The sequence below is a fragment of the Streptomyces sp. RGM 3693 genome (assembly GCF_050471125.1).
Classification (GTDB): domain Bacteria; phylum Actinomycetota; class Actinomycetes; order Streptomycetales; family Streptomycetaceae; genus Streptomyces.
Genome location: NZ_JBMPPQ010000002.1, coordinates 449,864 through 507,534, shown reverse-complemented (window position 1 = coordinate 507,534; position 57,671 = coordinate 449,864). Strand labels below are relative to the sequence as shown.

The window sequence follows — 57,671 nt, the reverse complement described above, 5'->3', positions numbered from 1 at the left end:
CCTGGGAGCGGGAGGGGGCGGCGGTCTCCCGCGGGCCGGGCTCCGGCACACCGGACGACGCGGGCTTCACCGCCGACCACTGGGTGACCGGCATCGCCTGCCGCCAGCCCGTGAAGCCGCCGACCGGCACCGCATGGGCGATCGCGAGCCGCACCAGTTCGCCGCCGTGCCGCCGGTACCACTGGGTGAGCAGCGCCTCGGACTCCAGCGTCACGGTGTTGGCGACGATCCGGCCGCCCGGGGGCAGCGCGTCCCAGCAGGCGTCCAACAGCCCGGGCGCGGTCAGGCCGCCGCCGATGAACACCGCGTCCGGCGTCGGCAGTCCGGCCAGTGCGGCGGGCGCGGCGCCGTGCACCACGCGCAGCGCCGGGACGCCGAGCGCCCCTGCATTGCGGCCGATCCGCGCCGCCCGTACGGTGTCCCGTTCGACGCTGACGGCCCGGCAACTGCGGTGCGCGCGCAGCCATTCGACGGCGATGGAGCCGGAACCGCCGCCGATGTCCCAGAGCAGCTCGCCGGGCGCGGGGGCCAGCGCGGCCAGGGTGGCCGCCCGGACATGACGCTTGGTCAGCTGGCCGTCGTGCTCGTAGGCGTCGTCGGGGAGCCCCGGCACGATCGGCAGCCGCGGTGCGTCGGGCTCCCGCACGCAGTCCAGTGCGATCACGTTGAGCGGATCGCCGGCGGGTGCGTCCCACCGCTGCGCACTGCCCTCGACCACCCGCTCGCGCAGGCCGCCGAGTTGTTCCAGTACGCGCATCCGGGTCGGGCCGAAGCCCCGGTCCCGCAACAGCCGCGCGACCTCGTCGGGCGTCCCGGCCCCGGCCGACAGCACCAGCACCCGCCGCCCGTCGTACAGCGCCCGCACCAGGTTCTCCGCCGGCCGCCCGACGAGCGTGACGACCTCGGTGTCCTCCACCGCCCAGCCCAGCCGGGCGCAGGCGTACGCCACCGACGACGGATGCGGCACCACCCGCAGCGGTCGCCGCACCGCGACGTCCTGTGCCATCACCTCGGTCAGGGTCCGCCCGATCCCGTAGAACATCGGGTCCCCACTGGCCAGCACGCAGAGCCGGCGCCCGGTATGCGCGGCGAGCAGCCCGGGCACCGCGGGTCGCAGCGGCGAGGGCCACGGCACCCGCTGCCCCGCGCACTGTGCGGGCAGCAGCGCCAACTGCCGGGCCCCGCCGATCAGTACCTCGGCCGCGGCCAGCTCCCGGCGCGCGGCCGGCGACAGTCCGTCCCAGCCATCGGCCCCGATACCTACGACGGAGAGGGGAAGCGGGGGAGTCACTGCGGGGTACCTCGGGGCGCGAAGGGACGGGACGGAGGCCAAGGGGATGTCGAAGGGCGGGTGCCGAACTCTACTGACCGGCCGGGCGGCCCCGGCTCCCGGGGAGGGCCCCGCGGGCCCGGGCACGTCCCCTGCACCCACCCCGCCCCTTATTGCACATTGCTTGCAATTACTTGCTATTACTGTCTGGGGCACGAAACGCGACGGGGAAGGAGTGCGGTCCATGGGCTCGCCGGTGGTGCTGGGCATCGAGTCGTCCTGCGACGAGACGGGTGCCGGCCTGGTGCGGGACGGCCGGCTGCTCGGGCACACCGTCGCGTCGAGCATGGACGAGCACGCGCGGTTCGGCGGAGTGGTGCCGGAGATCGCCGCCCGGGCGCATGTGCACGCGCTGACGCCCATGGTGCGCGGCGCGCTGGCCGATGCGGGGCTGCGGGCGTCCGACATCGGGGCGGTGGCGGTGACCACCGGACCGGGACTCTCCGGTGCGCTCCAGGTGGGGCTGGCCGGGGCCAAGGGGCTGGCGTACGCGCTGGGCGTGCCGCTCTACGGCGTCCACCACCTGGCCGGTCACGTCGCCGCCGACACCCTCGCGCACGGTCCGCTGCCCGACCCCTGCGTGGTGCTGATCGTCTCCGGCGGGCACACCTCGCTCCTGCTCGTACGGGACCTGGCCCGCGACCGGATCGTGCACCTCGGCGACACCTTGGACGACGCCGCCGGAGAGTGCTTCGACAAGGTCGCGCGGGTCTTCGGGCTGCCCTACCCCGGCGGTCCGGCCATTGACCGGACAGCGCGCGAGGGGGATCCGCGCGCTGTCCACTTCCCTCGCCCGCTCACCGCGGGCCCGCCCGAGAAGCGGTTCACGTTCTCCTTCTCGGGGTTGAAGACGGCGGCGGCGCGCTGGGCGGAGAGCCACCGCGCCGCGGGCCGTCCGCTACCGGTCGCCGATGGTGCGGCCGCGCTTCAGGAGGCGGTCGCCGACGTGCTGACCCGCAAGGCGGTCGCCGCCTGCACCGAGCACGGCGTCGGAACGCTGGTGGTGGTCGGCGGCGTGGCGGCCAACTCCCGGGTGCGCACGCTGGCCGAGGAGCGCTGCGCCGCGGCCGGCATCACCCTGCGGGTCCCGCCACTGCGGCTGTGCACGGACAACGGCGCGATGATCGCGGCCGTCGGTGATCTGCTCGTCCGGGCCGGCGCCACGCCCGCCCCGCTCGATGTGTCCATCGACCCGTCGGCACCGCTGGAGTACGCGGCGCTGCATCCCGTTGCGGCGGGCCGCGCACCGGCCGCCTGAGGCCGGCGGGTAGTTGGCGCCTTGTTTCACGTGAAACCCGTCGTTTCACGTGAACCGACGGACGACCGCTCCGTCGACCGGATCGTGTCCGTCCGGTCACCCTTCTCCATCGCACCGCTCTGACCAGGCACGATAGCCCGTTCGACGGTAATGACAACGGTCACCGGTGCAGCCTTTGGATCTTTTGTCGAAGTGCGGTTTGCTTCGCTGCGAGAAGCAAGGTGGAGCCAGGAAGGAGCGCGCCATGACCGAGCACGCCCACAGTGGGCACGGCCATGCACACAGCCACACCCATGCCGTGTCCCCGGACGCCGATCGGCGCTGGCTGCGGGCCGCGCTGATTCTGCTCACCGCCTACATGGCGGTCGAGGTCGTGATCGGTTTCCTGGCGCAGTCGCTGGCACTGATCTCGGACGCCGCCCACATGCTCACCGACGCGGTCTCGATCGTGTTGGCGCTGGTCGCGATGCGGCTGGCCGCGAAGCCCGCGCGGGGCGGCTACACCTACGGCCTCAAGCGCGCCGAGATCCTCTCCGCGCAGGCCAACGGCATCACCCTGCTGGTGCTGTCCGTCTGGCTGGCGTACGAGGCGGTCCAGCGGCTGATCTCACCGCCCGAGGTCACCGGCGGGCTGGTGGTCATCACCGCGCTCTCCGGTGTGGTGGTGAACCTGATCTGCACCTGGTTCCTGTCGAAGGCCAACCGCTCCAGCCTGAATGTCGAGGGCGCCTACCAGCACATCCTCACCGACCTGTTCGGCTTCATCGCCACCGCGATCTCCGGTCTCATCGTGCTGACCACGGGCTTCCAGCAGGCCGACGCGATCGCCTCGCTCGTCGTCGTCGCGCTGATGCTGAAGGCCGGTACGGGGCTGGTGCGGGAGTCCGGCCGGATCTTCATGGAGGCCGCTCCGGCCGGGATCGACCCGGACGCGCTGGGCGATCACCTCGTCGCCGCCGACCAGGTCGTCGAGGTGCACGACCTGCACATCTGGCAGATCACCTCCGGGCAGCCGGCGCTCTCCGCGCACATCCTGGTCGCCCCGGCGGGCGACTGCCACAAGGTCCGCCGCAGCCTCCAGGACTTGCTGCACACCGAGTACGGCATCACCCACGCCACCCTCCAGGTCGACCACCTCGGCGAACAGGACGAGGACGAGCTGCTGACCCTGGGGCCCGGGCCCGGCCCCGAGCAGCCCTCCGGCAGCCACTGCGACGACTCCCACGGCCCCGTCCACCGTCCGGGGCCGCACCAGCACTGACCCGCCGTCGTCGCGGGCCCGCGCCCGCACTCGGGTGAACCCGTCCCCGGGCGCGGCCCGCCAGGCGCCGGCCCGCCCCACTGCGGTGCTCGGATGACCGCATGAGAACCGCCGCTGCCTGCGCGGTGCTGTGCGCCGTCGCGCTCCCCGCCGCGCCTGCCCCACAGGACCCGCCGGCCCTCGCGGTGACGGTGACCGACGGCGTCGACCGGGCGGAGGCCGGACAGCGGCTCGACTACCGCATCACCGTGCACAACCTCGGCGGCGACCAGGTGACCGGTGCCCGCATCGAGCAGGAGATGCCGGCCACCACGGTCTCGGCCACCGCCACCGACGGCACCGTCGAAGGGGCGGGCACGGGCGAGCAGAAGGCCGTCTGGCACGCGGATCTGCCCGCGTACGACATCCAGGTGTTCACCGCCGGCGCGGTGCTCGGCGCCCGCCGGGACCTCGGCACCAGCGCCGCCCCCGGCACCCTGCGGGCCGCCACCTCGGTCTGCGTCTACGCCGGTGCGAACGCCGCACCGCTGGCCTGCTCCGGCGATCTGGACGACCTCCCCGAGTCGCAGCCCGAGCCGGAGCACGGCAACGGGGTGGGGTGGGCGGTGGCGGCCCTGGCCGGCGCGCTGCTCGTGCCCGGGGTGGTCCGGGCGGTCCGGCGCGGCCGGGCCCGACGGTCCGGCTGAGCAGCGCGCGGGGCCGCCCACCCGGCGCCGGCCACCCACCGGCCGCTCATCCGTGCGATCACCCATTGGCACCGGCCCCGCTCGCGGCCGACCGCCGTACGGACTTGCCTGGAGCGTGGCAGCCATCGCCGTTGCAGGAAGGACCGGTACGCATGTCAGCGAGTGCACCCGCACGCGCCGACGGCCGGGTGACGGCGGCGCGCTGCCCACCGGGACGGCCACGCCGGGCCCGCTCGTTGGCCGGCGGCGCGCTGCTGCTGATCGGAACGCTGCTGCTACCGCTGAGCCTGGCCGCCCTCTGGGCCCGCGCCGAACTCACCGACACCGACCGCTATGTGGCCGCGGTCGCCCCGCTCGCCGGAAACCCCGCCGTCCAGGACGCCATCGTCGTCGACGTCACCAACGGCGTGATGCCCCACGTCCGGCTGGACGGCCTGCTCAAGGTGGTCCCACCCGCCGAACGCCCCGCGCTGCGCCGCAAGTTCACCCGCGGCATCCGCGAGTTCGTCGACAAACAGGTCCGCCAGGTCGTCACCGGCCGCACCTTCCCCGCGGTCTGGTCCGGGGTGCACCGCACCGCCCACCGCAACCTGGACGGCATGCTGGCCGCCTCCGGCGACGCCCCCGTCACCCTCGACCTCTCGCCGGTCATCGAGCGCGTCCGGCACCAGTTGTCCGGCAACGGACTGGGTATCGACCTCATCCACCGGGTGCCGCCCACCGGCGCCTCCATCGTGCTGCTGAAGTCCCCCGACGTGCCCCGGCTGCGGGCCGGCTTCCAGGTCGCGCGCACCGGCGCGCTGCTGCTGCCGCCGACCGCCGCGCTCTGCCTCCTGGCCGGTCTGCTGATGACCCGACGCCGACGCCGGGCGCTGATCTACACGGCGGCCGGCTGCGCGGTGGCCTGCGCCCTCCTGGCCGCGGCGCTGGCGCTGCTCCGCACCCGCCTCCTGGACGCCCTGCCGGCCACCATCTCCCGCCCCGCCGCCGACGCCTACACCGACGCCCTGACCGCCTCCCTGCGTTCCGGCGTGGGGACGGCGATCGGCGCGGCGGCGGTCGTCGTCGCCCTCGCCACCGCGGGCCCACTGACGGCCCGCCTCCGCCGCGCCGTGTCGTCGGGGTTGTCGGGCCGTCAGCCCGGACCGGGGCGCCGGTGGGCGACGTCCCGTGGCATACGGAACGCCCACCGCGCCGCGCAGCGCCGGTTCGCCGATGACCATCCGCGCCGGTAGCGGCTCGCCGCGCCCCGGGACGGCCGTGGCGTCCACCGGTACCGGGCACCACCGGCCCCAGCACCGCACTACATCCCCAAATGGCGCGCATGAGAAAAAACCGCCATGCCGCCTGAACTGCCGCATGAAGAAGGCACCGATCCGCGTCCGCGCCCCCGGCAACAGGACACGACAACGGGCCGGCACGGACACGGCCTTCTCGGCAGCGGCGACGGACCGTCCTCAGATCGCCAGGACGGTCTTCCCCTGCGCCCGCCCGGTGCGGCTGGCCGCCAGGGCCTCGGGGGCCTCCGCCAAGGGGACTTCGAGGCCCACGAGGACCGTCAGGCGGCCCGCGTCGAGGTGCCCGGCGAGGATCTCCAGCAACTGGGGCGAGGGCCGGTTGACGAAGTTGAAGCCGCGCAGGTTGTGCTCGGTGAGCACATCGGCGTCGGCGGCACCGATCAGCGAGACCGCCACACCGCCGTCCCGTACCGCCCGGGTCAGCTCGACGAACCCCGCCGCGTCGCTGGTCATGTCGATCAGCACGTCCACCCCTTCCGGGTGCGCCGCCAGGACCTGATCGGCGACCGGCCCCGCGGTGTGATCGACGGTCTCCGCGGCCCCCAGCGTGCGCATCAACTCCGCCTTGGCCGGGCGGGCGGTGGCGATCACCTCCGCACCCCGGCCGGCCGCGATCTGGGTCGCGAAGGTGCCGACCCCGCCGGTCGCACCGACGATCAGCACCCGCCGGCCCTCGCCGACCCGGGTCTCCTCGACCAGGTTGTACGCGGTCATCCCGGCCGTCGGCACGGCGGCGGAGGTCGCATAGGTGACGCTGCGGGCGGCCAGGGCGATGGCGCCCTCATCGGCCACGGCGAATTCGGCGTACGAACCGCCGCCCCGATCAGGCCGCTGGAACTGGCCGAACACCGGGTCCCCGACGGTGAACCGCCGCACGCCACTGCCGACCCCGACCACCTCCCCCGCCCCGTCCGCCCCCAGGACCAGCGGGAACTTGGCGTGGACGGCCTCTCCGAACATGCCGTCGGCGAGCTTCCAGTCGATGGGGTTGAGTCCGGCGGCGGCCAGCCGCACCAGGACCTCACCGGGCCCCGGTTCAGGTTGTGGCAGCTCCATGAGCTGCGGGTCCGCACCGAAGGCGTTGACTGCTACGGCTCTCATGTGGCGTTCCCTTCCACCCTTCCGAGGAGCGGCCGGAGTGGATCGTAAGCACGCCGGTCGGGCCGGGCGCGGCAGGACGGGAGGCGGTGCCCCGGAAGCAACTCGTACGGCCCCCGTCACCGTTCCGTTCCCCACTCGATTGCCCGCATGACGGGACCGGTGCGGGGCCGCGGGATTCAATGGCGCAATGATCCGGTTCGAGTCGGTCACCAAGCGCTACCCCGACGGGACCACGGCCGTCGACGACCTCTCCTTCGAGGTCGGCGCGGGTGAACTGGTCACCTTGGTCGGGCCGTCCGGGTGCGGCAAGACGACGACCATGATGATGGTGAACCGGCTGATCGACCCCACCAGTGGGCGGATCTTCGTCGACGACGCGGACGTGTCCGGTGTCGACCCGGTCCGACTCCGCCGCGAGATGGGCTACGTCATCCAGCAGACCGGGCTCTTCCCGCACCGCACCGTCCTCGACAACACCGCGACCGTGCCGTTCCTGACCGGCTGGAAGAAGCCCAAGGCGCGGGAGCGAGCCGCCGAACTCCTGGACCTGGTCGGGCTGGACCCGACCGTCTACGGCGCGCGCTACCCCGACCAGCTGTCGGGCGGCCAGCGCCAGCGGGTCGGGGTGGCCCGCGCCCTGGCGGCCGATCCGCCGGTGCTGTTGATGGACGAGCCGTTCGGCGCCGTCGACCCGGTCGTCCGGGACCGCCTCCAGAAGGAGTTCCTACGGCTCCAGGCCACCCTGCACAAGACGGTGTTGCTGGTCACCCACGACATCGAGGAGGCCATCCGGCTCGGCGACCGGATCGCGGTCTACGGCGCCGGGCGGATCGAGCAGTTCGACACCCCGGCGCGGGTGCTCGGCGCCCCCGCCACCCCCTATGTCGCCGAATTCATCGGCGCGGACCGGGCGTTGAAGCAGCTGTCGGTCACCGCCATCGACCGCGACGACCTGGAACGCCCGCCGTTCGCCCGGCTCGCCGAGCCCGCCGCGGACGCGGTGGTCCGGCTGCGGGCCGAAGGTGCACGCTGGGCGGTGGTGCTGGACGCCGAGGGGGCGCTGCACGGCTGGGTGGGCACGGAGCAACTGTCGGGCGCGGGTGGGACGGTGGCGGACCACGCCCGTCGGATGGAGGCATGGATCCCGGCGTCCGGAACCCTCAAGGCGGCGTTCAGCGAGATGCTCAAGCACGACGCCGGCTGGATCGCGGTCCTGGACGGCCGGCGGTTCCTGGGCGTGCTGACCCCGACCACCCTGCACGAGGCGCTGCGCCGCACCATCGCCCCGGAGGGACGGGGGCGGTCACAGGGGCGGCCGGAGGTGGACTCGGTCCCGACGGAGTGAGGGAGGCGGCCGGGGCGGGCGTGGTGTTTCACGTGAAACGACGGCCGGGAGCGCTGTTTCACGTGAAACGTCGTTCCGGCTCCGTCATCCCTTCCTCAACAGGCCCTTCGACACCAGGTAGTTGTGGGCCACGTCGGCGGGGAGCCGGCGCCAGCTGTCGACCTGTTCGTTGAGGTGCGCCAGGTCTTCGGTGGTCAGCACGCGGTTGAGTGCGTTCAGCGCGGCGGCCGGGCGGGCGCTGCCGGCCCGTGCGCGGTTGACGACGGGGACGACGTAGTCGGCGTTCTGGAGTTTCCGGTCGTCGGCGAGGACGACGAGCCCGAACTGATCGAGGGTGGCGTCCGTGCTGGTGGTGAGCACCATCTGGTCCTGGCCGTTCTGTACGGCCTGTTTCGCGGGCGTGGTGCCGACGCCCTTGGGGTCCACGGCGGTGATGTCGATGCCGTACGTCTTCCGCAGGCCCGGTGCGCAGAACGGCCGCTGGACGCACTCGTCACCCGCCGCCAGCCGCACCGGAAGCTTGGCGCGGCCCAGGTCGCTGAGGGTGCGGAGGTGGTGCTCGGCGGCGTAGGCGGCGCGCACCGCGAAGGCGTTCTGGTCGACGGCCCGGCCCGCCGGGAGCACGGTCAGACCGCGCGGGGTGGCGAGGCGGCGCAGGGCGGCCATGGTGGTGTCCAGGTCGGGGGAGGCGACAGGGGCGGCCTGGGGACCGTGCTCCTTGGCGTTGAGCCAGTCCGCGAAAGTGGCGGCGTATTCGGGCACGACGTCGATCTGTCCGGCCTCCAGCGCGGGTTCGTACAGCTCGCGGTTGCCGACGGTGAGGACGTGGGTGCGGTAGCCGTCCTGGCCGAGCAGCGCCGCGTACATCTGGGCCAGCAACTCGCTCTCGGTGAAGCCGGCCGAGCCGATGGCGAGATCGCGGCTGTCGCCGGGCGAGGCGGTGACCGCGCCACGGTGCTCCAGCGACGGCCCACCGGTGCAGGAGACCAGGCCGACCGCCACGGCCAGGGCGGTCAACGTGCCGAGCGCAGCGCGGACCGAGCGGAGCGGGGCCGCGGCCGGGGCCGCACGGGGCGTCCTCACCGGGTCCGCCCCCGCGCCCGTACCGGGGCGAACCGCTGCACCAGCTCGAACAGGGCCTCCATCAGCAGCGCGAACACCGCGACCACCACCGCCCCGGCCACCACCTGCGGGGTACTGGCCAGGTTGAAGCCCGCGGTGATGATGCGGCCGAGGCCGCCACCCCCGACCAAGGCGGCCAGCGTGGCGGTGGCGACGAGCTGTACGGCGGCGATCCGCACCCCGGTCAGCACCAGCGGCAGGGCGAGCGGCGCCTCCACCCGCCACACCAGCTGCATCCCGGTCATCCCCATGCCCCGCGCAGCCCGGACCACGTCCTGGTCCACCTCGCGCATCCCGACGTAGGCATTGGTCAGCAGCGGCGGCACGGCGAACAGCACCAGCGCGATGACCGTCGGCCACTCCCCGTGCCGCCCGAGCGGGGTCAGCAGGAGCAGGACGAGGACCGCGAAGGTCGGCACCGCCCGGCCGATGTTGGCCAGGTTGACCGCAAGGGCGCCACCGCGGCCCAGATGGCCCAGCGTCAACGCGATCGGCAGGGCGATGAGGGCGCTGAGGACGAGGCAGGCGAAGGTGAGGACGGCATGCTGGGCGAGCCGGTGCCAGACGCCGTTCTCGCCGGACCAGTTGGCGGCGGTGGTCAGCCAGGCCCAGACCGCGGCGAGGGTGCTCATGTCCGCCGTCCGGAGGCGGTGAGTGACCGCCTCCCACGGGCCGCCCGCGGGCTGCGGCCGGCCCGCCGCCACGGGGTGAGAAGGCGCTCCAGGCCGAGCAGCAGCAGGTCGAAGGCGACCGCGATGAGCACGCAGAGCACGGACGCGGTCAGCACCTGCGCCTTGAAGTAGGCGTTCATGCCCGCGTAGATGAGGTTGCCCAGCCCGCCGTACCCGACGATCGCGCCGACGGTGGTCAGGGCGACCGCGGAGACCGTGGCGATGCGCAGCCCGGCCATCGCGGCGGGCACCGCCAGCGGCAGTTCCACCGTCAGCAGTTGCCGCATCGGCCCGTACCCCATGCCCCGGGCGGCCTCCTTGGCACCGGCCGGGACGCCGTCCAGACCCGCCAGGATGTTCCGGACCAGCAGGGTGAGGGAGTAGAGGGCGAGGCCGACCACGACGAGGGTGGCGGAGAGTCCGTAGACCGGCAGCAGCAGCGAGAACATCGCCAGCGAGGGGATCGTGTAGATCACGGTGGTGAGGCCGAGGACCGGCCCGACCGTCCAGCGCCGGCGGCGGGCCAGCAGCGCCAGCGGGAGGGCGATCACCAGCCCGAGTCCCACCGAAATCACGGTCAACTGCACATGCTGGCCGACCGCGTCGAGCAGGATCTGGCGGCGGGTGCTCAGGTAGTCGCCGCAGATCCAGTCGTTTCGGGCCAGGCAGTCGTCCGGCGGGGCGGTCACAGCAGAAGTCCACCGCGGGTGCGGCGGAGTGTCGCGCGGAGTGCGCCCGATCGGGCTGTCGCCAGCATCACACCGCGCCCCTTCCTCATCTATACACCTGGTGTGTACTTCGCCTGTACAGTCCCTGGAGTCCGTTCGGAAGGCGATCGGCGCGCCGGGCCACGACTCCGTCCGCGTCTGCTTCGCCATGCCCGGAAACCAGGGCGCGGACGCTCCCGGGCACCACCCGCCGGCGAAGAGCTCCACGGAAGACGGCCGAGAACTCCACAGCAGCCAGCACCCCAGCGAACGACTCCAGGAAAGACATCGCATGCTGAAGCAGATATCCGCGGCCCGCCGCTCGTCCATAGCCGGGCTGCTGACCGCCGCCTCCTTGGCCCTGGCCCTCAGCGGCTGCGCCTCGTACGACGTCACCGCACCGGCCGATGCGCGGGCCGACGCTCCGGCGGCCGACGTCAAGGCCAAGGACGCCAAGGCCGGGGACGCCGGCAGCGGCGATGCCGTCGACTGCCGCAAGGCCAAGTGCGTGGCGCTGACCTTCGACGCGGGCCCGAGCGAGAACACCAACCGGCTGCTGGACATCCTCAAGGAGAACAAGGCCCATGCCACGTTCTTCATGCTCGGCAAGAACCACGTCGCCGAGCGCCCCGCCGAGGTGAAGCGGATCGACGCCGAGGGCCATGAGCTGGCCAACCACACCTGGTCCCACCAGATCCTCACGGAGATCAAGCCGGACGAGGCCAAGCGCGAGCTGTCCCAGGTCCAGGACGCGGTCCGCAAGATCACCGGTAAGACGCCCACGCTGATGCGCCCGCCGCAGGGCCGGACCAACGAAGAGGTCTCCAAGATCAGCAAGGAGCTCGGCCTGGCGCAGGTCCTGTGGAGCGTGACCGCCAAGGACTACCAGACCACCGACTCGGACCTGATCACCAAGCGGGTGCTCGACCAGACCAAGCGCGACGGCATCATCCTGCTGCACGACATCTACAAGGGCACCGTGCCGGCCGTCCCCGGCATCCTCAAGGAGCTCAAGAAGCGCGGCTACACGGTCGTCACGGTGTCCCAGCTGCTCTCCCCGGCGAAGCCGGAACCGGGGATGGTCTACCGGCCGTGAGCTAGGGCCGTCGGGGCGAGCCACGGTCCCGTTGGGGCGGGACCCGCACGGCTCGGGAGAATACGGCCGGGACAGGAACGGCGTCCTCATGCGGGGGAGCGGCCGTACGACGAAGGGGGCGCCGGACCGTGCCGGCGCCCCCTTCGCATGCCGTCGCCCTGGCGACGGTCACCGCACCCCTAGGGGTGCTCCGCCTCCACCCGCTTGTGGGACCGTTCGTCGGCGGGCGCCTGCCCCTTGGCCGCGCCCTTCCCCTGTCCCGGCGCCGGCTTCTGCGGCGCGTTCGGCTCGGTGTCCTGCGGGAAGGTCAGCTGCTGGCTCTGCCACTCCAGGGCCGGCACGACCTCCCGCCGCCAGGTCCCGAACTGATGGCTGCCGCGGGGCAGGATGATCGAGTCGACCCGCATCGGCGGCTTCACCGCGTGGATGAACTTCATGGTGTCGCCGTAGTCCGACTCGCCCTGGCGGCTGCTGGCCACCAGCGCGGAGACCTGCGGCGCGGGCAGGTTCTGCAGCCGCCACAGCAGATCGTGCTCGCGCTGGCGCTGGGCACCCGTCGGACCGGGGCCGAAGAGGCTGCCGGTGGTGAGGTCGTCCTTGATCGCGTAGTCACCGGAGAGCGAGACCGCCGAGGTGTACGCCTGCGGGTTGCGCATCGCCAGTTGGAGCGAGCAGGTACCACCGGACGAGTACCCGAACGCGCCCCAGGCGCTGGGGTCATGGCCCACCCGGTAGGCCGACTTCATGGCGTCCGGCAGGTCCTTGGTGAAGAACGTCTCGGCCTGCGGACCACCCGGCACGTCCACGCACTCGGTGTCGCGCGGCGGCGCGATCGTCGGCCGCACCATCACGATCACGGTCGGCTGCATCTTGCCCTGCGCAATCAGCTGGCCCGCGGTCTGCGGGATCTGCAGGTGCTGCGCGAGGTTCATGATCCCGCCCGGGTAGCCGCTGATGACGACCATGACCGGGAACCGCTGCCGGTGGAACTGCTGCTGGAAGTACTGCGGCGGCAGGTAGACGAAGCCCGGGTTGATGGCCCGGGTGCGGCGGCCGATGATCCGTACCGACTCGACCTTGCCCACCTTGTTGTCGGGCCCCTTCGGCAGTCCGGTCACCCGGTCGAGCCCCTGGGGGCCGGCGGGCTGGATCAACCCACCCTTGATGTTGCCGACCGTGGCGTACTGCCCGTCCCCCTGGCTCACCGAGGCCGGGGCCTGCTCGTTGTTGCCCAGCAGCTCGTCCCAGTTGCCGTAGAACTCGAAGTTCGCGTTCACGGCGAGGGCGAGTGCCGACACGATCGACACCTGGGTGACCAGGATGGCCCCCAGCCTCCCCAGCACGTGGCGCCACCCGTTCCGCGACAGCCTGGGCCAAAGCCACACCGTCGCGGCAACACAGACCACCGCCAGCACGATCACCGTGATTTCGAGCGACTGACTGGTCAGCCCCATGCGCCCACATCTCCCGTCACCCTCGAAAGGGTTCTTGCCTTCTCACCGGCCGCCCCCCGAGGCACAACGGGCAGCCCAGGACAATGGTCACCGGAGAAGACGGGCGCATCCGCGAATCGGATACCTGCGCGACTTACTTCTTACCGAGCTCTTGCCTGTTCGTTTCCGCCACGTGACGTGCGCGAGCGGTGCCGGGAGATCCGTGACAACCGACGGAACCACGGACATGTTTCACGTGAAACGAAGCGCCGGTGAACACCTGGCGACAAAACGCCCTCTTCGGCACCGGGGGCGCCCCGGAGCGGACCACTCATTGCATCCTCGCCTGAACTCACCGTCCGATCTCGCCAGTTGACCTCGACGACGACTGGGGCGACGCCTCCCGGCCGACTCCCCGCCGATATCGCCGGCAATTGCGCTATCCGTCACATTGGGCACCTCATACGCCACTTCCGCACCACGTAGGGGACCAAGTCCTGCCATACAAACGGTCAAGTCACCCCTTTCCAAACGATCAATCGGGCTTTTCCGCAAAGGTTGCGTGGGCTATTCCCGCCGTCCGACACGCGTTTCCCGGACCGGCGACGCGCTGACCGAAACCACCTCTCCGCTCAACACCCCCGTATGGCCCACCACGCGAGGCGCGGGTTCCCACGATCAGGCCGGTGCAGGCCGCTACTCTTACGTATCCGTCCTGGTCAGGGACATGTCCGCGCTTCACGGACATTCGCCGCACCCACCACCCACAAGAGAGGTCAGCCGATGGGCATTCGGAGTCTGCTGCGCAACGCTTTCGGTCGTTCCAAGGCGACCCGCGACGGATCCGGCGCGGCCCGGAACGCCACCGACAAGCCGGAGTCGGCAACGATTCCGGAGGCCCGCGAGGAATCCACCCCCGCTCCGACCATCCCGACCACCACACCTCCCGAAGCCGAGGTCCCGGCCGCGCGTACGGCGCCCGGCGAGCCCTCGGAGCCGTCGCCCGCACCGACCCCGGTCACGGCCTCACTGCCCGCCCAGAGCGGCCCGGTTGAGCGCGCACCGGAGCCCCCTACGAAGGCGGAGCCGGCGCGGGAAGAGGCCCCCGTACGGGACGAGCCGGCGGCCGAGGCAGCGGCGACGACCGATGCGAAGGACGAGCCGTCGCCCGCCCCCGAGGCGACGGAGCCGGTCCGACTCAAGGACGCCGACACCGACACCGCCCCGGACGCCGCCGCGGACGCCAAGGCGGGCACGGAGACGGTCGCGGACCAGGGCGCACCGACGCACGAGGACACGCACACGGAAGCCGCCGCGCCCCAGGGCTTCGAGGAGCCGGCGGCCAAGGACGAGCGCGAGCCGGCGGCCGACACCGCGGCCGACGCCCTCGCGGCCACCACCCCGGCTACTGCCGATAGCGCCGCCGACCTGGTCAGCCGGGCGTTCGACAAGCCGGCACCCGCCGCCGCACCGGCCATGGCGGCGGACGCCCCCGCACCGAAGCCCGACGCGCAGCCGGAGACGACCGAGAAGGCCGAGGCGGCAGGGTCGTCGGAGAAGGCGGAAGAGGCGGCAGAGGCAGCCGCAGCGGCGGACCAGCCGGCCGGCGCGCAGGAAAAGCCCGAAGAACAGCACGAAGCGAAGGAAGAAGCGGCGGCAGCGGCCCCGGAGAAGACCGAGGAAGAAGCGACACCCGAGGTCGCGGAAGCCCCGGCGGAGGCATCGAAGGAAACCCCCGACGAGGCCCCGAAGGCGGACGCGGAGGAAATCCCCGAAGCGGCCACGACCGACGCCGACGAGCCGGCCCCCGCGTCCGACGCGGACCACTCCGTCGCGGCGGTCGCCCCCGCCCTCCTCCCCCTCTACGACGCCGCGCGCGCCACGCTGGAGAAGCACCACCTCACCACCCAGCGCGCCACCGTCTACCTGGTTCTCGACCGCTCCGGCTCGATGCGCAACTACTACAAGGACGGCACCGTCCAGCACCTCGCCGAGCAGGCCCTCGGCCTCTCCGCGCACCTGGACGAGAAGGCCACCGTCCCGGTCGTCTTCTTCTCCACCGACGTGGACGGCACCGCCGACCTGGACCTCGCCACCTACGAGGGCCGCATCGAGGAACTGCACTCCGGCCTCGGCCACATGGGGCGGACCAACTACCACTGGGCCATCGAGGCCGTCGTCGCGCACTACAAGAAGTCGGGCTCCCCGCACCCCGCCTTCGTCATCTTCCAGACCGACGGCGCGCCGACGTCCAAGCCCGCCGCCGAGCGGGCCCTGTGCGAGGCGGCCGGGCTCCCCATCTTCTGGCAGTTCATCGGTTTCGGTGACCCGGACGCCAAGGGCTTCGACTTCCTCCGGAAGCTCGACGACCTGACCGTCCCGGAGAAGCGCGCCGTCGACAACGCCGGCTTCTTCCACGCCGGTCGCGACCCCCGCGGCCTGTTGCGTGACGCCCTCCCTCGCCCTTCACGGGTCGGGCGCGCCCGCATCGGGACGGTTTCACGTGAAACGGAGCGGAAGGTCGCATGGTGTGGGGGTGATGATGGACAGGGAGGGAACGGGGCTTGTTTCACGTGAAACAAGCGGGGCGAGCCGCCGCCCGGTAACCCCCTCCGGGCCCGAAAATACCCGGGTGGGGACCTCCACCCCGTCCAGTACGATATTGACGTTGCGTAAAGCAAATCATCACTCACCGTAGCGACTTGGGAGCAGCCGGCAATGGCTCGACACCTCATCACCAGCGCCCTTCCGTACATCAACGGGATCAAGCACCTGGGCAACATGGTGGGGTCCATGCTCCCGGCCGACGTGTACTCCCGGTATCTGCGGCAGCGCGGTCACGACGTCCTCTACATCTGCGCGACCGACGAGCACGGCACGCCCGCCGAGCTGGCGGCGAAGGACGCGGGACAGTCCGTCGCCGAGTTCTGCACCGAGCAGCACCACAAGCAGAAGGCGATCTACGACGGCTTCGGGTTGGAGTTCGACCACTTCGGCCGGAGCTCCTCGCAGGAGAACGTCGAGCTGACCCAGCACTTCGCGCGCAAGCTGCACGAGAACGGCTTCATCGAAGAGCGGGCCATCCGCCAGGTCTACTCGAACGCCGACGGCCGCTTCCTGCCGGACCGCTACATCGTCGGCACCTGCCCGCACTGCGGCTACGACAAGGCGCGCGGCGACCAGTGCGAGAACTGCACCCGGGTCCTGGACCCGACGGACCTGATCGACGCCCGCTCGGCGATCAGTGGCAGCGGTGACCTGGAGGTGCGCGAGACCACGCACCTCTTCCTCCTCCAGTCGAAGCTCCAGCACGAGGTCGAGGGCTGGCTGGCGGGCAACGGCAGCAAGGAGTGGCCGACCCTGGCGTCGTCCATCGCCCACAAGTGGCTGACCGAGGGCCTCCAGGACCGGGCGATCACCCGCGACCTGGACTGGGGCGTGCCGGTGCCGGCCGATGTGTGGCCGGAGCTGGCCGCCGCGGGCAAGGTCTTCTACGTCTGGTTCGACGCCCCGATCGAGTACATCGGCTCGACGAAGGAGTGGGCGGACCAGGCGCCGGAGGAGCGCGACTGGAAGTCGTGGTGGTACGAGGCCGATGACGTCCGCTACACGGAGTTCATGGCCAAGGACAACGTGCCGTTCCACAGCGTGATGTTCCCGGCGACGCAGCTGGGGACCCGCGAGCCGTGGAAGCGGGTCGACTTCCTCAAGGCCTTCAACTGGCTCAACTACTACGGCGGGAAGTTCTCCACGTCGCAGAAGCGCGGCATCTTCACCGATGCGGCGCTGGAACTGCTGCCCGCCGACTACTGGCGCTACTTCCTGATGGCGCACGCCCCGGAGTCGGACGACACGTCCTTCACCTGGGAGCTGTTCTCCGCCTCGGTCAACAAGGACCTGGCCGACACCCTCGGCAACTTCGTCAACCGCGTGCTCTCGTTCTCGCGGAAGCGGTTCGGCGACGACGTGCCGGCCGGCGCCGAGGCCGGAGCCGCCGAGCAGAAGCTGGGCGAGGAGATCGCCGGGCTGCTCGCGGAGTACGAGGGCCACATGGAGGCACTCCAGTTCCGCAAGGCGACGGCCTCGCTGCGCGCCCTGTGGAGCGCGGGCAACTCCTACCTGGAGGAGAAGGCCCCGTGGCTGGAGATCAAGACGGACAAGGACGCGGCGGCGCTGACGCTGCGGACCGCGATGAATCTGATCCACCTCTACGCGGTGGTCTCCGAGCCGTTCATCCCGGCGTCGGCGAAGGCCATGCGGGGCGCGTTCGCCCTGGAGAGCGACACCGCCACCTGGGTGTCGCAGGAGGAGGCGAAGGCGCTGGCGTTCGTGCCCGCCGGGACGCCCTTCACGGTGCCGCCGGTGCTCTTCGCGAAGATCACCGAGGATGACCTGGCGGCGTACCGGGAGCAGTTCGGCGGCAACGAGGGCTGAAGGCCCGACGCCCGGAGCTGACACCACACGAGGACGCCCCTGGACCGGTCCGGTCCGGGGGCGTCCTCGTTGTGCGGTCCGGGGTGGCGCAGGGCCGCCGCGGGATGCACGAGGGCCCGGGACCGCCGCTGCGGCGGTCCCGGGCCCTCGTCCGGTCCTACTTGGTCGGCTTGTACGGCGTCGGCTTCGCCGGGCCGGTCCGGATGCTCAGGTGCAGTTCCTTGAGGCGGGCCTCGTCGACCTCGGACGGGGCGCCCATCAGCAGGTCCTGGGCGTTGCCGTTGAGCGGGAAGGCGATCGTCTCGCGGATGTTCGGCTCGTCGGCCAGCAGCATCACGATCCGGTCGACGCCCGGGGCGATACCACCGTGCGGCGGGGCGCCGAACTTGAAGGCGCGGAGCATGCCGCCGAACTCGGCCTCCACGGTCTCCTTGTCGTAACCGGCGATCGCGAACGCCTTGTACATGACTTCCGGCTCGTGGTTACGGATCGCGCCGGAGGACAGCTCGGTGCCGTTGCAGACGATGTCGTACTGCCAGGCGAGGATGTCCAGCGGGTCCTTGGTCTCCAGCGCCTCCAGGCCGCCCTGCGGCATGGAGAACGGGTTGTGGGAGAACTCGATCTTGCCGGTGTCCGCGTCGCGCTCGAACATCGGGAAGTCGACGATCCAGCAGAAGCGGAACTCGCCCTCGACGAAGTGGCCGGCGCGCTTGGCGGCCTCGACGCGGACGGCGCCCATGATCTTGGAGACCTCGTCGAACTCGCCGGCGCCGAAGAAGACGGCGTGTCCGGGCTTGAGGTCGAGGGCCGTGACCAGCGCCTTGACGTCGTCGTCGGTGAGGAACTTGGCGATCGGGCCGCTGAGTGCGTTGTCCTCGCCGACCCGGACCCATGCCAGGCCCTTGGCACCCTGCGCGACGGCGAAGTCGCCCAGCTGGTCGAAGAACTTCCGCGGCTGGTCAGCGGTGTCCGGCACGGCCAGGGCCCGGACGTGCTTGCCGGCGAACGCCTTGAATCCGGAGTTCGCGAAGACGTCGGTGACGTCCACCAGCTCCAGCTCGGCGCGCAGGTCCGGCTTGTCGGAGCCGTACTTGAGCATCGCCTCGCGGAACGGGATGCGCGGGAAGGGCGAGGTGACCGTGCGGCCGTTGCCGAACTCGGTGAAGAGCTCGGTCATCAGCTGCTCGATCGGCTGGAAGACGTCCTCCTGCTCGACGAAGCTCATCTCGACGTCGAGCTGGTAGAACTCGCCGGGCGAGCGGTCCGCACGGGCGTCCTCGTCGCGGAAGCAGGGCGCGATCTGGAAGTAGCGGTCGAAGCCGGCGATCATCAGCAGCTGCTTGAACTGCTGCGGGGCCTGCGGCAGCGCGTAGAACTTGCCGGCGTGCAGACGGGACGGGACCAGGAAGTCGCGGGCGCCCTCGGGGGAGGTCGCGGACAGGATCGGGGTCGCCATCTCGTTGAAGCCGAGCGCCACCATCTTGTGCCGGATCGCGGAGATCACGGCCGTGCGCAGCATGATGTTGCGGTGCATGCGCTCGCGGCGCAGGTCGAGGAAGCGGTATTCGAGGCGCTTCTCCTCGTTGACACCGTCATCGGCGTTGATGGTGAACGGGATCTGCTCGGCGGCACCGAGCACCTCGACCTCGGTGACCTCGATCTCGATCTCGCCGGTCGGCAGGTCGGGGTTGACGTTGTCGGCGCCACGGGCGCTGACCTTGCCGTCGACGCGGACGACGGTCTCCTTGGTCAGCGAGCCGAGGACCTCGTTGGCCGGGGTGCCGGGGCGGGCGACGAGCTGCACGAGACCGTGGTGGTCACGCAGATCGATGAAGAGGATGCCGCCCAGGTCACGTCGATTGTGCAGCCAGCCGCTGAGACGGACGTCGGTGTCGACGTCCGCGGCTCGGAGCTCGCCGCAGTTATGGGACCGGTACCGATGCATCGCTCATCCAAGTCGTCGCGAGTCGAGGTGGGGAGCTGACGGGCGAGAAGGGGAGATACCAGGCTCGCGCGCCCGATCGATCGCCTTGTGGATCACCCGAAAGACCACCCCAGGAGTGGCATAACCGCTCCAGGTTACCGCCCGACTCCAACGAGCTGGTTGACATATACCCATCAGCGGCCCTCCGGCGGGAAACCGGCCCTCCGGGCTGCGACGATGGTCACGTCCGGCTCGCTGGCCGGGCCACGTCAAATCCACCTAAAGTAATGCAATGCGCACCAAGGACCTCCTGGCCGCCCTCGCGACCGGCCTGTGGCGCTGGGACAACGCATCCGGCCGAGTGACCCTCGACGCCGAAGCGGCCCGGCTGCTGGGGCTTTCCGCCGAACCGGCCGAACTCACCGAGGCCGCCGTGCGCTCCCGTTTTCATCCCGTCGACTTCGCCGAGATCAACGGTGTCATCCAGCTCGCGGTCTCCGAGGGGACGGTCGCCGAGGCGCGGCTGCGCATCATGGACGAGCGCGGGCGGGTGCTGCGCATCGTCCGCTCCCGCTCCCGGCCCCGGATCGTCAACGGCGACTTCGAACTGGTCGGCACCCTCCAGGAGGTGCCCGAACCACAGCCCGGCACCTCGGCGGCGCGGACCCCGGTCACCGGCGACTGGCGCCGCTCGCGCGAGGCGTTCCTGCTGGACGCGGGCCGCGCCCTGGCCGAGGCACGGTCCACCGCCGAGGTGCTGCGGGTGGCGGCCGGGCTCTCCATGCCCGGGTTCGTGCCGGACGGCCTGGCGGTCTTCGGCATCCAGGGCGACCGGCTCTTGGTGATCGGCCACCACGGTCACCGCCCCGGCGACGAACTGCCCTTCTCCGAGATGATGCTGGAGACCGACTACCCGGCCGCCGAGGTCGTGCGGACCGGCCGGGCCGTCTACCTCCCCACCCCAGAGGAGTACCAGCGCCGCTACCCCACCACCTGGTCCCTGGCGGCCCACTTCGACCACAGTTCCTGGGCGTACCTCCCCCTGATCAACGCGGGCCGGACGATCGGCGCCTGGAAGGCCGGGTTCGCCCAGCCGGTCACGTTCACACCCGACGAGCGCTCGGTGCTGACCACCGTCGCCCGGATGCTGGCCCAGGCGCTGGCCAGGGCCGGAGTGCAGGAGTCGCAGCACGAACTGGCCGTGGGATTGCAGCGGAGCATGATGCCCACGGTGCAGCCGGACATCCCCGGGATGGCGGTCGCGGCCCGCTACGTACCGACCGGCGGCGGTCTTGAGGTCGGCGGCGACTGGTACGACATGATCCCGCTGCCGTCCGGCCGGATCGCGCTGGTCATCGGGGACGTCCAGGGACACGACGTACGGGCCGCCGGCCTGATGGGACAGTTGCGGATCGCGCTGCGCGCCTACGCCGCCGAGGGCCACCACCCCGATGCGGTGCTCTCCCGGGCCTCCCGTTTCCTCGCCGGGATCAACGAGACCGAGTTCCGCGGCCACGGCGAGGACCAGCGCTTCGCGACCTGTCTGTACGTCGAGGTGGACCCGGCGACCGGGTTGCTGGACGTCGCCCGGGCCGGCCACCCCGACCCGGCGATCCGGATGGCCGACGGCACGGTGATGCTGCGGCCCACGTCGGGCGGACTGCCGCTGGGCATCGACCCGGACAGCGACTACCCCACCACCCGGATCGTCCTGGAGCCCGGCGAGACCATGCTGGTCTGCACCGACGGACTGATCGAGACCGGCGGACACGACCTGGAGACCGGCTGGGGGCGGCTGCGCAACGTCTTCGAAGCGCACCGCGCCGGCACGGACGAAGGGGTCGCGGAGAGTCTGGAGCGGCTGGCCGACGGCCTGGTCCAGGCCGTGCACGGCCCGTCGTCGCACCACACCACCGGTCCGCTGGTGGACCGCCGCGAGGACGACATCGCCCTGCTGCTGCTCTCCCGCGAGAGCGCCAGCTGTGGCCTGGACGCCGGGGACCGGCTCGTACAACGGCCCGGGCGGCGCACGGTGTTCTCCGTCGCGCAGGCGGAGCCGGAGCGGATCGCCGCGGCGCGCCGCCAGATGCGCGATGTGCTCCACGACTGGAGCGACCCTGACCAGGTCGACTCCGCGGTACTGCTGGTCTCCGAGATCGTCACCAATGTGCTGACGCACACCGACGGAGACGCACTGCTGGTGGCCGAGGTCTCCGGGGAGCGCGGCACCCGGCGCCTCCGGGTCGACGTCGCCGACGGCAGCGACGAGTTGCCGCACCGCCGCCGGCCCGGTGAGCTGGCCTCCTCGGGGCGTGGCCTGGTGCTGTTGGAGCTGCTGGCTGGGGCGTGGGGGGTGGACCCGCGCGGGGACGGCAAGTCGACGTGGTTCGAGCTCTACGAGGACGCCGGGACGCCGGGGGAGCCGTCCGGTCCGGTGTCACCGGGCTCCGAGGAGTCCGTGCCCGAGCCCGCCGCGTAGTGCTTGCGCAGTTCGTGGAGGACACCGGAGACGGCCGCGGTCAGCGGGACGGACAGCAGCATGCCGAGGATCCCGGCGACGCTCGCACCCGCGGTGATCGCCAGCATGACGACGGCCGGGTGCATCTGGACCGTACGGCTCTGGATCATCGGCTGGAGCACATGGCCCTCCAGCACCTGGACGGCGAGCACCACCCCGAGCGCCCAGAGCGCGATCACAAAGCCGCGGTCCGCGAACGCCACCAGGATCGCCACCGCGCCTGAGATGAACGCGCCGAGGTAGGGGATGTAGGCGCCGACGAAGACCAGTGCGCCCAGGCCGAGAGCACCGGGAACGTCCAGGATCAGCAGGCCGACGGTGATGCAGATGGCGTCGATCAGCGCGATGAAGGTGGTGCCGCGCATGAAGCCCTCGATGGACTGGAAACCGCGGCGGGCCATCCGTTCCAGCTGCGGCGCCGAGTTGCCCGGCGCCCAGTCGTGCAGCGCGCGGACCGCCTTGTCGGAGTCGCGCAGGAAGAAGAAGGTCAGGAACAGGGCCAGCACCGCCGCGGCGATGAACTGTCCCACGATGCTCACGCCGGCGAGCAGCCCGGAGGCCGCGGTGCTGCCGAACTTGGTGACCAGCGTCCTGGCGTTGGTGGCGAGGTCGCTGAGCGAATTCCCGGCCACCCCGAAGTTCTTGGTGAGGTCCGTCGCCGCATCCTTGAGCGAGGCGACGATCTGGTCCCCGGTGTCGACCAGCGCGCTGACCACGACGTATCCGGCCCCGCCGACCACGACCATCAACACGGCGCAGGTCAGCCCGGCCGCCAGCGAGCGGTTGAGCCGCATCGCCACCAGCCGCCGGTACATCGGACCGAGCAGCGCACTCCCCAGCAGGGCCAGCAGTACGGGCGTGACCGCGGCGCTCAACTCCACGCAGAGCCATACGCTGACGGCCAGCACCGCCGCCACCAGCAGTCCCGCGGCGCACCAGGCCGCCGCGCGGCGGGCCTCGATCGGGAGCAGCGGCAAAGAGCGCGGCGGCCGGCCGGGCTCGGCGCCGCTCCGGTCTTGATCCGAGTCGTTTCGCACCCGGACAGTCCACCACGGCAGCGGCCGTTGACGGGTATTGGACGGCCACAGCACGGCTCGGGACTCAGCCGACGCCATGACGTTTCACGTGAAACATGAGTGCGGGGGCGGTGTTTCACGTGAAACACCGCCCCCGCGATCCCGCCTTCGGCGGCCGCTCAAAGCGCGTCGGCGGGAATCGTCCCCAGCCGGCCGGCCTGGAAGTCCTCGAAGGCCTGGGCCAGTTCGGCGTGGGTGTTCATGACGAACGGTCCGTAATGCATCATCGGCTCGCGGATCGGCAGTCCGCCCAGCAGCACCACCTCGAAGTTGGGGCTGCGCGACTCCTGGCTCTCGTCGGCCCGGATCGTGAGCGCGTCTCCCTCTCCGAAGACCACCGACTGGCCCATGTGGAACGGGCGGTCCTCCGCCCCGGCCGTTCCACTGCCGGCCAGTGCGTAGGCGAGACCGTTGAAGTCCGTGCGCCAGGGCAGCGTCACCTGAGCACCCGGGCTCACCGTCAGATGCATCATCGTGATCGGGGTGTGGGTGACGCCCGGTCCCTGGTGGCCGTCGATGTCACCGGCGATCAGCCGCAGCAGCGCACCGCCGTCGGCGGAGGTCAGCAGCTTGACCTGGCCGCCACCGATGTCCTGGTAGCGCGGCGCCATCATCTTGTCGCTCTTCGGGAGGTTCACCCACAGCTGGAGGCCGTGGAAGAGGCCGCCCGACATGACCAGCGACTCCGGCGGCGCCTCGATGTGCAGCAGACCGGAGCCCGCCGTCATCCACTGGGTGTCGCCACCGTTGATGACTCCGCCGCCACCGTGGGAGTCACGGTGCACGAACGTGCCGTCGATCAGATACGTCACGGTCTCGAAGCCGCGGTGCGGGTGCCAGGGGGTGCCCTTGGGCTCTCCGGGTGCGTACTCCACCTCGCCCATCTGGTCCATCATGATGAACGGGTCGAGGTGCTTGTAGGCGATCCCGGCGAAGGCGCGGCGTACCGGGAAGCCCTCGCCTTCGAACCCGCTCGGGGCGGTGGCGACGGCCAGTACGGGCCGGGTGCGCGCCCCGGCGGGTGCGGCCACCTTCGGCAGGGTCAGCGGATTCTCTACGGTCACAGCAGGCATGACGGCCTCCTTGGTCGTTCGCGCTTCAATTAAGTTAGTTGAAAGCTGAACAACTTGCAAGGCGTGCGGCATTCCCGCTTCTGCTCTACTGGCATTTCCGCAGGTCAGGCAGGAGACAGCGGGGCAGCACGGGCCGCCCCGGGGAGAATCGTCAGCCGTACATGCGGCGCATGGCGAAGTCGACCATCTGCTCCACGGCCTTGGCGTCGAAGACCATCCGGTGGTCACCCTCCATGTCGAGGACGAACCCGTAGCCGGTCGGCAGCAGGTCGAGCACCTCGGCGCCGGTGATCACGAAGTACTTGGACTCCTTGCCGGCGTACCGGCGCAGCTCCTTGAGCGAGGTGAACATCGGGATGACCGGCTGCTGGGTGTTGTGCAGCGCCAGGAAGCCGGGGTTGTCACCGCGCGGGCAGTAGACCTTGGACGTCGAGAAGATGCCCTGGAAGTCCTCGGCCGACATCGAACCGGTGGTGAAGGCGCGCACCGCGTCGGCGAGGGAGGGCGGGGACGGCTCGGGATACAGCGGCTGCTCGCCGTAGCCCCCGGGGGCCGGTTGCTGCGGCGGGGGCGGCGCTCCGTACTGCTGCCCGGCGCCCGCGTTCTGGTCGTAGCCGTACATGCGCCACAGCGTACTGATTCGGGGGTCACGAGGGGGACGCTCGTCACAGATCGGCGGTTAGGGGTTGCTTCTTATTACCGGTGGGTAGCATCATTCGTAGCTACTTGCTGGTATTGCGTATCGAGGTCCTTTCCTCGCGTCGAGGTCTTCGTCGTACCGAGGTCCTCCCGAACCCTTACGGAGCCGTACTCATGGGGCACTACAAGTCGAATCTCCGCGACATCGAGTTCAACCTCTTCGAGGTGTTCGGCCGTGACAGCGTGTACGGCACCGGACCGTTCGCGGAGATGGACGTCGACACCGCCAAGAGCGTGCTGTCCGAGATCGCCCGGCTGTCGGAGAACGAGCTGGCCGATTCGTACGCCGACGCCGACCGGAACCCCCCGGTCTTCGACCCGGACACCAACACCGCGCCGGTGCCGGACACCTTCAAGAAGAGCTACCAGGCATACATGGACGCCGAGTGGTGGCGCCTGGGCATCCCGGAGGAGATCGGCGGCACCACCTCGCCGCGCTCGCTCCTCTGGGCGTTCGCCGAGACCATCCTGGGCGCGAACCCGGCCGTGTGGATGTACTCCTCCGGCCCGGCCTTCGCCGGCGTGCTCTTCGAAGAGGGCACCGAACAGCAGAAGCACATCGCCAAGGTCGCGGTGGACAAGGGCTGGGGCTCCACCATGGTGCTGACCGAGCCCGACGCCGGCTCGGACGTCGGCGCCGGCCGCACCAAGGCGGTCAAGCAGGAGGACGGCTCCTGGCGCATCGAGGGCGTGAAGCGCTTCATCACGTCCGGTGAGCACGACATGGCGGAGAACATCCTCCACTACGTCCTCGCCCGTCCCGAGGGCCACGGCCCCGGCACCAAGGGCCTGTCCCTCTTCCTCGTGCCGAAGTACGAGTTCGACTTCGAGACCGGTGAGCTGGGCGAGCGCAACGGCGTCTACGCCACCAACGTCGAGCACAAGATGGGCCTCAAGGCGTCCAACACCTGCGAGATGACCTTCGGCGACCGCCACCCCGCCAAGGGCTGGCTCATCGGCGAGAAGCACGACGGCATCCGCCAGATGTTCCGGATCATCGAGTTCGCGCGGATGATGGTCGGCACCAAGGCGATAGCGACCCTCTCCACCGGCTACCTCAACGCCCTGGAGTACGCCAAGGAGCGCGTGCAGGGCGCGGACCTGGCCGCGTTCACCGACAAGGCCGCGCCGCGCGTCAGCATCACCCACCACCCCGACGTGCGCCGCTCGCTGATGACGCAGAAGGCGTACGCCGAGGGCATGCGCGCCCTGGTGCTGTACACCGCCACCGTCCAGGACGAGATCCTGGTCAAGGAGGCCGCCGGCGAGGACGCCTCCGCCGTGCACGCGCTGAACGACCTGCTGCTGCCGATCGTCAAGGGCTACGGCTCGGAGAAGTCCTACGAGCAGCTGGCCCAGTCGCTGCAGACCTTCGGTGGCTCCGGCTACCTCCAGGAGTACCCGATCGAGCAGTACATCCGGGACTCCAAGATCGACACCCTCTACGAGGGCACCACCGCCATCCAGGGGCAGGACTTCTTCTTCCGGAAGATCGTCCGCAACCAGGGCGCGGCGCTGACCCAGCTGGCGGGGGCCATCAAGAAGTTCCTGGCCGACGCCGAGGGCGGCGCCGAGCTGGAGCAGGCCCGCGGCGAGCTGGCCAAGGCCGCCGAGTCCCTGGAGGCGATCGTCGGCGCCATGCTGACCGACCTCGCCGCCACGGAGAAGGACGTCAAGTCCATCTACAAGGTCGGCCTGAACACCACCCGCCTCCTGCTGGCCTCCGGTGACGTCGTCGTCGGCTACCTGCTCCTCAAGGGCGCCGCGGTGGCGGCCGAGAAGCTGCCCGGTGCGTCGTCGAAGGACAAGTCGTTCTACGCCGGCAAGATCGCCGCCGCGAAGTTCTTCGCGCACAACGTCCTGCCGGACGTCACGCTCCAGCGCTCCCTGGCCGAGTCGATCGACCAGTCCCTGATGGAGCTCGACGAGGCCGCGTTCTGAGCCCACGCTGAGTCCTGACGGTCCGGGACCTGTTCCCGGACCGTCACCGGATTCTTAGAAACCTCTCAGAACCACTGCTCACACTGATGGTGCCCGCCTCCCTTCCCCCCGGGAGGCGGGCATTGTCATGCTGGGGCGGAGGGTGCGGACGGGCCCGCCGCTTCCCGTGCGGCCGGGGTGGACCGGAAATCGCTCGTTTCGTCGGTGCATCCGCTCTGGAATGGGGAAATCGTGGCCGGAAGGCAATGGAGTCGCACCCCAAGGGCACCCGGAAGAGCGGAGTTGGCTCCTTATGCTGAATCCATGACCAACTCCGCCCGCTTCGACCGCGGCCACACCGACGACCTGATGTCCTTCCTCGCCGCCAGCCCCTCGCCGTACCACGCGGTGGCGAACGCGGCGGAGCGGCTGGAGAAGGCCGGCTTCCGACAGGTGGCGGAGACCGACGAGTGGGACGGCCAGAGCGGCGGCAAGTACGTGCTGCGGGGCGGCGCGATCATCGCCTGGTACGTGCCCGAGGGCACGAGCCCGGCCACCCCGTACCGCATCGTCGGGGCGCACACCGACTCCCCCAACCTCCGCGTCAAACCGCTCCCGGACACCGGCGCCCGCGGCTGGCGGCAGATCGCCGTCGAGATCTACGGCGGCACGCTGCTCAACACCTGGCTCGACCGCGACCTGGGGCTCAGCGGCCGAGTGACGCTGAGCGACGGCAGCACCCGGCTGGTCACCGTGGACCGGCCGCTGCTGCGGGTGCCGCAGCTGGCCGTGCACCTGGACCGGTCGGTGAACGTCGAGGGCCTCAAGCTCGACAAGCAGCGCCACATGACGCCGATCTGGGGCCTGGGCGAGGTCGCCGAGGGCGATCTGATCGCGTTCGTGGCCGAGGAGATCGGGGTCCTGGCCGAGGACATCAAGGGCTGGGACCTGATGGTGCACAGCGTGGAAGCGCCCGCCTACCTCGGGCGCGACCGCGAACTGGTCGCCGGGCCACGGATGGACAACCTGCTGTCCGTGCACGCCGGTACGGCCGCACTCACCGCGGCGGCCGCCGCCGGTGGCCAGTTGACCACCATCCCGGTACTGGCCGCCTTCGACCACGAGGAGAACGGCAGCCAGTCGGACACCGGCGCCGACGGCCCGCTGCTCGGCACGGTGCTGGAACGTTCGGTCTTCGCCCGCGGCGGCACGTACGAGGACCGGGCGCGGGCCTTCGCCGGCACCATCTGCCTGTCGTCGGACACCGGGCACGCCGTGCACCCCAACTACAGCGACCGGCACGAACCAGGGCACCACCCGATGCCCAACGGCGGGCCGATCCTCAAGGTCAACGTCAACCAGCGGTACGCGACCGACGGCAGCGGGCGGGCGGTCTTCGCCGCGGCCTGCGAACGGGCCGGGGTGCCCTGGCAATCCTTCGTGTCACACAACGCGATGCCGTGCGGCACCACGATCGGCCCGATCACCGCGGCCCGACACGGCATCCAGACCGTCGACATCGGTGTCGCGATCCTGTCCATGCACTCGGCCCGTGAGCTGTGCGGTGCCCAGGACCCGTACCTGCTGGCGAACGCCCTGACGGCATTCCTGGAGAGCTGAGTTGGAATTCTCACTGCTCGGCCCGATCTCCGTGACGAGCGGCTCCCAGGAGTTGCCGCTCGGGCCCGCCAAACGGCGCAGTGTGCTGGCACTGCTGCTTCTGCAGCCCAACACCACCGTCCCACTGGAGCAGTTGATCGACTCCCTGTGGGAGGACGAACCACCCGAGCACGCCCGGACGGTCGTACAGGGGCACGTCTCGCGGCTGCGCGCCACGCTGGCCACGGGCGGCGCCGAGGCGTACGGCATCGAGCTGGCCACCCATGGCTCGGCCTATCTGCTGCGGATGCCGGAGGAGCTGATCGACGCCCACCGGTTCGGTGAACTGGTCACGCTGGCCCGCCCGGAGGCGGCACCGGCCGATGCGGTGCCGCTGCTGCGCGAGGCACTGGGGCTGTGGCGCGGACCCGCACTGACCGGCACGGTCACCAGCCCGCCGTTCGCGGCCGCCGCACACGCGCTGGAGGAGCGCAGGCTCTCCGCCGTCGAGGCGCTGGCCCGGGCGTACGGCGCACTCGGTGAGCACGAACAGGCCGCGGCCGTCCTGTACTCCGCCGCCGTCAACCACCCGTTGCGGGAAGGGCTGATCGCCGCGCTGATGCGGGCGCTGTTCCGGACCGGGCGTCAGTCCGACGCGCTGGAGTGGTACCACCGCACCCGACGGCTGCTCAGCGAGGAACTGGGCGTCGATCCGGGAGAGCGCCTGCGGTCGGCGTACGAGGAAATCCTGCGGGCGGAGGCCACGGACGGCGGCCGGAAGGCCACGGAGCCGAAGCGCGGTGCCACGGCCGCCCCGGCCGACGGGCGCGCGTTTCACGTGAAACATGGCGGCGGCACGCAGCCCTCCGGCGACGGGGGCGCGGACGGGGCCGGTGCGACGGGCACGGGGGCGGGTGCACAAGGCGGCCGGGACGGGATCGGCCGAGGCGGGGCCGGTGCGGCGCCCCGGCTGCTCCCCAGGCCACCCGCCCGATTCCTGGGTCGCGAGGCCGAACTGCGCGCCCTGACCCATGTGTTGACGGACCGTACGTCCGAGGAGAGCCCGTTGGCGGTCGTCGCGGGCCCGGCCGGGGTCGGCAAGACCGCGTACGCGGTGCAGTGGGCGCATCTGCACGCCGGCGCCTTCCCCGACGGCCAGCTCTTCGCCGACCTGCGCGGCTTCGGCGGGGGCGATGAGGCGGCACCGGCCGAGATCCTGCGGGACTTCCTCCAGGCGCTCGGCACCCCACCGGAGCGGGTGCCCAGCTCCGCTCAGGCCGCCTCGGCGCTGTTCCGCTCGCTGGTCGCCGAACGACGGCTGCTGGTCGTCCTGGACAATGCGCGGAGTTCGGCGCAGGTACGGCCGCTGCTGCCCGGTGGCCCGCACTGCGCCACGGTCGTCACCAGCCGCAGCCGGCTCGACGGACTGGTCGCCACGGACTGCGCCCGGCCGGTGGGCCTCCAGGCCCTCGGCCACGAGGAGGGCGCGGCACTGCTCGGCGCCATGCTCGGGTCGGAACGGGTCGCAGAGGACCCGGCCGCGGCGCGGGAACTGGTCGACCTGTGCGACGGGTTGCCGCTGGCGCTCCGGGCCGCGGCGGCGCAGCTGACCGCCCGGCCGCGCTGGCGGCTGGCCCGGCTGGCCTCGGCGCTGCGCGACGAACGACGGCGGCTGGCGCTGCTGTCGGCGGAGGACACCGGGATAGCGGCGGCGCTCCGGGTGTCCGTCGCCCGGTTGTCCGCGGACGACGCCCGACTGCTTCGGGCGTTGGCGAACAGTCCCGACGGGCATCTCAATGCGTCAGCTGCGGCGGCGCTCGCCGGGTACGACCAGGAGCGCACCCAAGACGGGCTCGAACGACTCGCGGAGATGCACCTGGTGGACGAAGAGGCCACCGATGTCTACACGATCAGCGCCCTGACCCAGCTGTTCGCCCGGGACGCGGGCGGGGAGGGCGCCCGACGGCCGGAGGGCGGCGACGGAACGGAACCCGGCGGGCCGGACGGGGCGGGCGGACGCCCGGGTGGCGGGGCCGGCTGAGCTCCGCCACAACGGGGGCGCCCGCGTTAGGCAGGCGTTAGTGGTACGGCAGCGGCGGTCGGCAACCTTGTGGACAGACCGCAGGACAGACCAGGCCGGGCCGAACGTGCCGGGCCGGACCGCGGAGCGCGCCACCGCGCCCCGCCGACCGGGGGAGATCGGATATGCCACGCACCGACGCCACCACCGCCGCCCGTACCCCCCGCTCGGCCCGCCGCCGTACGCTGCGGATCGCCGCGGCCGGGCTGACCGCGGTCGCCGCGCTCACCCTCACCGCCTGCGGCGGCCAGGACAACCCGCTCAAGACCAGCGACGCCAAGCCGTTCAACCCGGCCCCCCAGGACGCCAAGGACCCGGCGGCCAACGGCACACAGAACGGGCCGGGCAACACCACCGGGGCGGACAAGGGCAACGGCGGTACGGCCGGGAAGAGCGGCAAGGACGACAAGGGCAGCAAGGGCGGCAAGGACGACACCACCGTCGCGGACAGCGCGGCGCACGGCGGGAAGCAGAGTTCGACGGGCGGTTCGCACCCGACCACTGCCGGCGGGGGCCGGGGGTCCGGTGCCCGGCGCACCGCCTGTAACGCCGCGAAGATCCGCATCGTGGCGCAGCCGCTGACCCGTCCGATCAACCATCTGCTGCTGCGGGCCACCAACACCTCCGGCGCCACCTGCGACCTCTACGCCTACCCCTACCTGCAGTTCGACCACGCCCAAGCGGCGGTGGCCGAGATGCCGGACAGCAAGCCGCAGGCCGTGGTCACCCTGGCGCCGGGGGAGTCGGGCTACGCCAGCGTGCTGCTGTCCCGCGCCGACAGTGCCGAACACGGCCACGACGCGACCTCGCTCTCCGTCAGCCTCGCCGGCCGCGACGGCCAGGGGAGCGTCGGCGGCTCGGCGAACGTCGCACTCCCGGGCGGCTCGTCGTACATCGACGACGGCGTGCGGGTGTCGTACTGGCAGGCCGACCCGAACGACGCGGCCTCCTGGTGAACCGGGTCGTCACCTGGACGACGACCCACCACCCCTGAAGCAGGGCGCCCGCGATTCCCCCGGCGGGCGCCCTTTTCCTTCTGCCGCGATCCCCCTCGTACAGCGGACGATGCAGTCGCCGGGCCGCCCACGGCTGTCCCGTCATGTCCCAGCAGGCACCTGTCGATGTCCCGAAAACATCGACCGTCCGGCACGTCCCCGCAGGTCACGGCCTTGCGAGCCGGGAAGCGCATCCCACGGTTCGGGGAGGGGCCGCCCACCGGCCGGGGCCCGTCCCACCATGGTCTCCGTCGTCGCGAGGTGATCCCGTGGACGGCGCCACGGACCGATGACGCGGAGGGGCACGGCATGGAGGAACACGGCACCACGCAACCGGGGGACGGCACAACCCTCGTGCCGGGCCCGGGATCCGCGTTCCGCCGGACGCTGCTGCGCCGGATGCTTCCCGCGGTCGCCGCGGCGGGTCTCGGCATCACCGGGATCGCCGGGGTCGCACACGGCGCCGCCGGCGGGCCGCAGCGGACCGCGGCCGCCGACTTCCCCACCTGGGGCACCCGTTGGGTGGTGCACGCCGACGCCGACACGCGCTCCCCCGCCGTCGGGATGGTCAACGCGTCCGCGCCGGGCAAGGACCGGATCACCGCCGACTACCAGGTGGACACCGGCCGTCGGGTGTGCGAGGGCAGCTCCTGTTCGAGCTACATGGCCCACCTCACCGGGCCGGTCAGCGGATTCCTCACCGTGGTCGCGGTGGCCATCCCGCAGGACCGGCTGCCGGGCATACCGGTCCAGGGCGCGCCGCCGCCACAGCCCGGCGTCTCACGCCAGGAGATGTTGGCGCGCGCCGCCACCTGGCTGACCGCCGACAACGGGGCGCAGGTGTCGTACAGCCAGGCCAAGGTCTGGAAGGACGGCTACCGACAGGACTGCTCCGGCTACGTGTCGATGGCCCTCCGGCTGCCGACGCCGGGCACCAACACCGTGGGCCTGGCCACCGATCGCGGTCTCACCCGGCCGGTTCCACTCGGCGAGTTGAAGGGCGGCGACCTGCTCATCGACGCGACGGGGGACAACAACCGGCACGTCGTCATCTTCGAGAAGTGGAACGACGCCGCGCATTCCTCGTACACCGCCTTCGAGCAGCGCGGTGGCCACGGCACCGACCACCGCAGCCTGACCTACGGCCTGCCGGGCGGCGACGCCGAGTTCACGCCGTATCGGCCCGTGGCGTTCAGCGACTGAACGGGGCCGGCGAGCAGGGGGCGGGGCACGTCCAGCTGACCCGGCTCGGAATCCACCGGGTCGCAGCGCGCTGTTTCACGTGAAACGTCACCGAACGGTCCGGGTTCGTTCCGGATCGCGTAACGAGGGGCACTTCCGTCACAGGGGAGCGGAAGTGCCCCTCGCACGCGCATGTCCACTGTGCTGGAATGCGAGACGTGCCTGGCCATGAGAACCACGCCACGAACATCCGCCGCAAACCACTGGCCCCGCTCCCGGCCGAACTCTCCGGTCCCGTCCGGGACTTCGTCTCCGCGCTACGCCGTATGCATGGCGAACTCGGCTACAGCCTCCAGGAGCTGGCCGGACGGCTGCCGGCCAGCCGCTCGTCCCTCTCGCGCTATCTGCGCGGCCAGAGCCTGCCCGACGAGCGGCTGCTGGTGCAGTGGTGCAAGCTCTCCTTCACGGGCGAGGACCGGCTGCCCGCGCTGGTGGAGCTCCTGCACCACGCCCAGGAGGCGGCGGACGAAGCGCCGGCGCCCGCTACGGAGCCCCCCGTCGGCGCCCGACCGGGGTCGGCAGAGCCGGAGGAACCAGCGGGTGCGGAGGGTACGGAAGGTGCGGAAGGTACCGAACCACAGGACGCAGCACCGGGACGGCGCCGGCTGCGGCTGGTGCTCGCCGGGCTCGGCACTGCCGCCGTCCTCGCCGGGGCCGCGTTCGCCGTTGTGGCGCTGACCGGCCCGGACACCGGCGGCCGGGGGGACGGGGGCGGCGTCGACCGGGCGCCGGCCGCATCGGGCGCGGGACCGGCCACCGGTTCCGCCCGGATCACCGTGAACAACGTCGAACGGGCCTGCCGGCACAGTCGCACCGACTACTGCGCGCTCGGGCTGGCGCGCGACCCCTATGCGCCGTACCTGCGGCCCAATGTCGTGGGCCACGTCTGGCACGGCGATGAGCTGCACGCCGTCTGCAAGATCGCCGACGGGATCGCCATCACCGATGAGGCGGGCGGGCACAGCAGCATCTGGTTCCGGGTCGATCACGACGGCGGGCCGGCCTGGATGCCGGGCATCCGCGTCCGGCCCGAACAGCTCGACGACGGGTTGCCCCGGTGCCCGAACTGATCAGGTCCGGGTTTAGCCGTCCGCGCCGGGGAAAGACGAGCCGGGGGCCGTGCGGAACGTACCCGCCCTGGCCCCGGAAGCGGCAGTCGCTATCGTGGCCGTGCCATGACATAGCCGCCTCGCTGTCTGCAGTACCTCACTGGGGGAACCTTCCATGACCGCACGCCGCACCCGTCGCCGCTCCGCCGCGTACGCCGCGCTGGCCCTCGGCCTGGCCGGATCGCTCGCCCTGACCGGCTGCAACAGCAACTCCTCGAAGTCGAAGAAGAGCTCGTCGTCCTCGTCCTCCACGAGCAAGAAGCGCAAGATCATCGGTGGGGGCGCGGCCGTGGCGGGAGCGGGTGCGGGCGCGGCCTCCCGCCATCGGACGATCGATTGCTCCGTCAGCACGTCACGGCTCCAGTTCAACCAGCAGACGGGGCCGAAGGGGTATGTGAGCGTGCGGTACAAGAACTACTCCAGCACGCTCAGCTGCACGCTGTACGGCGCGCCGCTGCTGTCCTTCAACCAAGCGAAGACTCCACTGCCGGCGGTGAAGGCGGGGTCGAGTGCCGCCATCCTCCGCCCCGGCGGCACCGCCTACGCGGTCATCCCCACCAACACCCCCGCCACCCTGGGCACCCAGCAGAAGGACGTGGCCATCCGGCTCCGCACCAACGAATCGCCGGTGGTGTACAACTTCGCGGAGAAGCGCACCACGATCTCCGTCGGCCAGAGCAAGGTCAGCTCCTGGAACAGGAGCCTTGCCGGGGCCAAGCTGGAAGCCGGCGTCGGGTAACTCACCCAGAACGCCGGCCGCCCGCAGTCCGCACGAGTAGCCCCGGCCCCCGGCCGGGGCTACTCCGCGTCCAGCCCCGCCAGCACCAGCCCCAGCCGGGCGGCACCGTCCTCGGTGATCCGGAGCGGAACGCCCCAGTCCTGCTGGTGCACATGGCAGGCCGGGTACTCGATGTCCGGGTCGTCGTCGCAGGACGCGGCCATCGCCGAGACGTGCAGCACGCCCTCGGTCACACCGTCCGCGAGGACCAGGTCCCGCGCCAGATCGGTGCCCGCGCCCGCCCCGTCGGCCAGCAGCTCCGGCGGCGTGGCGCTGACCAGCAGCCGCGTCGAGGGGCCGTAGCGGGTGTCGAGCTTCTGTCCGGCCGGGGCCTGGAAGACCACGTCCAGCCGGAGCGTGCCGGGGGCGATGTCGGTCGCGGCCCGCTGGGTGCGGTGGGCCACCGACTCGACCCGTACCGCCTCCTCGGGGAGCCGGAGCCGGGTCAGCCGGTGCCGCGCGGACTCCACCACCACGATGTCGTCGTCGGCGAGGACCGCCGCGGAGGGCTCCCGCAGATCGGTCGCGAGCGTGGTCACCGCACCACTCGCCGGGTCGTAGCGGCGCAGCGCGTGGTTGTAGGTGTCCGCGATGGCGACCGAGCCGTCGGGGAGCGCGGTCACGCCCAGCGGGTGCTGGAGCAGGGCCTGCTCGGCGGCGCCGTCGCGGTGCCCGAAGTCGAAGAGTCCGGTGCCGACGGCCGTGCGGACCACGTAGCCGTCCCCCGGGGCGTCCGCGTCGCCGTGCGTCTCCCGCTCGATCCAGCGCACCGCACTGGTCTCCGAGTCGGCGATCCACAGCCGGTCGCCGGCCGCCGCGAGCCCGGAGGGCTGGGCGAACCACGCCTCCGCCGCGGGGCCGTCCACCAGGCCCTCGTTGGTGGTGCCGGCCGCCACCGCCACCGTGCCGTCGGCTGGGTCGTAGGTCCAGATCTGATGGACCCCGGCCATCGCGATCCACAGCCGGTCCTGCCACCAGGCGAGGTCCCACGGCGAGGAGAGGTCCACCTCGCGCGCCGGGCCGGCGGTCGGCGAGCCCTGCCACCACTGCTTGCCGGTGCCGGCCACGGTCTCCAGGGCACCGGTCGCGGGGTCGAAGACCCGGACGGCGTGGTTGACGGTGTCCGCGACGGCGACCGTGCCGTCGGGCAGCAGCGCCAGCCCCTGCGGCTCGTTGAAGGCGTCCGGGCCCAGCCCGCGCTCGCCGGTCCCGATCCGGCGCAGCACCTGCTCACCGTCGGCCGCCAGCTCCACCAGCTGGTGCCGGGTGGTGTCGGAGACGAGGAAGGTGCCGCCGGGCAGTTGCACCGCCTTGCCGGGGAAGCGGAGGTCGGTGGCGACCGGCTCCGGCGGAACGTAGGGGCCGTCGCCGCGCCGCAGCGTGCCCTTCGCGGTGTGCTCGGCGATCAGCTCCTCGACGAGCTTCTCGATGGCGTGCGCATGGCCCTCACCCGCGTGCTGGGCCACGACGTAGCCCTCGGGGTCGATCACCACCAGCGTCGGCCAGGCCCGCACCGCGTACTGCTTCCAGGTCGCCAGCTCGGGGTCGTCGAGGACGGGGTGCTCGACGCCGTACCGCTCGACGGCGTCGACGACGGCCTGGTGATCGGCCTCGTGCACGAACTTCGGGGAGTGCACGCCGATGATCACGACCGAGTCGCGGTGGCGCTCCTCCAGCTCCCGCAGCTCGTCCAAGACGTGCAGACAGTTCACACAGCAGAACGTCCAGAAATCGAGGATGACAATGCGTCCTCGCAGGTCGGGGAGGGTGAGGTCGTTTCCGCCGGTGTTGAGCCAACCGCCCTTGCCGGTCAGCTCGGGGGCCCGGACGCGCGCACGTGAAGCCATGTGGACATTCAACGTCACCCCGGTACGCACGCATTCCACAGGGGGCATGGGGAACACGTCACCCATGCTGCAATCCCACGAGGGACACCCCCCTCGCTCCCGCAAGTACTTCGTGCACGACCGGATCTTCGGCATCGGCGAGGACTACTGGGTCGACGACGATCACGGACGGCACGCCTACCTCGTGGACGGGAAGGCGCTGCGCCTGCGGGAGACCTTCGAGCTCAAGGACACCGAGCGGCGGGTGCTGATCACCATCCGCAAGAAGATGTTCAGCCTGCGCGATGCGATGACCATCGAGCGGGACGACCAGCCGCTGGCCACGATCAAGCGCAAGCGGCTGTCGCTACTGCGCCACCACTACCGCGTCGAGCTGGTCGACGGCACCGAGCTGGACGTCAGCGGCAAGATCTTCGACCGGGAGTTCGCGGTCGAGTACGACGGTGAACTGCTCGCCGAGATCTCACGGCGGTGGCTGACCGTCCGCGACACGTATGCGGTCAATGTCGTACGGGAGGACGCGGACCCGGCACTGCTGATCGCCGTCGCGGTATCCGTGATCCGGATGGCGGAGCGGGAGCGGGACGACGACTGAGGCACGCCGGATGTACCGGCCAAACTCCTCGCAGTGGGCGGGAATTGGCCGGTTTCGCCGACTCCGCACCAATCGGGAGCGGCGAATCGCGCACAGTACCACCGGCAACGCTTTCGAACGGCCCCGCCGTCAAACATCCGCCTACGATGGTCACCCGAAAGCACTGCCGGGGTGCCCGTGCGCAGCGTAACTTAACTGCCAGACAGCAGCCCGCGTACGAACCGTTCGAGGGGTCCCGTGACCGTCCATCCCAGCCTTCAGTCCTCCATCGATGCCTGGACGCATTCCATAGAAGCGATAACCGAGCTGGTGACGCCGCTCGTCGAAGGCGAGTGGAACAGGGCGACGGACCTCCCAGGTTGGTCCGTGCGTGACATCGTCTCCCACGTCATCGGTCTGGAATGCGAGATGCTGGGCGACCCCCGGCCGATCCACACGCTGCCCCGCGACCTCTACCACGTGCGCAGCGAGTCGGCCCGCCGGATGGAGGTCCAGGTGGATGTCCGCCGGCACCACACCGCGCCGGAGATGCTCAGCGAGCTGGAATACACCATCATTCGGCGCTCCCGGCAGCTGCGGAACGAGACCCGCCAGCCGGACACCGTGGTGCGCAGCCCGCTCGGCGAGGAGCGCACCCTGGAATTCGTCCTGGAGCAGCGGACGTTCGATGTCTGGGCGCATGAGCAGGACCTGCGCCGGGCGCTCGGCAAGCCCGGCAACCTCGACTCGCCCGGCGCGTTGGTGACCCGCGATCTGCTGGTGCGGGTACTGCCCGGCATCGTCACCAACAGGGCCAAGGCACCGGCCCGTTCGACGGTGGTCTTCGACATCAGCGGCCCGGTGGAGTTCATGCGGACCGTCCGGGTCGACGACGAGGGGAAGGCCACCATCGACGGCAGTGTCTCGCTCGGTCCGACGGTGACGCTGGCGATGGAGTGGGACGCCTTCCACCAACTGGCCTGCGGCCGGGTCCGACCGGCGGCGCTCGCCGAGCAGATCAAGATCGACGGTGACCGGGAGCTGGCCGAGGCCATCCTCGACAACTTCGCCGTGACGCCGTAACGCCGTAATGCCCTCCGCAACGGCATTCCGGAGGGGAACCGGCGGACCTGACGGGGCGTCTCACGGGGAGCTGAGGGCCTGCTGGCCCCACAGACGGCAGCGGGCCCGGCGGGGCTTCGACTGCGACCGGCGAGAGGTCGTGGAGGGGGCCATGAACGCGGGGGACGGCCAACCCGGAACCGGAGACGGCCCGGGGAGCGGCGGGGTCTGGAACAGTGCCCGGAACATCCAGGCACACGACGTCTACCAAGGCCAGACCATCCACCTCCACCGGACGCAGGTGCTCACGCCTGCCCCGATCGACTCCGCGGCGGAGGCTCTGGCCCAGGCGGTACACAAGCAGTGGCGTGAGGAAACCCGTAAGCGTGGTCTCCACCTGCCCGAGCCGCTGCCCGTCGGCTGGAAGGTCAGCAGGGAGTTACCCGTTTCACGTGAAACGACCTCCTCGGTTTCACGTGAAACACCCCTGGTTGTTTCACGTGAAACCGAAGCCCCTCCCGACCCCCTCCACCAACTGCTCGCCAGATTCCGGGAGATGGGCATCCCGCGGATGGTGCTGCTGGGCGCACCGGGCGCGGGGAAGACGACCCTGGCGATGCGGCTCATCCTGGCGCTGCTCGTCGATCCGCACCCGCGCGTCGTCCCGGTGATGCTCACGCTCGCCTCCTGGAATCCGCACGAGGAGGCGTTGCGCGACTGGCTGATACGGCGGATCGGCGAGGACTACCGGATGGCGCTGTCGGGCCGGGCGACCGCCGAGGAGTTGGTCGCGGCCGGCCGCGTCCTGCCGGTCCTGGACGGTCTGGACGAGATCGCACCGGCACACCGCGCCGCCGCCCTCCCGGAGATCGACAGGGCCTTCGACGGTGCGGATCCGATCGTCCTCACCTGCCGTTCCCGCGAGTTCCGGGAGGTCGTCGCGGACGGCAGTGGCGTCACTCAGGCGCTGGTGGTGGAGGCGGAACCGGTACCGCTGCCGGCTGTCACCCACTTCCTGGGCGCCTTCGAGGGAGGTCCGCCGGCCGACCGCTGGCGGGCCGTCCTTGCAGAGCTGAGCCGGCGGCCCGGCATGACCGCGGTACTGAGCAATCCGCTGATGGTCACCTTGCTGCGTTCCCAGTACGGCCGCGGCGGCACCGATTCCGACACGCTGCTCAACGAGGACGACTTCCCGGATGCCGCGGCCCTGGAACGGCATCTGCTGGACGGCGTCATACCGGCCGCCTTCGACGGCGCCGGCACACCCGCCGGTGACGTTGAGGGCCCGGGCCGGCCCGTTCGCGCCTGGCCCGCGGAGGCCGCGGGGCGCTGGCTGACAGAGCTGGCGCACCGCGCCGACGGCGATGACCTGGCGTGGTGGCGACTGCCCGGCAGCGTGCTGAAGCCGAGCCTCGGTTACCTCTGGCTGGCGATGACGGTCCTCTGGTGCGCCTCCGCTCTCGTGTTCTTCCGGGCGCTCGCTCCCGACGCGCTCGGCCTTTGGACGGTGGCGGGGCTCGGCCTCGCGGCCCTGGTCGTCGGCACGCTGGGCGTGCTCCCGCTCTCCCACGAGTCCGGTATGGAGAAGGTCTGGGAGGCGCAGGAGGAGCCACCGGGCAAGCTCCGGCGGGCGCTGCGACACCTGGGGGTGTTCGTCGGAGGCGTGCTGGGGTCAGCGGTGCTGGTGGCGGTGGCGGTCGGCCTGACGGCACTGGCCATCTTCCTCATCAATGCCAACAACAAGGTGGCGTCGCAGTGCTACCAGGTGATCGACGGCACGTGCTACCAGCTCGTGGACCAGGACCCGTTCAGCACCGGCGGCAGCCATGACTACCAGCTGATGCCCGTGAACGCGGCCGAACTCCCGCGGTACGAGCCGCTGTCCTTCGCCCCGATCGGCGAGCACCTTCCGTTGCTGCTGCTCGTCGTGTTGGGCATCGGGGTCCTGGTCTTCGTCCACGCTCTGCTGTCGGCGCCGCCGCCACAGGTCGACATGGCGTCGTCGCCCGGCTCGGTCCTGAAGAGCGCGCGCCGGCGGGGCGTCCAGAGCACGGTCTTCGCCCTGACCAGCGGCCTGCTGGCCAATGCCGCGGTGTGGATGCTGATCGAGGCCAGCCCGCCGGCACGGGCGCTGACCGCGCTGCTGAGCCTGACGGTGCTGCTCTTCGTCCTCGCCCGGTCCGTCTGGATGCAGTACGCGCTCAGCGTGGGCCTGCTCGCGGTGCGGCGCCGGCTGCCCTGGCGGCTGATGCCATTCTGCGCGGACGCCCACACGCTGGGGGTACTGCGGCAGGCCGGCTCGCTCCACCAGTTCCGGCACGGCCGGCTGAAGGAACACCTGGCGTCGCGGCATCCCCGTCACCGGGAGGCGGCGGACGGGGATACCGACGACGACGGTGCGGTGGAAGCGGCGGACGCCACGGACGACGCCGCCCCCGAGCGCGCGTCCGTCGAGAACACCGGCGGCGGCCCTCAGGCCGGGACGTGAACGGCCTCGACCCTGCTGACGACCAGCCGCTCCCGCTCGCGCGTGGCCGCACGCCGCCGCAGCCGGAGGATCTGCGAGACCCCGAGCGCCTCCAGCACGAAGACCGAGGCGAAGGCGATCCGGTAGTTGTCGCCGGTGGCGTCGAGCAGGACGCCGACCGCGAGCAACGTGGTCATCGAGGCGGTGAAGCCCCCCATGTTGACGATGCCGGACGCGGTGCCCTGGCGCTCCGGCGGATTGGCCGGCCGGGCGAAGTCGAAGCCGATCATCGAAGCGGGGCCGCAGGCCCCCAGCACCACGCAGAGCACGATCAGCAGCCGCATGGGCGCGTGTGCGGCGGGCCAGCACAGGGTGAGCGCCCACAGCAGGGCGGTGGCCGCGACGGTGCCCAGCGCCAGCGGCGTCCGGGCCGCGTGGTGGCGGGCGATGATCTGCCCGAAGACCAGGCCCACGGCCATGTTGGAGAGCACCACGAGGGTCAGCAGTTCACCGGCCGTGCCGCGGGAGAGGCCCTGCGCCTCCACGAGGAACGGCAGGCCCCACAGCAGCAGGAACACCATCGCCGGGAACTGCGTGGTGAAGTGCACCCACATGCCCAGCCGGGTGCCCGGCTCGCGCCAGGCGGCCGCGATCTGCCCGCGGACGAACGCGGCGCCGCCGTGCTCGCGGGGCGCCGGCGGCGGGGCGAAGCCCTCGGGGTGGTCCTTGAGGAACAGCAGCAGCAGGACCAGCACGGCGATACCGCCCAGGGCGCTGCCGGCGAAGGTGGTCGTCCAGCCGAAGGTGTGCAGCAGCCGGGCCAGGACGAGGGTGGAGATCAGATTGCCCGCCATGCCGACCAGGGCGGCGATCTGCGCGATCATCGGGCCGCGACGGGCCGGGAACCACCGGGAGCCCAGCCGCAGCACGCTGATGAACGTCATCGCGTCACCGCAGCCCAGCAGCGCCCGCGAGCCGAGCGCCATGCCGTACGAGTCCGAGAACGCGAAGCCGAACTGGCCCGCGGTGTAGAGCACGACGCCGAGGGTCAGGACCTTCTTCGCGCCCAGCCGGTCGACCAGCAGGCCGACGGGTATCTGCATGCCCGCGTAGACCAGCAGTTGCAGGATCGAGAAGGTGGACAGCGCGGAGGCGTTGATGTGGAAGCGGTGTGCGGCGTCCAGGCCGGCCACACCGAGGCTGGTGCGGTAGGTGATCGCGACGAAGTAGACCGCGACGCCGATGCCCCATACGGCTACGGCCTTCCGGCCGCCGGGCGGGTCCGAGGGCAGCAGCCGGACACCGCTCCCGCCTATGCCGCCGCCGGCGGGACTGCCGCTTCCGGCGGCACCGTCGGCACCGGCACTCATCGCTCTTCCCCCTGCGCGAGATTGCGGACCCAGCTGACGTGCCGCTGTACGGCGTCGGTGGCGGCTTCGGCGTCACCGGCCCGCAGCGCCTCAAGGATTTCGGTGTGCTCGGCGATGTTCTTGGCGATCCGGTCGGGGTGGGCGTGCATCACCGCAACGCCCATCCGCAGTTGCCGGTCGCGCAGTTGCTCGTAGAGCCGGTCCAGGATCTGGTTGCCGGCACTGTGCACGATGGCGGCGTGGAAGGCGCGGTCAGTGACCGACACGGCGGCCAGATCGCCCGCCGCGGCCTGCTCCCGCATGGTCTCGACCAGCTCGCTCAGCTCGTTGATCAGCGCCTCACCCGCCGGCACGGCCTTGCCCGCCGCGTGCTTCTCCACCAGCAGCCGGGTCTCGACGACGTCGGCGATCTCCTGTGCGGAGACCGGCAGGACCAGCGCGCCCTTCTTCGGGTAGAGCTTGATCAGCCCTTCGACCTCCAGCCGCAGCAGCGCCTCCCGCACCGGGGTGCGCGAGACCCCCACCGCGTCGGCGAGCTCCCCTTCGGTGAGCAGCATCCCGCCCTCGTAGCGGCGCTCCAGGACAGCGTCCTTGATGTGGGTGTAGACCCGCTCGGCGGCGGGCGGCTGTTTGGCGGGAACGGGACCGGTCTCCCTTGTGGGGGCGGTGGGCATGGGCGCTGACGGCATGCGCACAGGATAGATACAACAAGTATGCGACCGGTACGCCATTCCGCGATACGGACGATCAACGGGGCGTTTGTCCTGGTAGAGGCGTTATGAGGGGTCGGCCGGGCCCCCGAAGGGGCGCCGGCCGACCGCCGCTCAGGCCGACATCAGCCCCTGCCCGACCAGGTGGTCCACCACCTGCCGGTGAGCGGGCGCACAGCGCGCACGGGACTCCTGGCGGTCGAACCACGCGTATTCGGCGATCTCCCGGCCGGGAGCCGGCTCGATGTCCTGGGGACCGCCGGTGAAACAGGTCATGTGCAGCCGCCGGCCGTTCTTGCCGTGTGCGACGTCGTGGACGACGAACTCCTCCGACAGCTCGTCGGCGGGAATGCGCAGACCGAGTTCCTCGGCGAGCTCCCGGGAGAGCGCCTCACGTGCGGTCTCCCCCGGCTCGTACTTGCCGCCTGGGAGGTAGAAGGTGTCGTTCCCCCGCGTCCGGACGCTCAGCAGCCGCCCGTCGCGCACATGCAGCCAGGACACCGATCGCAGCGGCGCCTCGCGTTCCACGGCGATCAGCGGGTGGCCGGTCTGCTCGTCGATCCGCCGCCCGCGCTCCGTGAAGCCCAGGTGCGCGTAGAACCGCCGGGCCCGGGCGTTCTCCTCGAAGACCTCAAGGGTCAGCGCGCCGTACCGCGCGGCCGCGTGCTCCACCAGCTTCCCGCCGGTACCGCCGCCCTGCGCCTCCGGCGCCACGAACAGCCCGCCGATCTCGGCACCGTCGTCGGCACCGTTCAGCAGACCGAGCAGCCCGATGACGGCGCCCTCGCGCTCGGCGACCCAGTTCTCCGCCTGGACGAGGTACACCTCGCGCAGGACCCGGGCCCGTTCCCCCTCGCCTTCTCCCTCGATGAACGGATGCGCCTGTTGCGACGCCCTGGTCCACAGGTCGCACACCGCGTCCTGATCTGCGTCCCGATAGCGCCGGATGACTGTATGACTGCTCATTTCGCCGACCGTAAACAGCCGGGCCGGCGGCGGCAAACCCATTCCCGACCGGCGCCCGCCCCCGCTCGGAAGGGGGTCCCCAGAGGGACCCGTGGTCCGACTCAAGGCGTACGCGAGTCCGTACCTGACGCGTACGGATCGGGCCGGAATCCCATGGGTGAATGGAGGCACGGAATCGATACGGCCCGCCGGCCAAGGGGAGTTGACCATGCAGTCCAGGACGCACACCGGCCACCGCACCCGCAACACCGTCGTGCTGGCCCTGATCGTCGCCACCGTATGGGCGGGCGCCGCGCTGACCCGTGGCGCCGCCCAGGCCGATCCGTCTGCCCCGACCGGCCCGGTGGCGCACTTCAGCCGCGTGGTCGAACTCATCCGCGGCTGAGGAACGACCAGGGGCGATGTTTCACGTGAAACTCACCGACCGTTTCACGTGAAACACCGCCCCTGCTGCCGTGCCGGGCCCTGCCCGGACGGTCAGCCCTGCCGGCTCAGCCCCAGGTGATCAGCCGCTTGGGCCGCTCCAGAACCGCCGCGATGTCCGCGAGCAGCTTGGAACCCAGCTCACCGTCGATCAGCCGGTGGTCGAAGGAGAGCGCGAGGGTGGTGACCTGGCGCGGCTTGACCTTGCCCTTGTGGACCCACGGCTGGAGCTTGATCGCGCCGACGGCGAGGATCGCCGACTCCCCCGGGTTGAGGATCGGCGTACCGGTGTCGACCCCGAAGACGCCGACATTGGTGATGGTGACCGTGCCGCCGGACATCGCCGCCGGGGAGGTCTTGCCCTCGCGGGCGGTGGCCACCAGCTCGCCCAGCTCCGTGGCGAGCTGGGGGAGCGTCTTGGCGCCCGCGTCCTTGATGTTCGGGACGATCAGACCGCGCGGGGTGGCCGCGGCGATCCCGAGGTTGATGTAGTCCTTGTAGACGATCTCCTGGTTCGCCTCGTCCCAGGCCGCGTTGACCTCCGGGTGCCGCTTGATGGCGACCAGGAACGCCTTGGCGACCAGCAGCAGCGGATTGACCCGCAGACCGGCCAGGTCCGGGTCCTGCTTCAGCTCCTGGACGAGCTTCATCGTGCGGGTCACATCGACGGTGATGAACTCCGTGACGTGCGGCGCGGTGAAGGCGCTGGCGACCATCGCCTGGGCGGTGGCCTTGCGCACGCCCTTGACCGGCACCCGCCGCTCGCGGGCGGCGTCGAAGGCGGCGACGGGAGCCGCCACGGTCGGGACGCCCGGCTCGGGTGCGGCAGGCAGGACGGCCGGCGCCGCCTCGGCCGGTGCGGCGGCGGCGTAGACGTCGTCGCGGGTGATGACGCCGCCCGGTCCGGTCGGAGCGACCGTCGCGAGGTCGATGCCCAGGTCCTTGGCGAGCTTGCGGACCGGGGGCTTGGCCAGCGGACGCCCGGCGGCCGGAGCGGAGGCGGCGGGCACGGCCGGCGCCACGGGCACGGCCACGGGGGTGGCGGCCGGAGCCGGTGTGGCCCGCCCGTTCAGCTCCGCCTGGAGGCCGGCGGTCACCGGCTCCGACTGAGCCGGCACCCCCGGTTGCGGCTTGCGCGCCCGGCGCTTGGTCGAGGACGGCGCGGCACCGTAGCCGACCAGCACCGCCTGCCGGCCCTGCGGCTCGGCTTCCTCCTCGACCGCCTCGGCGGGTGCCGCGGCGTCGCCGGGCCCCTCCTGGACGGGCCCGGCACCCGGGTCGGTGTCGACCGAGATGATCACGGTGCCGACATCGACGGTGGTGCCCTCGTCGAAGTTCAGCGTGTGCACCACCCCGTCGTAGGGGATGGGCAGTTCCACGGCGGCCTTGGCGGTTTCGACCTCGCACACGACCTGGCCGTCGGTGACGGTGTCACCGGGCTTGACGTACCACTTGAGGATCTCGGCCTCGGTCAGGCCCTCGCCCACATCGGGCATCTTGAACTCGCGGATGCGCTGCACGTTCGCGGCGCCGGCGGTCCCTGCAGTCATGGTCACGACTCTCCTCAACCTCAGTACGCCAACGCACGGTCAACGGCGTCGAGCACCCGGTCCAGTCCCGGAAGGTACTCGTCCTCCAGCCTGGACGGCGGATACGGGGCGTGGAAACCGCCGACCCGCAGCACCGGTGCCTCCAGGTGGTAGAAGCAGCGCTCGGTGATCCGGGCGGCGATCTCCGCACCCGAGCCGAAGAAGACCGGCGCCTCGTGGACGACGACCAGCCGGCCGGTCTTCTCCACCGAGGACTGCACGGTGTCGAAGTCGATCGGGGAGATCGAGCGCAGGTCGACGACCTCGACCGACTTGCCCTCCTCGGCCGCGACCTTGGCGACGTCCTCGCAGACCTTCACCATCGGACCGTAGGCGGCCAGCGTGAGATCGGAGCCGGTCCGGGTGATCCGCGCCTTGTGCAGCGGGTCCGGGATCGACTCGGTGTCCAGGCGCGACTTGTCGTGGTAGCGGCGCTTGGGCTCGAAGTAGATGATCGGGTCGTCCCCGGCGATGGCCTGCTGGAGCATCCAGTAGGCGTCGGAGGAGTTCGAGGGAGAGACGATCTTGAGGCCCGCGACGTGCGCGAACAGCGCCTCGGGGGACTCGGAGTGGTGCTCGACGGCGCCGATGCCGCCCGCGTACGGGATGCGGATGACGACCGGCATCTTGACCTTGCCCAGCGCCCGCGCGTGCATCTTCGCGAGCTGGGTGACGATCTGGTCGTAGGCGGGGAAGACGAAGCCGTCGAACTGGATCTCCACGACCGGGCGGTAGCCACGCAGGGCCAGGCCGATCGCGGTGCCGACGATGCCGGACTCGGCGAGCGGGGTGTCGATCACCCGCTCCTCGCCGAAGTCCTTCTGGAGTCCGTCGGTGACCCGGAAGACGCCGCCGAGCTTGCCGACGTCCTCACCCATGACGAGGACCTTGGGGTCGGCCTCCATGGAGGCGCGCAACGACGCGTTGATCGCCTTGGCGATGGTGATCTTCTCGAAGACGGCCATGGTCAGTTCCCCTCCGCGGCGGCATCGGCGTCGGCGAACGACGCCTGGTAGGCGGCGAACTGCGCGCGCTCCTCATCGACGAGCGCGTGCCCGTCGGCATAGACGTTCTCGAAGATCGCCATGTGGTCCGGGTCGGGCATCGCCCGTACGACGTCGCGGACCCGCTTGCCCAGGGTCTCGCTCTCCTCGTCGATCGCGGCGAGGTAGGCGTCGTCGACGAAGCCCTCGGCCTCCAGGTACTTCCGCAGCCGCAGGATCGGGTCCTTGGCCTCCCAGGCCAGCGTCTCCTCGTCGGCGCGGTACCGCGTCGGGTCGTCGGAGGTGGTGTGGGCGCCCATCCGGTAGGTGAACGCCTCGATGAGCATGGGGCCTTGGCCGGTGCGCGCCCGGTCCAGGGCCGCCTTGGTCACCGCCAGACAGGCCAGTACGTCGTTGCCGTCGACCCGGACGCCGGGGAAGCCGAAGCCCTGGGCGCGCTGGTAGAGGGGTACCCGGGTCTGCTTCTCGGTGGGCTCGGAAATCGCCCACTGGTTGTTCTGGCAGAAGAAGACGACCGGTGCGTTGTAGACCGCGGAGAAGGTGAAGGATTCGGCGACATCGCCCTGGCTGGAGGCGCCGTCACCGAAATACGCGATGACCGCGGAATCCGCGCCGTCCTTCTGCACGCCCATCGCATAGCCGGTCGCGTGCAGCGTCTGCGAACCGATGACGATGGTGTAGAGGTGGAAGTTGTTGCTGTTGGGGTCCCAACCGCCGTGGTTGACGCCACGGAACATCCCCAGCAGGTTCGTCGGGTCGACGCCGCGGCACCAGGCCACACCGTGCTCCCGGTAGGTGGGGAAGACGTAGTCGTCGTCGCGCAGCGCGCGGCCCGAGCCGATCTGGGCGGCTTCCTGGCCCAGCAGCGAGGCCCACAGGCCCAGCTCTCCCTGGCGCTGGAGGGTGGTCGCCTCAGCGTCGAACCGCCGGGTCAGCACCATGTCGCGGTACAGACCCCGCAGTTCCTCTGCAGAGAGGTCGATCGCGTAATCCGGGTGCTCGACCCGCTGCCCTTCCGGGGTCAGCAGTTGTACGAGCTGGTCCTGCTCCGCCTGGTCCGGCCCGGCGCTGTTCCTGGGCCTGGACTCCGACGCCTTTTTCACCGGCGTCGTCTTTTTGGCGGTGGTGCGCTTGCTGCCGCCGCGGGCGGTTTTCCGCTCGGCAGTGCCTTCCACGGTCACGTGCTGCTCCTCCGTCTGTCCGGCCCCCGGGGTCCGCCGGTGGCCGTTTGCGGCTCACCCGGTATCCGATACGGCGCACGGGGTGTGTGCGAACGCGGCCGGATCCGGGTGGAACAAAGCGCCCCGGAGTGGCCTGCTCATTGCACGTTACCCATTGTCAAAGCCGAAGTGGAAATGGCGCTGACCTGCGATTTTGCTTGGATTTCCAAGTAAAACCCGAAGGCTGGGAACAACTCCTGGTCACAGCGTTGCAGGCCGCCGGGACAACGGCACGTTATATCGGTGACCTGGAGCACGGGAAGAGTTGGTGTGTGAGACTGAGGATGTGCGTGAAGACGGAAAAATCACGGTTTTCCTGCTCGATGACCACGAAGTGGTCCGGCGGGGCGTCCACGAAATGCTGTCGGTCGAGGAAGACATCGAGGTGGTCGGCGAGGCCGGCACCGCGGCTGATGCGCTGGTCAGGATCCCGGCGACGCGTCCGGACGTGGCCGTGCTCGACGTCCGGCTCCCGGACGGCAGCGGTGTCGAGGTCTGCCGCGAGATCCGTTCCCGGAACGAGGACATTGCCTGCCTGATGCTCACCTCGTTCGCCGATGACGAAGCCCTCTTCGATGCGATCATGGCCGGTGCGTCCGGTTATGTCCTCAAGGCCATCCGCGGCAGCGAACTCCTCTCCGCGGTCCGCGACGTGGCAGCCGGAAAGTCGCTGCTCGACCCGGTGGCCACCGCCCGCGTCCTGGAACGACTCCGCGACGGCAATGCCGCAAAGGGCGACGACCGGCTGGCGAACCTCACCGAGCAGGAGCGCAAGATCCTCGATCTGATCGGCGAGGGACTGACCAATCGCGTAATCGGTGAACGGCTCCACCTCGCCGAGAAAACGATCAAGAATTACGTTTCCAGCCTGCTTTCCAAGCTCGGTATGGAACGCCGCTCCCAGGCCGCCGCCTATGTCGCGCGCATGCAGGCCGAACGGCGCTGACCAGGCGAAGAACTCCGGCCACGACCACGGACGCGGTGATTCCGTGGCCGGAGAAAGGGACCAACGTCCCGCCGACCGGGGGCTGCCGCCCCTACCCACCACCGCGCCGCACGGGCAGGGTGAGACCATGCCCACCGACGTCTTCCGCGCCATCGAGCTGCTGAGCAGTACCCCCTACGGCCGGGTGTCGGCCAGCCGGCGGGCGCTCCCCTTCACCACCGTCACCCGGCACATCGTCGTCGACGGCCGCCTGCTCCTGCGGCTGCACCGCGGCTACGAGTACCACCGGGCGCTGGACGGCAGCGTCGTCGCGTACGAGGCCGACAACGTCAACAGCGGCGCACGCGACACCTGGTCCGTGCAGTTCACCGGCACCGCCCGGGTCATCGAGCCCACCCCGGCCGAGCGGGAACTGTTCGGCCGCACCCCGCGGTTGGCCGATGGGCTCCCGTACGACGCGGTCTTCCTGCGGATCGAACCGGAATTCGTGACGCTGCATCACCTCACCGACGTCCCGGTCTTCGGATATGCACACCCTCTGTAAGGCTTTCCGGGACACCCACTCCACTGGGCGATGTTGATCTAACATCTGGCGCGTGCTGCGCTCATCTGTAGTCCGGTCGGCGGCGACGCCCGCCCGCGACACCCTCGGATCCCTGCTGCGCCACTACGACGGTGCCGGGGCGCCGCTGTCCTGCGAGCCCGTCGCCGAGGGGCTGCTCAACCACGGCTACTTCCTCGCCACCACCCGCGGCCGCTACTTCCTCAAACACCACCTCGACGGCGACCGCGCCACCCTCACCCGCCAGCACCTGGCCACCCGCCGGCTGGCCGGACTCGGCCTGCCCGTCGTCCCGCCCGTGACGGGCACCGACGGGAGGACCTTCACCGTCCTGGACGGCCGCTACTACGCCCTGCACCCCTGGAAGGAGGGCCGGCACCTGGGCGGCACGGTGCTGACCGTCGGTCAGTCGCGCCGGCTCGGCGCCCTGCTCGGGCTGGTCCACACCACACTGGCGCAGGTCATGGCCGACCAGCCGGCGCCGCCGCGGCCACCCGGCACGGACGCCGCCGCCGACCCCGAGCGGACCTTCGAGACCATCGACGAGCTGCTGTCACTGGCCCGCGGCGCCCGGCCCCGCACCAGCTTCGACGAGCTCGCCGAGCACCGCCTCCTAGAGCGCCGGGCCCTGCTGGAGCGGCAGGCACACCGCCGCCCGGCTCCCGGCGCGGAGCCCCCGGCGGGCTGGGTGCACGGCGACTTCCACCCGCTGAACGTGCTCTACCGCGGCACCGAACCGGCCGCGATCGTCGACTGGGACCGGCTGGGCGTCCAACCCCGCGCCGAGGAGGCGGTACGCGCCGCCGCGATCTTCTTCGTCCGCCCCTGCGGCACGCTGGACCTGGCGAAGGTCGCCGCGTACGCCGGCGCCTACCGCAGTGTGTGCGGGGCCGGCGCCGACGAGCTGGCGGCGGCCGTGCACCGGGTCTGGTGGGAGCGGCTGAACGACTTCTGGATGCTCACCTGGCGCTACCGGCTCGGGGACCTGCGCACCGATCCGCAGTTCCCCGCGGCGGCCGCGCTGGCGGTGTGGTGGACCCGCGAGTTCCCGGCCGTGCGGCGGGCGTTCACGGGCTGACGCACGCGAGGCGTCAGCCCGGCCGGCCGTCAGCCGCCGGTCGCCCCGCCCAGGGGCGAGCCGGCCGTGGTGCCGGGGGTGCCACCGGTGTTCGTACCACCGTTGGTGGTCCCGCCGTTGGTGGTGCCACCGTCCGTGGTGCCACCGTTGGTGGTCCCGCCGTTGGTGGTGCCACCGTCCGTCGTTCCGCCGGTGGTGGTGCCGCCGTCCGTGGTGCCACCGTTGGTCGTCCCGCCGGTGGTGCTGGTCGGCGGCTCCGAGCTCGGCGGCTCCGAGCTGGGCGGCGCGGACGACGGCGGGGTGCTGGGCTGGTGGCTCGGCCGGTGGGTGTAGGTGTTCCCGCCGCCGCTGGTGCCGCCCGGGTAGGTCTCCGGGGTGGTCTGCTCGTCCGTCGGCGGCTCGGTGGTCTGGTCCGACTGCGACGGCTGCGGGGACTGGGTGACCGGCGTCTTGGGCGTGTGCCCGCCGCTCTTGGTGTTCTGCACGGCGAAGGCCACGCCCACCGCGATGGCGATCAGCGCGAGCACCGCGATCAGCCAGATCTTTCCGCGGCCGCGCTTGGCCTGGCGGTACCCGCCCTCGAAACCGCCGTCGTCGTCCCGCATCCCGGGCGTCAGGATCGGCTGCGCCGTGGTCTTGCCGGCGTCGGCGTGGGACAGCGCAGTGGTCTCGGCGGCCCCGCCGCGGAGGGCCATGGTGTGACCGCCGTCGGGCAGCGCGACCGGGCCGGTGTTCCAGGTGCCGGTGTGGCCGCCCTGCTCGTGCAGCATCTGCAACGAGTACTGGACCAGGCCGCGCATCTCCTCGGCGCTCTGGAAACGGTCGTCGGGGTCCTTGGCCAGCGACCGCATGACCAGGCCGTCCAGCTCCGGCGGCACCGCGTCGGCGACCTGCGAGGGCGCCACCGGCATGTCCTGGACGTGCTGGTAGACGACCGAGAGCGGGGTCTCACCGGTGAACGGCGGCCGCTGCGCGAGGAGTTCGTACAGCAGGCAGCCGGTGGCGTAGAGGTCGGAGCGGGTGTCGACGGTCTTGCCGAGCGCCTGCTCCGGGGAGAGGTACTGCGGGGTGCCCATGACCATGCCGGTCTGGGTCATGGTCGACTGCGCCCCGTGCAGGGCCCGGGCGATGCCGAAGTCCATCACCTTCACGGCGCCGCTGTTGGTGATGATCACGTTCGCGGGCTTGATGTCACGGTGCACGATGCCGTGCTGGTGGCTGTAGGCCAGCGCCTCCAGCACCCCGGAGACGATGATCAATGCCTGGTCCGGCGGCGGCGCCTCGGCGTTGAGCAACAGGTCACGGATGGTGTGACCCTCGACCAGCTCCATCACGATGTACGGCACGGTGCTGCCGCCGACGAAGTCCTCGCCGGAGTCGTACACGGCGACGACCGCGTGGTGGTTCAGTCCGGCCACGGACTGCGCCTCGCGTGTGAAGCGGGCCTTGGACACCGGATCCTCGGCGAGGTCGGCGCGCAGCAGCTTCACGGCGACGGTACGGCCCAGGCGTACGTCCTCGGCCGCGAACACCTCCGCCATGCCGCCGCGGCCCAGCCGGTGCGTCAGCCGGTAGCGGCCGTCGCCGACCAGCCCGCCGTTACCCCACAGCTCCGGTGTGTCCGAGACGTTGGAGCCGGTGGCGTCAGGATCGGACGGCCCCTGGGGGCGCTGCGTCGGTGCCATCGGTCCTCGCCGTCGAATCGATCCGCATTACAGCGGTAAGGTCTCGGTCTTCGCTAGAGCACGCTACAGGTTCCGCGGTACCCACCGGTCCGTCGTGGACCGGCCATCAAACCCTTCGCATCCCAAGTGTGGCAAGTTCACCAGGGGTGACCGGAAGCCTGAAACCCCTCATGACTGTGCCCTGATCTTGCACATCTGGTCACGGAACGGGCACACAGCTTGACGTGTCCGTGGCCTGGGGCAGACTTGGCTGCGGAAATCTAGATTTTGATCGCTAGACATACGGGCAGTGCGCCTAGGGGGAAGCAGGACGATGAGCCAGGACGGCGCTCAAGGCCAATTCGAGGGCCGTTCGGTCGGCGGTGGACGTTACCAGCTTCGTGATCTTCTCGGCGCCGGCGGCATGGCCTCCGTGCACCTCGCCTACGACAGCGTGCTGGACCGTGAGGTCGCGATCAAGACCCTGCACACCGAGCTCGGCCGCGAGCAGGCGTTCCGCGAGCGCTTCCGGCGCGAGGCGCAGTCAGTGGCGAAGCTCACGCACACCAACATCGTCTCGGTCTTCGACTCCGGCGAGGACGAGCTCGACGGCGGCATGGTGCCGTACATCATCATGGAGTACGTCGCCGGCCAGCCGCTGCGTTCCGTGCTGGACGGCGACATCGCCCAGCACGGCGCGATGCCGACGGAAAAGGCGCTGAAAATCACCGCCGATGTGCTCGCCGCCCTTGAGGCGAGCCACGAGATGAGCCTGGTCCACCGGGACATCAAGCCGGGCAACGTCATGATGACCAAGCGCAATGTCGTCAAGGTCATGGACTTCGGTATCGCCCGCGCCATGCAGTCCGGCGTGACCTCGATGACGCAGACCGGCATGGTCGTCGGCACCCCGCAGTACCTCTCGCCCGAGCAGGCGCTGGGCCGCGGCGTGGACGCCCGCTCCGACCTGTACTCGGTCGGCATCATGCTCTTCGAGCTGCTGACCGGTCAGCTGCCGTTCGACGCGGACTCGCCGCTGGCCATCGCCTACGCCCACGTCCAGGAAGAGCCGCCGGTCCCGTCGAGCATCAACCGCTCGCTGCCGCCGGCGGTGGACGCGCTGGTGTCCCGGGCGTTGAAGAAGAATCCCAACGAACGGTTCCCCACCGCCGAGGCGATGCGGGACGAGTGCCTGCGGATCGCCGGCTCCGGGCAGTCCGGGGCGACGCCGCTGATCATCAGCGAAGGACCGCGGGCCCGCACCAGCGGCGCTTCGGTGTCCTCCGCGGTGTTCCCCACCGCCGCCGGCAACCCGCACACGCCGGTGCCGCCGAGCGTCCAGCAGCCGTACCAGCCGACGCAGGCCGCCTTCGGCCCCTCGACGCCGCCGCCGGTGAACAACGCCTACCCGACGCCCGCACCGGCCCCGACGCCCGCACCGTTCGCCGGCGGCTTCCAGGCCCCGCCGCCGCCGTTCCCCGGTCCGCCCCCGCCGGTGACGGGCTCGATGCCGCCGGCACGCCCCCGGAAGAACAACAGCGGGGTGATCATCGTTTCGGCGGTGGTGGGCGTGGTCGTGGTCACCGCGATAGCGGTCGGCATCGGCCTGAGCGCCGGTTCTGGTGACAGCGGCGGCGGCAGCGACAACCCGACGTCCGCGTACTCGTACTCCTACTCCCCGTCGCCCACCAGCAGCGTCCGCCCCGAGGACAAGACGGCGACGATCCAGACCACCGAGTGCACCAACCCGACGCCGAGCTACGCGCAGAAGGGCAAGATCCTCTTCCCCTCGTTCAAGTACAAGAACCTGGAGTCGGTCGAGGAGTGCATCAAGGCCGCCGGCTGGAAGTACAAGGTGGTCAAGGCGGAGAACGACGGGCTCTGGGCCAAGAACACCGTCACGGACCAGACCCCGGCGGGCATCAGCTACTGGGACCCCGGCAGCAACGACACCATCCAGCTGACCGTCTCGACGGGGCGCAGCAGCTGACGGCAGCGACATCCTGACAGCGGAGGGGCCGGCACGCGAGCTGCGTGCCGGCCCCTCCGGCTGTTGTGGGCCCCGGGCGCGGGGATCAGAGGTACGGGCCCGAGCGGGCGCCGCCGTGACCGGGCTGCTCCTGGTGGCCTTCCGCCGCGATACCGGGCGGCAGTGCACGACGCATCTGCTCCAGCTGGGCGCGGGCGGCCATCTGCTGGGCGAAGAGCGCGGTCTGAATGCCGTGGAAGAGCCCCTCCAACCAGCCGACCAGCTGTGCCTGGGCGATCCGCAGCTCGGCCTCGGTCGGCACCGAATCCTCGGTGAAGGGCAGCGAGAGTCGCTCCAGCTCCTCGACCAGCTCGGGTGCCAGCCCGTCCTCCAGCTCCTTGACCGAGCTGGCGTGGATCTCCTTCAGGCGCACCCGGCTCGCCTCGTCGAGGGGAGCGGACTTCACCTCTTCCAGCAGCTGCTTGATCATGCTGCCGATGCGCATGACCTTCGCAGGCTGCTCGACCATGTCCGTCACCGGAATCTCACGGGGCTCCTCGCCCTCGTCCCCGCCACCGAAGCCGGCGCTGCCGAGCGCCATGCCGTCCGGGCCGACGACCAAGACGTGCTGGTTCTCCTGCGACCGTTCGTTCATCGGCATATCCATGCCGCCATTCTCTCGTACGACAGATGTAGAACGGTGGTGCCCCTGGCAGAAAGTGATCCACCCTTCCTGCCACGGCGGATTGCCGTCGGGTAGACACCGGCTTTCGCTCTGCCCCTTCACCGTACGTTTCACGTGAAACCACGGAATCTCGGCTGTTTCACGTGAAACGGTGGCTTCCTTTCGTTTCACGGTCTTGGCGTTTCACGGGACACAGCGCGGCCCGGTGATGTTTCACGTGAAACCACGGAGCGTGAAACCACGGGGTGCGGACTGTTTCACGTGAAACACGCTCCGTCGTTTCACGTGAAACAGGGCCTCAGCGGCGCCGCAGCCGGAGTCCGAGGAAGGCGAGCCCCAAGCCCGTGAGCGCCATCCCGGCGCCCATCGGCAGGACCCGTTCGACCCGGGCCCCCGGGGCATCGAGCGCGTAGGGGCTCGCTGCCGGCTCCGGACCGGCCACGGCGTTGTCCGGGTCCGGATCCGGGTCCCGCTCCGGGGCGGGCGACGGTGTCTGCCGGTCGGGAGTCGGGGCGGGCGCGCCGCCGAGGTCACGTCGGCGCGAAGGGGGCCGCTGTGGCGCACCGGTCGCGAGGGGGCTGGGGTCCGATGAGGCCGAGGGAGCGTGGTGGTGCGGCCTCGGCGTGGGCCGGCTGGGCGGCCGCTGTACGGGGGCCGGGGCGGGGGCGCTCGGAAGGTCGGACGGCTCGGGCGGCTCGGGAACGTCCACGTCCGCGTCCGCGGAGTCGTCCAGGGAACCGTCGCCGAGGTCCGGAGCGGGGTCCGGGCTCCAGGGGAAGCCGGGGCCGAACGAGTGATGCCGGTGGTGTTGGCGCGATCCGTGGAGGAACGGTCCGCCGGGGTGGTGCGGGAAGCCCGGCAAGGTGCCGGAGAGGGCCAGGAAGGTGTCCGGGAGGTCCCGGAAATCGTCGGCACCGGGAAAGTCCGGCAGGTCCGGGATGGCGGGACGGCCGGGGTACAGCTCCCCCAGACGCTCTCCGGTCAGCAGGGAATCCGCCGCGAAGTCGTCCAGCGGCTCATCGGGACGGGCGGCCGGGTTGGCCCGCTGGTCCGCGGCCAGCGCGGGGCCGGCTGTCATCAGGGAGACGGGCAGGGCGGCGGCGACCACCAAAAGACTTGAGGCAATGCGCGTACGGAATCCTGGAGCGACCACGGTGCCCCTCCCGTGCCGAGCCGTCGAGTGACGAGCCCAGCGTCACACAGCGGTTCGACCGCGGCATCTCGGGCAGATCGGCCGGGTGACCTGCCGGCACGGGGAGGGGCGAGGGGCGCTCGGGGCCCCGACGGCCACGGGCCGGCCGACTCAGACCGTCAGGATGACCTTGCCCACGTGGCTGCCGGAATCCAGGATGCGGTGCGCCTCGGCGGCCTCCGCCATCGGCAGGACCCGATCGACGATCGGGCGGACCTGGCCGTTGCCGATCAGCGGCCAGACGTGTTCCCGGACGGCCGCGACGATGGCCGACTTCTCACTGACCGGACGGGCCCGCAGCCCCGTGCCGGTGATCGCGGCGCGCTTGGAGATCAGCGCGGCGAGGTTGAGCTCGGCCTTCACCCCGCCCTGCAGCCCGATGATCGCCAGCCGGCCGGCGACCGCCAGCGCCTTGACGTTCCGCTGGAGGTACTTGGCGCCGATGATGTCGAGGATGACGTCCGCGCCCTTGCCGTCGGTGGCCTTGCGGATCTCCTGGACGAAGTCCTGCTCGCGGTAGTCGATGAGGATGTCGGCGCCCAATTCGGCGCAACGGGCCAGCTTTTCGGGGCCACCCGCGGTGACCGCCACCCGCGCCCCGACCGCCTTGGCGAGCTGGATCGCCAAGGTGCCGATACCGCTGGCACCGCCGTGGACCAGCAGGGTCTCACCGGGCCGCAGGTGCGCGATCATGAAGACGTTCGACCAGACGGTGCAGGCGACTTCGGGGAGCGCGGCGGCCGTGACGAGGTCGACGCCGGGCGGCAACGGCAGCACCTGACCGGCCGGGACGGCGACCTTCTCGGCGTACCCACCGCCCGACAACAGCGCGCACACCTCGTCGCCGACCGCCCAGCCGTGCACGCCGGGGCCGATCGCCGCGATCCGCCCCGAGCACTCCAGGCCGGGGTACGGGGAGGCGCCGGGCGGCGGATCGTAGAAGCCCTGGCGCTGGAGCAGGTCGGCGCGGTTCACGGCGCTGGCCGCGACCTCGATCAGGACCTCGCCCTCGGCGGGCTGCGGATCGGGCACTTCGGCCCAGACAAGGGCTTCGGGGCCACCGGGCTCGGGGATAGTGATCGCTCGCATGGGCGCGAGGCTACTCGCCGACCGGCCATGGGGCGAAAGGGCGGGGCGCGGTCCCACTACAGGTCACGGCCCCGACTCCGGTACCCAGCGCCCCGTCCCACGGTCCGTCACTCGTCCGCCGGACGCATGGGGGAGACCGCGGTGCCGGGCAACGTCGGCTTGGCGGACGGCTTCCCGGGGACGGCGGGCTCCTCCGCCGGGGCGGCACGCACGATGGTGATCAGACGGTCCGCGGTCTGTAGCGGGCTCGCCTCCGGGTCGTCGTACCCCAGGAGCCGGTGCCCGCGCAGCACGGAAACCACCAGGTCGCCGGTCTCCCGGACGGACTTTCCGACCTCGGCCTTGACCACCGGCCGCTCCACCAAGTCCAGGCCGCTGCCCTGCTGGATCAGGTCCTCCATGACGGCACCCGCGCTGGGGCTGTGCACCGAGAGCCCCAGCAGCCGGCCGGCCGCACTGGCCGAGGTGATCACCGCGTCGGCACCGGACTGCCGCAGCA

General features: G+C 71.1%; 46 protein-coding genes (2 of these 46 running past the window's edge). 24 read left to right on the top strand and 22 right to left on the bottom strand.

Going from position 1 to position 57,671, the window contains the following annotated elements; genetic code table 11:
• Positions 1–1,291 carry the 5' portion of a precorrin-6y C5,15-methyltransferase (decarboxylating) subunit CbiE gene (gene cbiE / locus ACO0M4_RS19565; protein WP_430372020.1) on the bottom strand. Its footprint begins 11 nt before the window's first position, so 1,291 of the gene's 1,302 nt are visible here — the first part of the coding sequence; its start codon is at positions 1,289–1,291; its stop codon lies beyond the left edge, outside the window.
• Positions 1,292–1,514: 223 nt separating this feature from the next.
• Here cbiE and tsaD point away from each other — a divergent pair, with 223 nt between their 5' ends.
• From tsaD to ACO0M4_RS19545, 4 genes are all read left to right on the top strand, one after another.
• A complete protein-coding gene (tsaD, locus tag ACO0M4_RS19560; protein WP_430372018.1) occupies positions 1,515–2,588 on the top strand; it encodes a tRNA (adenosine(37)-N6)-threonylcarbamoyltransferase complex transferase subunit TsaD in 1,074 nt (357 codons plus the stop codon).
• A 244-nt stretch (positions 2,589–2,832) separates the two neighbouring features.
• Positions 2,833–3,849 (top strand): cation diffusion facilitator family transporter, encoded by a 1,017-nt coding sequence (locus ACO0M4_RS19555; RefSeq protein ID WP_430372017.1) that lies wholly within the window; start codon positions 2,833–2,835, stop codon positions 3,847–3,849.
• Positions 3,850–3,950: 101 nt separating this feature from the next.
• Complete coding sequence (locus tag ACO0M4_RS19550; protein WP_430372016.1) at positions 3,951–4,535, top strand: hypothetical protein; 585 nt, start codon at positions 3,951–3,953, stop codon at positions 4,533–4,535.
• A gap of 152 nt (positions 4,536–4,687) precedes the next feature.
• Entirely contained in the window at positions 4,688–5,770 is a 1,083-nt protein-coding gene (locus ACO0M4_RS19545) for a hypothetical protein (RefSeq protein ID WP_430372014.1), read from the top strand.
• A gap of 222 nt (positions 5,771–5,992) precedes the next feature.
• Here the strand turns inward: ACO0M4_RS19545 and ACO0M4_RS19540 are convergent, their stop codons facing one another.
• Positions 5,993–6,934, bottom strand: coding sequence for an NADP-dependent oxidoreductase (locus ACO0M4_RS19540; protein ID WP_430372012.1), 942 nt, complete (start codon positions 6,932–6,934; stop codon positions 5,993–5,995).
• Between the two features lie 187 nt (positions 6,935–7,121).
• Between ACO0M4_RS19540 and ACO0M4_RS19535 the strand changes: the two genes are divergently transcribed.
• Positions 7,122–8,279: an ATP-binding cassette domain-containing protein gene (locus ACO0M4_RS19535; protein ID WP_430372011.1), complete on the top strand. Its 1,158-nt coding sequence runs from the start codon at positions 7,122–7,124 to the stop codon at positions 8,277–8,279.
• An 84-nt stretch (positions 8,280–8,363) separates the two neighbouring features.
• Here the strand turns inward: ACO0M4_RS19535 and ACO0M4_RS19530 are convergent, their stop codons facing one another.
• The 3 genes from ACO0M4_RS19530 to ACO0M4_RS19520 are packed head-to-tail and all read right to left on the bottom strand — an operon-like array spanning position 8,364 to position 10,761.
• Positions 8,364–9,362, bottom strand: coding sequence for an ABC transporter substrate-binding protein (locus ACO0M4_RS19530; protein WP_430372009.1), 999 nt, complete (start codon positions 9,360–9,362; stop codon positions 8,364–8,366).
• A complete protein-coding gene (locus tag ACO0M4_RS19525; protein ID WP_430372007.1) occupies positions 9,359–10,033 on the bottom strand; it encodes an ABC transporter permease in 675 nt (224 codons plus the stop codon). Before ACO0M4_RS19525 ends, ACO0M4_RS19530 begins: the two co-directional genes overlap by 4 nt.
• Entirely contained in the window at positions 10,030–10,761 is a 732-nt protein-coding gene (locus ACO0M4_RS19520; RefSeq protein ID WP_430372005.1) for an ABC transporter permease, read from the bottom strand. Before ACO0M4_RS19520 ends, ACO0M4_RS19525 begins: the two co-directional genes overlap by 4 nt.
• A gap of 310 nt (positions 10,762–11,071) precedes the next feature.
• Between ACO0M4_RS19520 and ACO0M4_RS19515 the strand changes: the two genes are divergently transcribed.
• Positions 11,072–11,875 (top strand): polysaccharide deacetylase family protein, encoded by an 804-nt coding sequence (locus tag ACO0M4_RS19515; protein ID WP_430372004.1) that lies wholly within the window; start codon positions 11,072–11,074, stop codon positions 11,873–11,875.
• A gap of 179 nt (positions 11,876–12,054) precedes the next feature.
• On the opposite strand, the gene ACO0M4_RS19510 is transcribed toward ACO0M4_RS19515, so the two are convergent.
• Positions 12,055–13,329, bottom strand: a complete 1,275-nt coding sequence (locus ACO0M4_RS19510; protein ID WP_430372003.1) for an alpha/beta hydrolase — start codon at positions 13,327–13,329, stop codon at positions 12,055–12,057.
• 762 nt (positions 13,330–14,091) lie between these two features.
• On the opposite strand from ACO0M4_RS19510, the gene ACO0M4_RS19505 reads away from it, so the two are divergent.
• Together ACO0M4_RS19505 and metG are read left to right on the top strand one after the other, a co-directional pair.
• Positions 14,092–15,885, top strand: coding sequence for a VWA domain-containing protein (locus ACO0M4_RS19505; RefSeq protein WP_430372002.1), 1,794 nt, complete (start codon positions 14,092–14,094; stop codon positions 15,883–15,885).
• 141 nt (positions 15,886–16,026) lie between these two features.
• Positions 16,027–17,742 carry a methionine--tRNA ligase gene (metG, locus tag ACO0M4_RS19500; protein WP_430372000.1) on the top strand — a complete coding sequence of 572 codons (1,716 nt, stop codon included), beginning with the start codon at positions 16,027–16,029 and terminating at the stop codon, positions 17,740–17,742.
• A gap of 157 nt (positions 17,743–17,899) precedes the next feature.
• Here the strand turns inward: metG and aspS are convergent, their stop codons facing one another.
• Positions 17,900–19,687 carry an aspartate--tRNA ligase gene (aspS, locus tag ACO0M4_RS19495; protein WP_430371998.1) on the bottom strand — a complete coding sequence of 596 codons (1,788 nt, stop codon included), beginning with the start codon at positions 19,685–19,687 and terminating at the stop codon, positions 17,900–17,902.
• A gap of 271 nt (positions 19,688–19,958) precedes the next feature.
• Here aspS and ACO0M4_RS19490 point away from each other — a divergent pair, with 271 nt between their 5' ends.
• Positions 19,959–22,145: an ATP-binding SpoIIE family protein phosphatase gene (locus tag ACO0M4_RS19490; protein ID WP_430371997.1), complete on the top strand. Its 2,187-nt coding sequence runs from the start codon at positions 19,959–19,961 to the stop codon at positions 22,143–22,145.
• Here ACO0M4_RS19490 and ACO0M4_RS19485 read toward each other — a convergent pair.
• The 3 genes from ACO0M4_RS19485 to ACO0M4_RS19475 form a co-directional block, all read right to left on the bottom strand.
• Positions 22,061–23,221: an AI-2E family transporter gene (locus tag ACO0M4_RS19485; protein WP_430371995.1), complete on the bottom strand. Its 1,161-nt coding sequence runs from the start codon at positions 23,219–23,221 to the stop codon at positions 22,061–22,063. The two genes, ACO0M4_RS19490 and ACO0M4_RS19485, sit on opposite strands and share 85 nt — an antisense overlap.
• A 158-nt stretch (positions 23,222–23,379) precedes the next feature.
• Positions 23,380–24,333 carry a pirin family protein gene (locus tag ACO0M4_RS19480; protein ID WP_430371994.1) on the bottom strand — a complete coding sequence of 318 codons (954 nt, stop codon included), beginning with the start codon at positions 24,331–24,333 and terminating at the stop codon, positions 23,380–23,382.
• Between the two features lie 151 nt (positions 24,334–24,484).
• Complete coding sequence (locus tag ACO0M4_RS19475; RefSeq protein WP_016571781.1) at positions 24,485–24,955, bottom strand: SseB family protein; 471 nt, start codon at positions 24,953–24,955, stop codon at positions 24,485–24,487.
• A gap of 191 nt (positions 24,956–25,146) precedes the next feature.
• Here ACO0M4_RS19475 and ACO0M4_RS19470 point away from each other — a divergent pair, with 191 nt between their 5' ends.
• The 7 genes from ACO0M4_RS19470 to ACO0M4_RS19440 all read left to right on the top strand — a co-directional run bounded on the left by ACO0M4_RS19470 (position 25,147) and on the right by ACO0M4_RS19440 (position 34,716).
• The gene (locus ACO0M4_RS19470) at positions 25,147–26,973 is read left to right on the top strand and encodes an acyl-CoA dehydrogenase (protein WP_430371993.1); all 1,827 of its coding nucleotides are present in this window, start codon (positions 25,147–25,149) and stop codon (positions 26,971–26,973) included.
• A gap of 303 nt (positions 26,974–27,276) precedes the next feature.
• Entirely contained in the window at positions 27,277–28,572 is a 1,296-nt protein-coding gene (locus ACO0M4_RS19465) for a M18 family aminopeptidase (protein WP_430371992.1), read from the top strand.
• A gap of 1 nt (position 28,573) precedes the next feature.
• Entirely contained in the window at positions 28,574–30,592 is a 2,019-nt protein-coding gene (locus ACO0M4_RS19460; RefSeq protein WP_430371991.1) for a BTAD domain-containing putative transcriptional regulator, read from the top strand.
• 164 nt (positions 30,593–30,756) lie between these two features.
• Positions 30,757–31,587, top strand: coding sequence for a DUF4232 domain-containing protein (locus ACO0M4_RS19455; RefSeq protein WP_430371990.1), 831 nt, complete (start codon positions 30,757–30,759; stop codon positions 31,585–31,587).
• Positions 31,588–31,935: 348 nt separating this feature from the next.
• Positions 31,936–32,829: a hypothetical protein gene (locus ACO0M4_RS19450; RefSeq protein WP_430371988.1), complete on the top strand. Its 894-nt coding sequence runs from the start codon at positions 31,936–31,938 to the stop codon at positions 32,827–32,829.
• Positions 32,830–33,017: 188 nt separating this feature from the next.
• Positions 33,018–33,938, top strand: a complete 921-nt coding sequence (locus ACO0M4_RS19445) for a helix-turn-helix domain-containing protein (protein ID WP_430371987.1) — start codon at positions 33,018–33,020, stop codon at positions 33,936–33,938.
• A gap of 154 nt (positions 33,939–34,092) precedes the next feature.
• Positions 34,093–34,716 carry a DUF4232 domain-containing protein gene (locus ACO0M4_RS19440; RefSeq protein ID WP_430371986.1) on the top strand — a complete coding sequence of 208 codons (624 nt, stop codon included), beginning with the start codon at positions 34,093–34,095 and terminating at the stop codon, positions 34,714–34,716.
• A 59-nt stretch (positions 34,717–34,775) separates the two neighbouring features.
• Here the strand turns inward: ACO0M4_RS19440 and ACO0M4_RS19435 are convergent, their stop codons facing one another.
• On the bottom strand, positions 34,776–36,602 hold the full coding sequence (locus ACO0M4_RS19435) for an NHL domain-containing thioredoxin family protein (protein ID WP_430371984.1): 1,827 nt from the start codon (positions 36,600–36,602) through the stop codon (positions 34,776–34,778).
• Positions 36,603–36,666: 64 nt separating this feature from the next.
• On the opposite strand from ACO0M4_RS19435, the gene ACO0M4_RS19430 reads away from it, so the two are divergent.
• From ACO0M4_RS19430 to ACO0M4_RS19420, 3 genes are all read left to right on the top strand, one after another.
• Positions 36,667–37,197 (top strand): LURP-one-related/scramblase family protein, encoded by a 531-nt coding sequence (locus tag ACO0M4_RS19430; protein WP_430371983.1) that lies wholly within the window; start codon positions 36,667–36,669, stop codon positions 37,195–37,197.
• A 237-nt stretch (positions 37,198–37,434) separates the two neighbouring features.
• A complete protein-coding gene (locus ACO0M4_RS19425; RefSeq protein ID WP_430371982.1) occupies positions 37,435–38,259 on the top strand; it encodes a maleylpyruvate isomerase family mycothiol-dependent enzyme in 825 nt (274 codons plus the stop codon).
• A 151-nt stretch (positions 38,260–38,410) separates the two neighbouring features.
• Positions 38,411–40,726, top strand: a complete 2,316-nt coding sequence (locus ACO0M4_RS19420; RefSeq protein WP_430371981.1) for an NACHT domain-containing protein — start codon at positions 38,411–38,413, stop codon at positions 40,724–40,726.
• Here the strand turns inward: ACO0M4_RS19420 and ACO0M4_RS19415 are convergent.
• The 3 genes from ACO0M4_RS19415 to ACO0M4_RS19405 form a co-directional block, all read right to left on the bottom strand.
• On the bottom strand, positions 40,711–42,075 hold the full coding sequence (locus ACO0M4_RS19415; RefSeq protein ID WP_430371979.1) for an MFS transporter: 1,365 nt from the start codon (positions 42,073–42,075) through the stop codon (positions 40,711–40,713). The two genes, ACO0M4_RS19420 and ACO0M4_RS19415, sit on opposite strands and share 16 nt — an antisense overlap.
• Complete coding sequence (locus ACO0M4_RS19410) at positions 42,072–42,764, bottom strand: GntR family transcriptional regulator (RefSeq protein WP_430371978.1); 693 nt, start codon at positions 42,762–42,764, stop codon at positions 42,072–42,074. The genes ACO0M4_RS19415 and ACO0M4_RS19410 overlap by 4 nt, the downstream gene beginning before the upstream one ends.
• 135 nt (positions 42,765–42,899) lie before the next feature.
• On the bottom strand, positions 42,900–43,751 hold the full coding sequence (locus ACO0M4_RS19405; RefSeq protein WP_430371977.1) for a GNAT family N-acetyltransferase: 852 nt from the start codon (positions 43,749–43,751) through the stop codon (positions 42,900–42,902).
• Positions 43,752–43,959: 208 nt separating this feature from the next.
• Between ACO0M4_RS19405 and ACO0M4_RS19400 the strand changes: the two genes are divergently transcribed.
• Positions 43,960–44,136 carry a hypothetical protein gene (locus tag ACO0M4_RS19400; protein WP_430371976.1) on the top strand — a complete coding sequence of 59 codons (177 nt, stop codon included), beginning with the start codon at positions 43,960–43,962 and terminating at the stop codon, positions 44,134–44,136.
• Between the two features lie 106 nt (positions 44,137–44,242).
• On the opposite strand, the gene ACO0M4_RS19395 is transcribed toward ACO0M4_RS19400, so the two are convergent.
• From ACO0M4_RS19395 to pdhA, 3 genes are read right to left on the bottom strand one after another with little or no spacing between them, the layout of a single operon-like run.
• Positions 44,243–45,724 (bottom strand): dihydrolipoamide acetyltransferase family protein, encoded by a 1,482-nt coding sequence (locus ACO0M4_RS19395; protein ID WP_430371975.1) that lies wholly within the window; start codon positions 45,722–45,724, stop codon positions 44,243–44,245.
• Positions 45,725–45,744: 20 nt separating this feature from the next.
• Positions 45,745–46,728: an alpha-ketoacid dehydrogenase subunit beta gene (locus ACO0M4_RS19390; RefSeq protein WP_430371974.1), complete on the bottom strand. Its 984-nt coding sequence runs from the start codon at positions 46,726–46,728 to the stop codon at positions 45,745–45,747.
• Positions 46,729–46,730: 2 nt separating this feature from the next.
• Entirely contained in the window at positions 46,731–47,948 is a 1,218-nt protein-coding gene (pdhA, locus tag ACO0M4_RS19385) for a pyruvate dehydrogenase (acetyl-transferring) E1 component subunit alpha (protein ID WP_430371972.1), read from the bottom strand.
• Positions 47,949–48,273: 325 nt separating this feature from the next.
• On the opposite strand from pdhA, the gene ACO0M4_RS19380 reads away from it, so the two are divergent.
• The 3 genes from ACO0M4_RS19380 (at position 48,274) to ACO0M4_RS19370 (ending at position 50,573) form a co-directional block, all read left to right on the top strand.
• Positions 48,274–48,933 (top strand): response regulator, encoded by a 660-nt coding sequence (locus tag ACO0M4_RS19380; protein WP_430371971.1) that lies wholly within the window; start codon positions 48,274–48,276, stop codon positions 48,931–48,933.
• 127 nt (positions 48,934–49,060) lie between these two features.
• A complete protein-coding gene (locus ACO0M4_RS19375) occupies positions 49,061–49,477 on the top strand; it encodes a pyridoxamine 5'-phosphate oxidase family protein (RefSeq protein ID WP_430371970.1) in 417 nt (138 codons plus the stop codon).
• Between the two features lie 52 nt (positions 49,478–49,529).
• Positions 49,530–50,573: a phosphotransferase gene (locus tag ACO0M4_RS19370; RefSeq protein ID WP_430371968.1), complete on the top strand. Its 1,044-nt coding sequence runs from the start codon at positions 49,530–49,532 to the stop codon at positions 50,571–50,573.
• A 29-nt stretch (positions 50,574–50,602) separates the two neighbouring features.
• Here the strand turns inward: ACO0M4_RS19370 and ACO0M4_RS19365 are convergent, their stop codons facing one another.
• Positions 50,603–52,258 carry a protein kinase domain-containing protein gene (locus ACO0M4_RS19365; protein WP_430371966.1) on the bottom strand — a complete coding sequence of 552 codons (1,656 nt, stop codon included), beginning with the start codon at positions 52,256–52,258 and terminating at the stop codon, positions 50,603–50,605.
• 313 nt (positions 52,259–52,571) lie between these two features.
• On the opposite strand from ACO0M4_RS19365, the gene ACO0M4_RS19360 reads away from it, so the two are divergent.
• Positions 52,572–54,227, top strand: a complete 1,656-nt coding sequence (locus ACO0M4_RS19360; RefSeq protein WP_430371964.1) for a protein kinase domain-containing protein — start codon at positions 52,572–52,574, stop codon at positions 54,225–54,227.
• Positions 54,228–54,312: 85 nt separating this feature from the next.
• Here the strand turns inward: ACO0M4_RS19360 and ACO0M4_RS19355 are convergent, their stop codons facing one another.
• From ACO0M4_RS19355 to ACO0M4_RS19340, 4 genes are all read right to left on the bottom strand, one after another.
• Positions 54,313–54,873 carry a bacterial proteasome activator family protein gene (locus ACO0M4_RS19355; protein WP_430371962.1) on the bottom strand — a complete coding sequence of 187 codons (561 nt, stop codon included), beginning with the start codon at positions 54,871–54,873 and terminating at the stop codon, positions 54,313–54,315.
• Positions 54,874–55,189: 316 nt separating this feature from the next.
• Positions 55,190–55,999: a hypothetical protein gene (locus ACO0M4_RS19350; protein ID WP_430371960.1), complete on the bottom strand. Its 810-nt coding sequence runs from the start codon at positions 55,997–55,999 to the stop codon at positions 55,190–55,192.
• 195 nt (positions 56,000–56,194) lie between these two features.
• Positions 56,195–57,172, bottom strand: coding sequence for an NAD(P)H-quinone oxidoreductase (locus ACO0M4_RS19345; protein WP_430371959.1), 978 nt, complete (start codon positions 57,170–57,172; stop codon positions 56,195–56,197).
• Between the two features lie 107 nt (positions 57,173–57,279).
• Positions 57,280–57,671 carry the end of a potassium channel family protein gene (locus ACO0M4_RS19340; RefSeq protein WP_430371958.1) on the bottom strand. It continues 748 nt past the right edge of the window, so the window shows 392 of its 1,140 coding nt (coding positions 749–1,140); its start codon lies beyond the right edge, outside the window; it ends in the stop codon at positions 57,280–57,282.

Coding starts and splice junctions, on each gene's coding strand:
- ACO0M4_RS19525 (WP_430372007.1), bottom strand. CDS start 10,033: ATGAGCACCCTCGCCGCGGTCTGGGCCTGGCTGACCACCGCCGCCAAC.
- ACO0M4_RS19355 (WP_430371962.1), bottom strand. CDS start 54,873: ATGGATATGCCGATGAACGAACGGTCGCAGGAGAACCAGCACGTCTTG.
- tsaD (WP_430372018.1), top strand. CDS start 1,515: ATGGGCTCGCCGGTGGTGCTGGGCATCGAGTCGTCCTGCGACGAGACG.
- metG (WP_430372000.1), top strand. CDS start 16,027: ATGGCTCGACACCTCATCACCAGCGCCCTTCCGTACATCAACGGGATC.
- ACO0M4_RS19450 (WP_430371988.1), top strand. CDS start 31,936: ATGGAGGAACACGGCACCACGCAACCGGGGGACGGCACAACCCTCGTG.
- ACO0M4_RS19455 (WP_430371990.1), top strand. CDS start 30,757: ATGCCACGCACCGACGCCACCACCGCCGCCCGTACCCCCCGCTCGGCC.
- ACO0M4_RS19415 (WP_430371979.1), bottom strand. CDS start 42,075: ATGAGTGCCGGTGCCGACGGTGCCGCCGGAAGCGGCAGTCCCGCCGGC.
- ACO0M4_RS19465 (WP_430371992.1), top strand. CDS start 27,277: ATGACCAACTCCGCCCGCTTCGACCGCGGCCACACCGACGACCTGATG.
- ACO0M4_RS19555 (WP_430372017.1), top strand. CDS start 2,833: ATGACCGAGCACGCCCACAGTGGGCACGGCCATGCACACAGCCACACC.
- ACO0M4_RS19400 (WP_430371976.1), top strand. CDS start 43,960: ATGCAGTCCAGGACGCACACCGGCCACCGCACCCGCAACACCGTCGTG.
- ACO0M4_RS19470 (WP_430371993.1), top strand. CDS start 25,147: ATGGGGCACTACAAGTCGAATCTCCGCGACATCGAGTTCAACCTCTTC.
- ACO0M4_RS19550 (WP_430372016.1), top strand. CDS start 3,951: ATGAGAACCGCCGCTGCCTGCGCGGTGCTGTGCGCCGTCGCGCTCCCC.
- ACO0M4_RS19395 (WP_430371975.1), bottom strand. CDS start 45,724: ATGACTGCAGGGACCGCCGGCGCCGCGAACGTGCAGCGCATCCGCGAG.
- ACO0M4_RS19365 (WP_430371966.1), bottom strand. CDS start 52,258: ATGGCACCGACGCAGCGCCCCCAGGGGCCGTCCGATCCTGACGCCACC.
- ACO0M4_RS19410 (WP_430371978.1), bottom strand. CDS start 42,764: ATGCCGTCAGCGCCCATGCCCACCGCCCCCACAAGGGAGACCGGTCCC.
- ACO0M4_RS19510 (WP_430372003.1), bottom strand. CDS start 13,329: ATGGGGCTGACCAGTCAGTCGCTCGAAATCACGGTGATCGTGCTGGCG.
- ACO0M4_RS19360 (WP_430371964.1), top strand. CDS start 52,572: ATGAGCCAGGACGGCGCTCAAGGCCAATTCGAGGGCCGTTCGGTCGGC.
- ACO0M4_RS19490 (WP_430371997.1), top strand. CDS start 19,959: ATGCGCACCAAGGACCTCCTGGCCGCCCTCGCGACCGGCCTGTGGCGC.
- ACO0M4_RS19405 (WP_430371977.1), bottom strand. CDS start 43,751: ATGAGCAGTCATACAGTCATCCGGCGCTATCGGGACGCAGATCAGGAC.
- ACO0M4_RS19440 (WP_430371986.1), top strand. CDS start 34,093: ATGACCGCACGCCGCACCCGTCGCCGCTCCGCCGCGTACGCCGCGCTG.
- ACO0M4_RS19420 (WP_430371981.1), top strand. CDS start 38,411: ATGAACGCGGGGGACGGCCAACCCGGAACCGGAGACGGCCCGGGGAGC.
- ACO0M4_RS19545 (WP_430372014.1), top strand. CDS start 4,688: ATGTCAGCGAGTGCACCCGCACGCGCCGACGGCCGGGTGACGGCGGCG.
- ACO0M4_RS19480 (WP_430371994.1), bottom strand. CDS start 24,333: ATGCCTGCTGTGACCGTAGAGAATCCGCTGACCCTGCCGAAGGTGGCC.
- ACO0M4_RS19540 (WP_430372012.1), bottom strand. CDS start 6,934: ATGAGAGCCGTAGCAGTCAACGCCTTCGGTGCGGACCCGCAGCTCATG.
- ACO0M4_RS19390 (WP_430371974.1), bottom strand. CDS start 46,728: ATGGCCGTCTTCGAGAAGATCACCATCGCCAAGGCGATCAACGCGTCG.
- ACO0M4_RS19515 (WP_430372004.1), top strand. CDS start 11,072: ATGCTGAAGCAGATATCCGCGGCCCGCCGCTCGTCCATAGCCGGGCTG.
- ACO0M4_RS19445 (WP_430371987.1), top strand. CDS start 33,018: ATGCGAGACGTGCCTGGCCATGAGAACCACGCCACGAACATCCGCCGC.
- aspS (WP_430371998.1), bottom strand. CDS start 19,687: ATGCATCGGTACCGGTCCCATAACTGCGGCGAGCTCCGAGCCGCGGAC.
- ACO0M4_RS19345 (WP_430371959.1), bottom strand. CDS start 57,172: ATGCGAGCGATCACTATCCCCGAGCCCGGTGGCCCCGAAGCCCTTGTC.
- ACO0M4_RS19475 (WP_016571781.1), bottom strand. CDS start 24,955: ATGTACGGCTACGACCAGAACGCGGGCGCCGGGCAGCAGTACGGAGCG.
- ACO0M4_RS19435 (WP_430371984.1), bottom strand. CDS start 36,602: ATGGCTTCACGTGCGCGCGTCCGGGCCCCCGAGCTGACCGGCAAGGGC.
- ACO0M4_RS19535 (WP_430372011.1), top strand. CDS start 7,122: ATGATCCGGTTCGAGTCGGTCACCAAGCGCTACCCCGACGGGACCACG.
- ACO0M4_RS19505 (WP_430372002.1), top strand. CDS start 14,092: ATGGGCATTCGGAGTCTGCTGCGCAACGCTTTCGGTCGTTCCAAGGCG.
- ACO0M4_RS19430 (WP_430371983.1), top strand. CDS start 36,667: ATGCTGCAATCCCACGAGGGACACCCCCCTCGCTCCCGCAAGTACTTC.
- ACO0M4_RS19375 (WP_430371970.1), top strand. CDS start 49,061: ATGCCCACCGACGTCTTCCGCGCCATCGAGCTGCTGAGCAGTACCCCC.